A 56,998-nucleotide genomic window follows, 5' to 3' on the forward strand; every position below is an offset into this window, starting at 1 on the left:
ATCGTGTTTTTACACAGCCTCTGTGTGGCGCCCTTTTTCATGTGATTACAGTTTGGCGTTCTGTAGCGCTGCAATTCGGTCCTCCAGCGGCGGGTGGGTCATGAACATTGCTGCCAGACCTTCGCGGGCGCCCCGGTTGATACCGAATGCCTGCAGGGTGTCCGGCATCTGATCCGGAACCTCGCTTTCCTTTTTCAGGTGCGACAGGGCGCTGATCATGGCGCCTCGCCCTGCCAGTTGGGCACCGGCAATGTCGGCACGGTATTCCCGGCGACGGGAGAACCAGAATACGATGGTGCTGGCCAGGATGCCGAGCACGATTTCTGCCACGATGCTCACGACAAAAAAGCCGATACCATGGCCGTTCTCATTCTTGAAGATGACCCGGTCCACGAACGAGCCGATCACCCGCGATGCGAAGATAACAAAGGTGTTTACCACGCCCTGGATCAGCGTCAGAGTCACCATGTCGCCATTGGCCACATGGCCAATCTCATGGCCCAGTACGGCCCGGATCTGGTCCTTGTCGAAGCGGCTTAACAGCCCCTCGCTGACCGCCACCAGAGAGTCGTTTTTATTCCATCCGGTGGCAAAGGCATTGGATTGCTGAGCAGGGAAGATCGCCACTTCGGGCATGCCGATGCCGGCTTTCTTTGCCAGCTCCGCGACGGTTTCAACCAGCCAGCGCTCCGCCGGCGTGCGAGGCGAGTCGATCACCCGGGCTTTGGTGCTCCACTTCGCCATGGGCTTGGAGAGAAACAGCGAGATAAACGCACCAGCGAAGCCGAACACCGCCGCAAACGCCAGTAGCGAGCCGTAGTCGATGCCTTGTTGTGCCAGATAACTATCGACCCCCAGCAGTCGCAGGGTAAAACTGGCAACCAGAATAACGGCCAGGTTGGTGGCCAGAAACAACAGAATACGCATGGTTTTTTCCTGTATCAGCTTACCGGGAAACGTATTGCCTTTCTGACCGATATATGTGGATCCGGTTCAGCGGTTCAAGAACCTTAACGCCATTTAATGAACGGGTTGCAGGCCTGAATCGTTGAAGAAGGTTGATTGCACCGCCAGACTGATGCGGCTGGAGCTGCCGCTTTTCAGGGCGGAGCGCAGCAGATGAATATAGGTGGACAAGTCTTTCTGAACAGAAGGCGGCAATTCGGGCTCGTTTGAAACCGCCGACAGTTCCCTCAGAAGCGCCTGCGGGGCCGGGGCGCTGAGCCGAACAAATGCCTCCCGGGTCAGCACCGCCTGATCCAGAGCTTCCTGGCGAATGGTATCCACGTAACGGAGCAGGCCTTCTTCGGACAGCCAGAGCAGGGCACCGAAACAGGCCATATGGCGTTTGCTGTGCAGGCCGAATTCGTCGGGCTCGTCTGGCCCGGCGATATCCTCCACGAACAGGTTTACCCGCCGGGGAAACGACATGTAGAGCTGAACCAGAGCAATTGCAACGTCCTTGTAGAATTCCTCGACATGAATGTCTGCCATACTGACTCCGGTTTACTGGCGATAGTGTTCAAGGAAATTGCCCAGACGGCCCATGGCATCCGACAGCGTGTCCGCTCTGGGCAGGAAAACAACCCGGAGATGCTGCTTGTCATCAATGTTGAAGGCCGAGCCCTGAACCAGAAGAATTTTCTCCTGAAGCAGCAGATCCAGAACCAGCTTCTCGTCATTCACCACCGGGAAGTGCTTGGGGTCCAGCCTTGGGAACAGGTACAGCGCCCCTTTGGGCTTGACGCAGCTCACCCCGGGAATGTCGTTCAGCATGCGCCAGGCGGTCTCGCGCTGCTCGTACAGACGCCCGCCCGGTGCCACCAGATCGTTGATGGACTGATAGCCGCCCAGAGAGGTCTGGATTGCCAGTTGGGCCGGTACGTTGGCGCAAAGGCGCATGTTCGACAGCATGTCGATGCCTTCGATCAGATCCCGGGCCTTGTGTTTGGCTCCGCTGATGATCATCCAACCAGAACGGTAACCGGCCGCCCGGTAGTTCTTGGACAGACCGTTGTAGGTGAAAAACAGCACATCGTCCGCCATCGAGGCAATGGATGTGTGCTGGGTACCATCGTAGAGAATCTTGTCGTAGATCTCGTCCGACAGGATGATCAGATTGTGTTCCCGGGCCAGTTCCAGAACCTGCTGTAGCAGTTCCTCTGAATACACGGCACCGGTCGGGTTATTCGGGTTGATCAGCACAATAGCCCGGGTCCGACGGGTAATCTTTTTGCGAATATCGTCAATGTCCGGGAACCAGTCCTGTTGTTCGTCGCAGCGGTAATGCACCGGCTTGCCGCTGGACAGCGTGACGGCGGCGGTCCAGAGCGGGTAGTCGGGGGCCGGAATGAGTACTTCGTCGCCGGTGTTCAGCAATGCCTGCATGGACATCACAATCAGCTCGCTGACGCCATTGCCCAGGTAGATGTCATCAATATCGACTTTGGCGATGCCCCGCTGCTGGCAATAGTGCATCACGGCCTTTCGGGCCGAAAACAGGCCTTTGGATTCCACGTAGCCCTGGGCCTGGTGCATGTTGTAGATGACGTCTTGCTGGATTTCTTCCGGCACGTCGAGCTCGAAGGCTGCCGGATTGCCGATATTCAGCTTCAGAACGCGGTGCCCTTCTTCCTCGAGCCTGCGGGCCTCACGCAGAACCACGCCACGAATTTCATAACAGACATTGTCGAGCTTGGCGGATTTGAAAAAGTTCTGCATGGGAGCCTGGGTCCTTCGCTAAGGTTCTGAACGAAAGCCTTATTCTAGCGGAGGGACGCCTCGGGGTAACAGGGGCAATTGTGTGGAATTGTGGCCAAATCAGGATAGTTTACGGACCGTCTTTGAAGTGATGTGTCATCAGGCTGACCCGAACTGACAATTTGCGGTGTTGTTGTGGGAAATTATATTGTGCACAATGTAAATCAGTCGTTCATACAAATCGGCCGAAGCCGGCCAATACAGGAGAGATATTTCATGGCGAGCGAAACCATTTACAGCTTCAGTGCCAAAGATATCAAAGGGCATGAAGTTTCCATGGACGATTATCGGGGCAAGGTTCTGCTTATCGTAAATACGGCCTCAAAATGTGGTTTTACGCCCCAATTTGAGGGGCTGCAGTCGCTCCATGACGAATTGGGGGAGCGTGGGTTTGAGGTGCTGGGTTTCCCATGTAACCAGTTCATGAATCAGGATCCTGGTAACGACGATGCCATCAGCCAGTTCTGTTCCCTGAACTACGGTGTCAGTTTCCCCATGTTCGCCAAGATTGAGGTGAACGGTGACGGCACGCATCCGCTGTTTCGGTTCCTGAAACGTGAGGCCAAAGGCCTGATGGGTTCTGAGAAAGTGAAGTGGAATTTCACCAAGTTTCTGGTCAACCGGGAAGGTCAGGTTGTGCGGCGCTATGCGCCAACGGCGAAGCCGGCCGACATCCGCGCCGATATCGAGAAATTGCTCTGACCATGACAGATAACGATCAGATACTGGCGCTTGATAACCAGATCTGTTTTGCACTGTATGCAGCGAACCGGGCGGTGACTGCCAGGTACCGGCCGTTACTGGAGGAGCTGGGGCTGACCTATCCCCAGTACCTGGTCATGCTGGTGATGTGGGAAGCGGACCGTGAGGGAATCAAGCCGCGGGTCAGCGACCTGGGGGCCAGATTAAGACTGGACTCGGGCACTTTGACGCCGCTGCTTAAACGCCTGGAGCAGCGGGATCTGTTGCAACGGGCTCGGCTCGCCGAGGATGAACGGGTGGTTGGGCTGAGGCTAACCAATGCCGGACGGGCGCTGCGGGCCAAGGCAGCGAACGTGCCCGGCCGCCTTATGTGTGGTCTGGATATTGAACCGGAGCGATTGCTGTCACTGCGACAGGAACTCAGGAGTCTGTTGGAGGTTCTGGAGACAGCGGAGCCCAGCGAGCGATAACCGCCCTGAGTTCGTCACGATTGTAGGGCTTGGTGATGTAGTCATTCATGCCCGATGCCAGGCAATCTTCCCGATCGCCCTGCATCACATTGGCGGTTACCGCAATGACGGGTAGCGTCTGCCATTGGGGGTTCTGGCGGATAGCACGGGTTGCTTCGTAACCGTCCATAACCGGCATCTGGCAGTCCATCAGTACCAGGTCGTAAGTTTTGTTTTGGAGTGCCTCAAGGGCTCTGCGCCCGTTCTCCGCGTGATCTACCCGGTGCCCCAGTTTCTTCAACAGGCTGCTGGCCACCAACTGGTTGACCTGATTGTCTTCCACCAACAGAATGTTTAGAGCCGGTATCGGTTGCTGGCCTGTGCCAAGGGATCGATCCGGGCGTGTTGATTGCCCACCCGAACCCAGTCCGCCGGCTGCGCAGAGGCATCGGAACAGGTCGTCCCTTCGCAGCGGCAGTGCCACGACGCAGTGTCTGGGGTGATTGCTGGTTGCGGTTCCGGACTGATCGGCCAGAATCACCCCTTCTCCTCGCCAGTCATTGGCAAAGGCAAGGCTTTCCCGGGGCGAATTTGCGGCATCAATCAGCAGGATTCCCTCCGGATGCCGACTGGCACTTCGCACCGGTATGTTCCAGGAACGTAACTGGGACTCAATGGCCAGTCTGTGAGGGTTGCTCTGGGGCAGGGCCATGGCAATACCAATATCGCTCAGGCGTCGTAGCACGCCTTCTGCGATCTCCGGTTCATCGCCCTGGTGTACCGGAAGCGGCAGGGTCACGGTAAAGTGGGTTCCGGTGCCTTCCTTGGAATCCACCAGAATCTGGCCATGCATTCGCTCCACCAGTTGTCTGCAGAGTGTCAGCCCAAGCCCGGTTCCGCCGTAGAGGCGGGTGGTGTCAGTATCGGCCTGGGAAAACGGTGAGAATATCCGGTGCAGGCCTTCTCTCGACATACCGATCCCGGTGTCGATGACTTCCAGTCGCAAGCTGCCCCCGGACCAGCTGGTGCGAATCTTTACGGTTCCTGCATCGGTGAATTTGATGGCATTGCTGAGCAGATTGTTCAGAATCTGACGGGTACGGGTGGGGTCCCCCAGAAAATGCTCTGGCAAATCCGGCGCGGTCTCGTTAACCAGGTTAATGCCTTTGCGCCGGGCTTGTTGAGCGTGCAGGGTTGCGCATTCTTCAATCAGTTTTCTCATGCTGAAAGGAATGCTTTCCAGGGAGAGTTTGCCAGCCTCTACCTTGGAGATGTCGAGAATGTCGTTGAGCAGGCCGAGTAAGCTCTCACCGGCATTCAGAGCGATTTCCAGGCGATTGCGTTGACCTGCGTCTTTCTCGCTTTCCAGTGCCAGACCCAACATGCCCAGAACACCGTTGAGTGGTGTGCGGATTTCGTGGCTCATGCTTGCCAGAAAGTTGGCCCGGGCGCGAGCTCTGCGAACAGCGTCTTCCTTGGCGCGGACCAGCGCCCGGTTACCGCGCAGCAAAGCTTCATTTTTTTCCGAAATCTCCCGGGTGCGGTCCTCCACTTCCCGTTCCAGCTGGCTGGAATAGTTTTTCATGGCGCTTTCGGCGGATCGCAGCTTGGCTACGCTCACTTCCATGTTTTCCAGGTGCTGGTTGATGATGCCCACCATGGTGCCGATTTCATCACCTTTGTGGTTTTCCGGAATCGGAAGCCGGACTTTCTCCGGAGAACTTGCCCGCACCTGACTGAGGGCGTTGATGACGTTCATCATGGGCCGGGTCAACACAAAATAGAAAATGGCGAGCAGTACACCGGAGAGCGCAAGGCTTTTCAGCAGCCCGATAATCAGGGTATTGGTCGCCCGGGTGAGAAACTGTATGCCGTAATGATAGGTGTCGATGGTTACAACAAGCTGGCCCAGAGGCAGATCCGCCAATTGCGGCACCTGCAGTTCCTCATTGAACACGCGGCTGGCGCCAAACAGCAGATCGCTGATCCAGCGATAGCGGGAAACCGGGCTGCTCTGGCTGGCCGCAGCCATGGTCTGGCCATCGCTGTCAATAATTCGGGCGTCTATGGTGGCAGGGTGTTGCAAGAGGCCGTCGAGCAGCTCCTCCGCGAGCCGGACATCAATGTTGTAGGCAATCTGGGATGCCGGGCTCTGGCTGATTTCAATCAGGGCGCGAACTTCGCGATCCATCGATTCCCGGGCGGTGAAGTAGTCCAGGGTAATCTGGATCAGGTTCAGTACCAGGCCCAGCACCATGGCGACCAGGACCGTGTCCCGGGTGAGGCGATAGGAGAGCCGTTGCCTGATTCTGTTAAACACGATGTTGCGTCATCCTTGAGATATGGGCGTTTACGAAGCGGCGTTCAGTCGTCGTAATCCGCTTTTTTCTTCCAGGTGCCGTCGTCCTGCAGAAAGTTGTCCCATTCCTTGTCCAGCTTGGAATGGCTTTCCTCATTCATCTTGCCCTCTGTGCTCATTTCCTCAAGTTCCTTGATGCGGGTACGGAAACTCTTCACCGCTTTCATGGCCAGAGGGTTGTCCCGGGATTTGCCCATCTCAGTACTGGCAAGGTGATAAGCGTGAATGGCCTTGCGGATCTGGTTCTGGCGAATGAAATCCCGGGCCTGGAAAACGTGCAGGTCGGCGTGGGTTTTATGCACCAGAAACAGAACATACTTCAGATTCTTCTTGGCGGTGGCAGAGTCTATCCGGCCGGCTTTATGCATAGCCTCAATCAGCTTGAACAAGGCCTGGAGCAGTTCTTTGATGTAGGTGGACTTTTCCGGAGAGTCGACTTTTACGGGTGGGCGCTGGTCGTTCTTTTCCAGAATCTGCTTTTTGGTTTGCGCAATGTTCTCCAGCCACTGTTTTACCGGCTGATCACTCTTCAGCGCGGTCAGTTCCTGGCAGGCGTCTTCCATGCGCTTGAGCAGCAGCAGTTTAAGGTCTGGCGTGAGGTATTGGCCGGGAATATCGGTAAGCAGGCGGTAGGCCTTGTTGTAGGCATCTTCCTGAGCCGTCATTTTGCGAACGCGTTCGATCCTCGCTTTTTCCCGCATCTGGCTGAAAACGATAATAACCAGGGAAACGGTGACGATCGCGGCGAGCAGCAGCACAATGGTAGTGGTATCCATGGTGTGGGGTTAGGCTCCGGATTGAATGAACGTCTGGCCCGAGGGCTTGTTTTATTGGTTTTGATATTATTCGGTAACGCCCTGAAAGCCTAGCAGAAATATGCTATCCCGTCCTTTTCAGGTTGTAATCAGGGCAGTAGGCTCATTTATTACGTGAATTTTCAGATTCCTGTATATTGCGGAAATGAATAATACACTCTGCTGCTGACGGTGAGGTCTGGCTGCCTATGGACATTTCCCGTGTTGATCTGAACCTGCTTGTGTACCTGGATGTGCTGTTGCGGGAGCGCAATGTAACCAAGGCGGCTAATCACCTTGGCATCACTCAGCCGGCCATGAGTAACGGTTTGCGGAGGCTGCGGGATCTGTTTGGCGATCCCCTGCTGGTGCGAACCAGTGAAGGCATGACGGCCACCGAGCGGGCCAGGGAATTGCAGCCACTGGTTCGCGGGATTCTATCGGATATCGAGCAGGCGGTGCAGGAAAAAACGCCATTTGCGGCCGGTGAGAGCCAGCGGGTGTTCCGGATCATGGCCAGTGATTACGCGGAATCCTGCCTGATGCCACGGGTGTTGCGCCGTATCCGACAGGAAGCACCGCATGTCACGCTGGATGTTCTGACGCCCAGTGATGTCAGTTTTCTGGATGTGGAGCAGGGTCGCCTGGACATGGCGATTAACCGTTTCGACAAGATTCCCCAGTCATTTCATCAGAAAACCCTCTGGACGGAATACTTTGCGTGCTTGATGAACGCCCGGAACCCGATCCTGAAAGAGCCGTTTACACTGGATACCTATCTGGACGCCAGTCATATCTGGGTCAGCAAGACCGGTTTTGGTGTCGGGGTGGGGGTGAATCCGAAGGATGTTCAACGCCTGGGCTGGGTGGACGAGGCGTTGGGCCGAATGGGGCGCAAGCGCCAGATTTCCGTGTTTACGCGCCATTATCAGGTGGCGATGCTGCTGGCGGAACAACACGATCTGATTGCCACGCTGCCATCGAGAGCAGCCTGGCTGCAAAAAGATAATCCAAATCTGGTGGTTAAGGTGCCGCCTTTTGAGATTCCGCCCTTTGAACTCAAGATGGCCTGGAGCCCGCTGCTGCAGCACAACTCGGACCATCAGTGGCTGCGCAAACTGATTGTGGAAGTGGCGGAAGAAGTGGATGAGGAATTTGCGCCATTCGGGGCCAGTTTCGAGTCACCTCAGGCGGTTCAGGTGTCCCACTCAGAGCGGTAGTTCGCGTAACTCCAGAGAGGGGCGCGCGGCGTCCCACATTTTCTGGAACGCCTCTTCCATCAGCCGGACCCGCCGGCCGGCGGAAAAATCGGCAAAGCCCTCGGGCTTGTCAAAGCTGTGTCGGTACAACACGCCCTGGCGGTCGACCAGCAGGAAGGGCTGATCCTCCATGGGGTAGTCCTCGTTCACCAGCCGGAGCTCAATGCGGCTGGTGAGCCGGCGCATCAGTTCTACCAGTTGGTGTCGTCGTTGCACTAATGGCTTGTCGTCGTGAATCAATAAACGGACCTCGCTCAGTCGATGGCGACGGGCGAGGGCAGAGACCAATTCCCGCAGGCGATGCCTGTCGTAGAATTCATGGTCCAGAATCCGGTCGTAAAGCCATAGGCGCTGGCCAGCCTGGCCAACCAGGGAATCCATCAGGTTCATGAAGGATGAGGGCTGGTCAAACAGCCAGGATTCCTCATCGGCTCCCAGGATTAACGGGTTGCTGCGTCCTGCACCGGCCCGATGGGCGAGATCCGGTGCCAGACAGCGCATGTCGAGGTGCGGAATGCCGGCATCCTCATAGGGGGTAAGCGAACAGATGTGGAAGCCGCATCGTTGGTAAAAACCAGTGGCATGTTCCTGGGCTGAGAGCCGGAGTTCCTGGTAACGGCCGGCAGACTCGGCGATCAGGTGCCTGAGCAGGGCTTCTCCAACACCTTTGCCCCGGGCTTCCGGTAACACGGCCATGCGGCCGATGTAGCCGGTTTCTTCCAGGGCGGAAAACAGGCGGGCGGTGGCCACGGGTTGGTTGGACGCATCGACGGCAAGATAATGATCAGCAATCTCGTCGGTGTCATCCCACTCAAGCTCTGGCGGCACCTTCTGCTCATCGATAAACACCCGCTGGCGAATCTCGCGAACCGACCCGGGTGCCAGTTGCCAGCTGTATTTTCGAAATCTCAGATCCATGGCTTACTCGAAATAGATCGAGCCCTGGTTGTAGAGGTTAGTTAACAGCCCCAGCAAGGCTTCGTCGCCGGCAAATTCCGCCAGTGTCGCCATATCAATGCGGGAGCGGGCACAGAGCAGGGGGGCCAGCGGACGGGCATCGCCCTTGAGCAGAAACTGTTCGCCATCAACAAACAGGGCGGTCTCATCATTCAGCTCATGGTAAGCGAAGCGGGAGCCTTCGTTCCAGCGCAGCTGTTCGCCGGCCCGGATGGCTTCGGCCAGATCATCAGGCTCAGCTGGCTCGTCGGCTGGAACGACGATGTCCATGCTTTTGGGGGCGGTGGCGAACTGCCCGAACCAAAGCGCCAGATTGCGGCGATCACCGAGTTGCTCCCGAATCACGGCGTCGAGACGGTCGACGACATCGGCGCCGATGGTTCCGGGGTTATCCTGAACCTGAAGATCCGGGTCATCCAGATGTTCAGCCGCTTTTTCCTTCTGGCTCAGGTAGTCGGTAAAGCTGGTCAGTACGTCGTCGACGGTAGGTGCCCGAAAACCCACAGACAGGGTAATGCAGTCGTCTTCCGCCACCCCATGATGGCCAACGCCCGGTGGCAGGTACAGCATGTCACCCGGCGCCAGGGTCACGGTTTCTTCACCGTCCCAACTGCTCAGAATCCGTAAGGGTGTACCTTCTACCCGGGGCGATCTGTGGTCACAGTGTCCGCCGAAGGTCCAGCGTCGGTGGCCCTGGGCCTGCAGCAGAAACACGTCATACATATCGTAGTGGGGCCCAACGCTACCGCCTGTCGGTGCGTAGCTGGCCATGATGTCGTCCAGCCGCCAGTTGGGGATGAACCGGAAGTTGTCGAGCAGATCAGAGATTTCCGGTACCCAGTGGTCCAGGCCCTGAACCAGCAGGGTCCAGTCCTGCTCCGGCAGCTCGCTGAAACGATCGGGAGTGAACGGGCCATTGTGAAGTTGCCAGGGTTTTCCGGCATCGTTCTCGATGACGATGCGGGATTCAACGGCTTCCTCGCAGGCCAGTCCGGCCAGCTCATCCTGGCTGACCGGGCACTGAAAACCGGGAAACGCCTGGCGGATAACCAGTGGCTTTTTCTGCCAGTAGTCGCGCAGAAATTCATTGGCTGTCAGCCCGCCAAGCATATCCATGGTGTTGCTCCTGCCTAGATGTCTTTGGCCTGGTCGATCGCGTTACCGATGTAGTTGTCCGGGGTCAGGGCGCGCAGCTCGGCCTTCGCCTGTTCCGGGATCTCCAGGGTTTCCACGAAATTCTTGATGACTTCGGGCGTCATGGCCTTGCCGCGGGTCAAGTCCTTGAGCTTTTCGTAGGGTTTCTCGATGTTGTAACGGCGCATCACGGTCTGGATCGGCTCCGCCAGCACTTCCCAGGCGTTGTTCAGGTCTTCGTTCAGACGGGCAGGGTTGATTTCCAGCTTGCCCAGACCTTTGAGGGTGGCTTCGTAGGCAATCAGGCTGTGAGCAAAGCCAACGCCCAGGTTGCGTAGTACGGTAGAGTCGGTCAGGTCACGCTGCCAGCGCGAAATCGGCAGCTTGGCGGACAAATGGCTGAATAGGGCGTTGGCGATGCCCAGATTGCCTTCGGAGTTCTCGAAGTCGATCGGGTTCACCTTGTGCGGCATGGTAGAAGATCCGATTTCACCGGCCACCGTTTTCTGTTTGAAATAGCCCAGGGAGATGTAGCCCCAGATGTCCCGGTCCAGGTCGATCAGGATGGTATTGAAGCGAGCAATGGCATCATAGAGTTCGGCGATGTAGTCGTGGGGTTCGATCTGGGTCGTGTACGGGTTCCAGTCGAGGCCCAGGCTCTCAATGAATTCTTCGGCGTTGGCAGCCCAGTCCACGTCCGGGTAGGCAGACAGGTGGGCGTTGTAGTTACCCACTGCACCGTTGATCTTGCCCATGATTTCCACTTCGCGGATCTGCATCAGCTGGCGGCGCAGGCGATAGACCACGTTGGCCAGTTCCTTGCCGACCGTGGTCGGGGAGGCGGTCTGACCGTGGGTGCGGGACAGCATGGGCTGTTCAGCGTGCTGCCGGGCCAGCTCGGCCAGCTTTTCGACAAGGTTGTCCATGGCCGGCAGCAGGCCGTGATCCAGGCCTTCGCGCAGCATCAGACCATGGGACAGGTTGTTGATGTCCTCGGAGGTGCAGGCAAAGTGAACAAATTCGGTCACCGCGTGCAGCTCAGGCACGTCGGCAATTTTTTCTTTGATTAGGTACTCAACCGCTTTGACGTCGTGGTTGGTGGTGCGTTCGATTTCCTTGATTCGCTCAGCATCGGCCAGACTGAACTCGTTGACCATCTTGTCCAGAAACGCATTGGCTTCGGCGGAAAACGCGGGCACTTCGGTAATCGCCGGATGGGCAGCCAGTTTCTGCAACCAGCGGATTTCGACGGTTACCCGGTTACGGATCAGGCCGTATTCACTGAAAATACTGCGAAATACACTGACTTTGCTGCCGTAGCGGCCATCGACCGGAGAAATAGCGGTCAGGGCGGTGAGTTCCATCGAAAACCTCTCAGTTCATCAAAGAAAAAGCGGGACAGGAAAATGAAGCTGCTAATGATACACCAGCCGGCTCGCTGAATCAGCGCAGCAACTCCCGGGCATGGCTGATGACCTTCTTGCGGGTGAAAATGAGTTGCCAGCGATGGCCGCCACTTTGCCTCCACAGCACGGCAGATCGGATGCCGGCCAGCAACAGGGCCCGTACCTTGTCTGCATTTTCATTACGCTGGAGTATCTGCGGGTTGCCGGTTACCTGAATGCGCAAACGGAAGGTGCTGATGGTATCGGCATAGATCGAGGCGACATTGCCCAGAAGGTTGCTGTGACTGTAACCGAAATGGCTGGCGGTATGCCGGGCCTGCTCGATCCTGTTCCCGATAACGTCCAGCATGTCCGGGGAGCGTTTGAGTTTGGCTTCAAGCTGGATCAGGTTGAACACGTACCGCAGGATTTCTACGTCCTGGGGTTGGCCGTGCTGGGCCAGTACCGTTGAAAGTACCGTCAATCCTTCCCGTATGTCAGACAATTCGCCGCCGTAGACATCCAGCGTTGAGGCCGGGTTGGTGGCAAACAATGAGCGAATACAGGTTTCCAGGCTGTCTTCATTGCAGTTGCCGTTATGGGCAATCTGCTGCACCAGGGTCGCAGCCTGACACAGGCCGGCCAGCGCCAGGGTCTGGTCATGCAGGGAGCGGCTCATGTGTCAGATCCTTCACTTGCCAGGCGCTCAAGTCTTGCCGGTAAGGCTTCGTTATCGCGCCAGGTTTGCTCAATAACACCGCCGCCCAGGCACACCTCACCTTGATAGAAAACCACGGATTGACCGGGAGTTACGGCACGCTGGGCGTCGTCGAAGACGACCTTCACGCCACCGTCTATGACGGTAACCTCGCAATCCTGATCCGGTTGGCGATATCGGGTTTTCGCCTTGCAGCGGAACTTCTGTGCCGGAGGTTCGCCGGCAACCCAGTCAACAGGGCCCGAGACCAGTCCCCGCGAAAACAACAGTGGGTGATGCTTGCCCTGGACGGCAATCAATACGTTCCGCTTGAGATCCTTTTCTGCCACATACCAGGGGTCGTCGCCAAACTCCGCAAGACCGCCAATGCCAAGGCCCTGACGTTGCCCTATGGTGTGATACATCAGGCCTTGATGTTTGCCAATCACCGTGCCGTCGGGCGTTTCAATGTTGCCGGGCTGAGCGGGCAGGTACTGTTTCAGAAAATCGGTAAACTTCCGTTCCCCGATAAAACAGATTCCTGTCGAATCTTTTTTATCGTGAGTAACGAACCCTTGCTCTTCAGCAATCCGGCGAACCTCCGGCTTTTCCAGTTCGCCCACCGGAAACAGGGTGCGGGCGATGCGCTGGCCGGAGACGGCATGGAGGAAGTAACTCTGGTCTTTGTTGGGGTCCAGCCCCTTGAGCAACTGGGCCTTGCCGCTACCATCGTTGAGCGGGCGCTGGCGTGTGTAATGGCCAGTCGCGATATAGTCGGCGCCCAGAGTAACGGCGTAATCCAGGAATGCCCGGAATTTTACTTCCTTGTTGCAGAGGATGTCCGGATTGGGGGTTCGGCCGGCACTGTATTCCGACAGGAAATGCTCGAATACCCGGTCCCAGTACTCCGCGGCGAAGCTGGCGGTGTGCAGTTTGATGCCGATGGCATCGGCAACAGCCTGGGCATCTGCCAGATCAGTCATTGCAGTACAGTATTCGGTCCCGTCGTCCTCGTCCCAGTTTTTCATAAACAGGCCTTCCACCTGGTACCCCTGATCTTTCAGGAGCCAGGCCGCAACGGAGGAATCCACGCCGCCGGACATGCCGACGATCACGCGGGTGTGCGCGGGGGATTGGGGCTCAGTATTCTGGGTCATTTCGTCTGGGAACCGGTCAAAAGCGCGAATTTTAACATCATCCGGTGATTACGTCTGTCCATCCACAACCACATCAAGGGGGAATTTGCGTCCGTTTCGGTAATCCTCGATGCACTGGAGCACCAGCGGGCTTCGAAGCCGGTCACCGAGTTCCCGGATCTCCTCCGGTGTCAGCCAGTGAGGGCCGATGATGCCGGTATCCAGCTCGTCGGTGGCATGCCGGATGGCTTTGGCGGCATAACAGAAGCGGTAATAGGTGACACCATTGGCTGGAGCCTTGTAGGTGTAGACGCCCAGGAAATAAACCGGCTCTATCTCCCACCCGGTCTCTTCGAGGGTTTCCCGGCGTACGGCATCCAGAATGGCCTCGTTCTCCTCGATATGGCCTGCGGGTTGATTGAAAACCACCTTCCCGCCACTGACTTCCTCAACCAGAAGAAACCGGCCCTGATCGTCTTCAACAACCACCGCCACGGTGGCATGGGGTTTCCAGGTCATGATCGGTGACGCCTCCTTTTGGGCCTGGTTGATAGTTTCGGGGGAGTGTCGGGCAGATTGACCGTAACACTTCGGTATTCGCCGGGCTTCAGGTTATCCAGGGTCCAGTCCCCGATGCGGACCCGGATCAGTCTCAGAGTAGGGTAGCCTACCGCCGCCGTCATTCGGCGAACCTGCCGGTTTTTGCCTTCGGTAATCGTCAGCGCCAGCCAAGTGGTAGGCACATTCTGTCGAAATCTCACCGGCGGGTTGCGGGGCCACAGGTCGGGTGTTTCAAGTCGATCCGCTCTGGCCGGCCGCGTGATCCCGTCTTTCAACACTACGCCTTTGCGAAGCTTTTGCAGGGCCTCGTCTGTGAGCTCACCTTCGACCTGAACCCAGTAAGTCTTGGGCATTTTGTTGGTGGGCGATGCGATACGATGCTGTAATGCGCCCTCGTCGGTGAGCAGTAAAAGCCCTTCGGAATCGTAATCGAGTCGACCGGCAGGATAAACGCCGGGTTGATCAATCCAGTCGGCTAGGGTGGCTCTGGGATGGCTGGCGCGCTCGTCGGTAAACTGACTCAATACGTGAAACGGTTTGTTGAAGAGAATCAGCTTCGCCATGGGTGAAGTCCTGTGCCGGAAATGCGCGAAAGCGCCAAGACTACTGCAATCACCGTTGATTAAAAAGCACGAAGCCAGCCCACCGGCAGAACTGGTGGGAAAAGGAAAGAAATGGCAGGCTGCCGGCGTTGGCTGAGGGCTTCAGGCAACGCCTGGCATCAGCCGTTTACAGCACGGGGCGTGTAGCTCTCGTTGCTGTTGCTGGATTGAGCCGCCTGATCCGACGAATCCGATGCCGTTTTCGCCCCGGACTCTCTGGCCGGAACCTCGTCCGGAACAATGTTAATGGCGTGGACGCCCTTGTCACTGGGCTTCTTGTCGAACGTTACCGTCTGACCGGCCTTGAGGGTTTTGTAGCCATCCATCTGGACTGAGGAGAAATGGGCAAACAGGTCATCGCTGCAGCCATCTTCAATGATGAAGCCGTATCCCTTGGCATTATTGAACCATTTGACTTTGCCTCTTGGCATGATGAACTCCCCTGTTCCTTTGCTGTCACTTTGGGAGGCGCTGACTGTTCCTCTGTACTTGGTGCCCGTGTATGGCGGGCAAGTTCCAGAGGCTCGGCAGGTGCTCCCTTATTATTGGTCTTGTGTGTTGAATTCACAGCGCCCTGGTGGCGCCTGAACTGTTGCCAACAACGTGAAACCGGTATTGGCTGTGGTTTCCGGTTACACGATGAAGCATGAGTTTACATTCTTTAACAATGCACATTAACTGTCGGCCAAACCGGCGCCTGAGTCAAGTGCCGGATACTGCGGAACAGGTGGTTCTGGCAGGTCTGGAAGCGGTATCATGTTCGTATTGATAAACAACGCACGCTTGTGGGCAGTGTTGGCTTGAAAACACGCTGCCACGCATCCACATTTAAGTCAGGAACCGAATAACCGGTATATGGAACCATGCGGACAATTGAGAATTCTCTACTAGTATTCAATCAGGGGGAGGATGAACAACCCGGTCGCCATGAGGGGGTCAGTGTTGCGCCGGAGAAGCCTGCCCTGAAGCGCCCGGCGCGTTACCGGGTTGTGCTCCTGAATGATGATTACACACCCATGGATTTTGTGGTGGACGTACTGATGAAGTTCTTCGCCATGAACGAAGAAAAGGCGACGCAGGTGATGCTGCTCGTCCATACGCAGGGAAAAGCCGTATGTGGGGTATATACCCGAGACATCGCGGAAACAAAGGCAGCACAGGTGAACCAGTATTCCTCGGAATGCGAACATCCGCTCCTTTGCGAGATTGAACGTGCGGACTGACAGACGTTGGGGTGGCCCATGCTGAGTAAAGATCTGGAAATTACGCTGAATACGGCCTTCAAAAATGCGAGGGACAAGCGTCATGAATTCATGACCGTCGAGCATTTGTTGCTGGCCCTTCTCGACAATGAATCGGCAGTGGGTGTCCTGAAAGCCTGTGGTGCAGACCTGAAGCGCCTTGAGGAAGAGTTGGTAGAGTTTGTGGACTCCACCACCCCCCTGATCCCTAGCTCCGACAGTGAGCGCGAAACCCAACCCACATTGGGGTTCCAGCGGGTACTGCAGAGAGCGGTATTCCATGTGCAGTCGTCTGGCAAGAAGGAGGTAACCGGAGCAAACGTACTGGTAGCCATCTTCAGTGAGCAGGAAAGTCAGGCGGTTTATGTGCTGAAAAAGCAGAATATCGCCCGGATTGACGTGGTTAATTTCGTCTCCCATGGTATCTCCCGGGTTCAGGGAGCAGAGGACCAGGAAGGCGCGGATCACGCTGCCCAGGACGAAGCAGCGGAAGAGGGCGGTCATTCCCGTCCGCTGGAGAGCTACGCCACTAACCTCAACGAACAGGCACGGCAGGGTCGTATTGATCCGCTGATTGGCCGTGAGCATGAGGTTGAGCGGGTGGTACAGATTCTGGTTCGCCGCCGCAAGAACAACCCCTTGCTGGTGGGCGAGGCCGGCGTTGGCAAGACAGCCATTGCCGAGGGTCTGGCCAAGAGGATTGTGGACGGGCAGGTGCCGGAGATTATCTCGGATGCCGTCGTCTACTCACTGGATATGGGCGCGTTACTGGCCGGTACCAAGTATCGTGGCGATTTTGAAAAACGCCTCAAGGGCCTTTTGAGTGACCTGAAGAAGCAGAATCATGCCATTCTGTTCATCGATGAGATCCACACCATCATCGGTGCCGGATCTGCGTCGGGCGGCGTGATGGATGCCTCCAACCTGCTTAAGCCTATGCTCAGTTCAGGCGAACTCCGTTGCATTGGTTCGACCACGTTTCAGGAGTTCCGTGGTATTTTCGAGAAAGACAGCGCCCTGGCGCGTCGCTTCCAGAAAATTGATGTCAACGAGCCGAGCGTTGAGGACACCTACCAGATCCTCAAGGGTCTCAAGCCAAACTTCGAGAAACATCACGATCTCAAGTACACCGACAAGGCGTTGCGGGTAGCCGCAGAGCTGGCAGACCGGTACATCACCGACCGGCACCTGCCGGACAAGGCCATCGACGTGATCGACGAAGCCGGTGCACGGCAGCGGCTGCAGCCGGAAGACAAGCGCAAGAAGACCATTGACGTGACCGACATCGAAGACGTGGTCGCCAATATTGCGCGAATTCCGCCGAAGAATGTTTCCACCAGCGACAAGGATCTGCTGCGCAATCTTGAACGCGATCTGAAAATGGTGGTGTTCGGTCAAGATCCGGCGATCGAATCCCTGTCAACCGCCATCAAGCTGGCGCGGGCAGGCCTGAAAGCGCCTGAGAAGCCGGAAGGTGCCTTCCTGTTTGCCGGGCCGACCGGTGTCGGTAAAACGGAAGTCACCAAGCAACTGGCGAAGGTGCTGGGCATCGAGCTTGTTCGCTTCGATATGTCAGAGTACATGGAGCGTCATACTGTCTCACGCCTGATTGGTGCACCTCCGGGCTATGTCGGCTATGACCAGGGCGGCCTGCTGACCGAAGCGGTCAACAAGCATCCGCACTGCGTGTTGCTGCTGGATGAGATCGAGAAGGCGCATCCTGAAGTCTTCAACCTGCTGCTGCAGGTGATGGACCACGGTACCCTGACGGATAACAATGGCCGTAAGGCGGATTTCCGCCACGTGATTCTGGTGATGACCACCAACGCGGGCGCTGAAAGCATGGCCCGCCGCTCGATCGGCTTCAATGAGCAGGATCACAGCACCGACGGCATGGAGGTGATCAGCAAAACCTTCACGCCGGAGTTCCGCAATCGACTGGATGGCATTATCCAGTTCGCCGATCTGCAGAAGGACACCATCACTCACGTGGTGGACAAGTTCCTCACCGAGCTTCAGGCTCAGCTGGACGAGAAGCACGTTGTGCTTCACGTTGATGATGCGGCCAAGCTCTGGCTGGCGGAGAAAGGTTACGACGTAACCATGGGTGCCCGACCGATGGCGCGGCTGATCCAGGACAAGATCAAGCGCCCGCTGGCGGAGCAGATCCTGTTCGGTCGGTTATCGGAGCACGGCGGTGATGTATTCATTCAGCTCAAGGACGACGAGCTGACCTTTGATTATGAGGACGAGCCGGCCGAGGCGGTCTGACCTCACCGAACCTCATGGAACCGCTGGCCGGGCCACCCGTCCAGCGGTTTTTTCGTGTCCGATCGTTCCTGGCCCTGAATACCCGTTGGCCATATTCTGCATAAAACATTGGCGGAACCGTCAATTCATTGGTCGTGAACATCTGTCATTTTTGTAGGTGTCCGCGGCCCGACTCGCGGTATGCAAACAACAATAAGGATGCAGCCGTTGATGACTAAGAATATCCCTTCAATTTTTGCGTTATTGGCATTTGTTTCTATTGCTGTGGCAAGTCCTGCAAAAGCCTCAACTGACCCCAAAGCGTTCTGCGTGTTTGATGTTGCCGGGGCCAGCGGATTTGTTTACCAGTTGCTTCGGGAGTATCAGCGAAGTGCACTTCAGAACAGAGTGCTTCTGAACATGCAGCCCTATACCGATGAAGATGCGGCGGTCAGGGATTTTCGGGAAGGCCGCTGTGATCTCGTTGCCGTAACCGATATGGGAGCCCGGAACTTTAACGATTTTACCGGCTCGATCAGCGCAATCGGTGCCATACCATACTACGAAGATCTTCGGGTTCTGTTGTACGGCCTGTCGCGACCAAGGCTCGAACCTTATTTAACGCAGAATGGCTATCAAATGCTTGGAGTGGCGCCAATGGGCGCTGCTTATCTATTCGTGAAAGACAGGGCGATTGATCATGTAGATGCACTCAAGGGCAAGCGCTTCAGTGTTTTCCAGGGACATCACGATGCCCGCCATATGGTGAGTTTCGTTGGTGCTGAGCCGGTTGAGGCCAAAATTTCCAATTTTGCCAATCTGTTCAATTCCGGCGCGGTGGACATCAGTTATGCACCCGCGGCGGCGTGGGAGGTGTTGGAGATGTTTCGCGGCGCAGGTGAAAACGGGGGAATAGTTCGTTATCCGGTTGGTCAGGTGACAGTTCAGCTCTTTGCCAGGGAAGGAACCTTTACCGACGGCTTTGTTCGTGATTCCCGAAAGACGATGGCCCGTTTGTATCCCGAAGCCATCCGGATCATCCGCCAGTTCGAAGAGCGTGTCCCCGAGGACAGGTGGATCGATATAGCTGCCAAAGATAAGCGGGATTATCAGGAAATGCTCAGGCAGGTCCGGCTGGATCTGTTGTCTTCATCGGACCCGGAATCCCGGTTAGCGGCCGCGGTGTATCACGAGGACATGATGACCATCCTGAGAAAAATCCGCTGCTACACGAACCCCGGGGGTCGTGAGTGCTCGGATCAGAACCGGGAATAACGGATGGTATTAATCAAAAAAGCCCCGCATTTGCGGGGCTTTTCAGATGTCAGCCTGGCCGATTAACGGGCGCGGTAAACGATGCGGCCCTTGCTGAGGTCGTAGGGAGTCAGCTCAACCTTGACCTTGTCACCAGTCAGAATGCGGATGTAGTTCTTGCGCATTTTTCCGGAGATGTGTGCAGTCACAACGTGGCCGTTGGACAGCTCAACGCGGAACATGGTGTTGGGAAGGGTGTCGATAATAACGCCTTCCATTTCAATGACATCTGATTTCGCCATTCAGTAGAAACCTCGTTCGGAATACTTTTCGGTGATTTTAAATTGCGCAATTCTGCCTGAATTCTCCACGTTTGGCAAAACTCAGTCGGTCGACATCTCGCGCCAGTGGCCATCCCGCAAGGCCTCAATGGGTTTAAATCGGGTTTTATAGTTCATTTTCCGACATTCTTTTATCCAGTACCCCAGATACAGATGCGGCAATTCCCGCCGTTTGGCTTCCTCAATCTGCCAGAGCACTGCGAAAGTGCCCAGGCTCCGGTGCTCCAGTTCCGGCGCGAAGACGGTGTAGATGGCCGAGAGGCCATCATCCAGCAGGTCGACGGCTGCCAGTCCCACCAGGTCACCATCAAGAGACATTTCGAGGAACCAGGAGTCGGTAGCCCCCTCCACGAGGAACGAGGTAAATTGTTCTCTTGAAGGTGGATACATGTCACCGTCGCGATGACGCTCCTCTATATAGTGGGCATACAGCCGGTAATAGCGTTCACTGAATGCTGCTGGCACCAGCTTGCAGTCGAGGTCGGCATTTTTGCGAAGCACCCGGCGTTGATTCCGGTCTGGCTCGAATTGGCCTACCTGCAGGCGTACCGGAACACACGCGTTACAGCTTTCGCAGTGCGGACGGTAGTAATGTGAGCCGCTGCGGCGGAAACCCAGTGCGGTTAACTGGCTGTAGAGCTTTCTGTCGATGTGGGCGCGTGGGTCCACAAACATGGTGGTCGCTTCACGGTCTGGCAGGTAACTGCAATCGTGAGGAGGAGTGGCAAAGAAAACGAGCGTTCTGAGATTACTCATTTCACCTCCGGGCAGGGCCATTGCCAGCTGAAGTTCCAGTCTGGCTGGTCCGGTTTCCGATCGACACATGCCCTGAGTATAGATAAAAACTCCGCCCTCGGAATACTGCGCGCGCCCATTGTCAGCAAGTGGTCGCTCTCTACCTGGCAATCCATGAGCTGATAACCCCATTCGCCGAGCTGGTGGGCCAGATGCACCATCAGTACTTTGGAGGCGTTGGTTTCCAGTGAAAACATGGATTCGCCGAAGAAACAGCGGCCGATAGCCAGACCGTACATGCCGCCTGCGAGCTCATTGTTGCGATTCCAGACTTCAATGGAGTGGGCGATACCTCGTTTATGCAGCTCGGTATACGCTGCCATCATGTCGTCAGTAATCCAGGTGCCCTCAGCGCGGGTGTTTGCGCAGAGCCGAATGATGCGGCCAAAGCATTGATCGGTGGTGATATGGAATCGACGCTGGTTCAGCGTCCGGCGCAAGCTCCGGGAGATGTGGATGTCAGAGGGAAACAGCACGCAACGAGGGTTCGGTGACCACCAGAGAATGGGCTGGTCGTCACTGAACCAGGGGAAAATGCCATTCCGATAGGCCAGAATCAGGCGTTCCGGAGACAGGTCGCCACCCAGGGCAAGCAGGCCATCGGGATCCTCCAGCGCTTCTTCTGCGGGAGGAAACCAGAATTGATCAGGATCCAGCCAGGGTAGCGACGTCATTCTGCTCCTGAGCAGTTAGCCTTGTTGATCAAGAAACTTTTCGGCGTCGAGCGCAGCCATGCAACCAAACCCGGCGGACGTCACAGCCTGCCGATAGACGTGATCGGCTACGTCGCCAGCCGCGAACACGCCTGGAATGCTGGTCTGGGTGGCCATGCCGTCGAGGCCGGAGCGAATCCGGATGTAGCCGTTAGCCATATCCAGTTGCCCTTCAAACAGGCTGGTATTCGGCTTGTGGCCGATCGCGATAAATACGCCGGCCAGCTCCAGATCCTGGGTGCTGCCATCTTTGGTGTTCCTGATGCGCATGCCGGTAACACCGGTGCCATCGCCGAGCACTTCGTCCAGGGTGTGGTCCCAGATGATGTTGACGTTGCCGTTTTCTGCTTTCTCGAAGAGTTTGTCCTGAAGGATCTTCTCGGCCCGAAGCTTGTCACGGCGATGAACCAGGGTCACTTCATCAGCGATGTTCGAGAGATACAGCGCCTCTTCCACAGCAGTATTGCCGCCGCCGATAACCGCGACTTTCTGCTTGCGGTAGAAGAAGCCGTCACAGGTGGCGCAGGCCGACACGCCCTGACCCTTGAACTTCTCTTCGGATTCAAGCCCCAGATACATGGCAGAGGCGCCAGTGGCAATGATCAGAGCGTCACAGGTGTATTCGCCGTTGTCGCCTTTGAGCCGGAACGGGCGGTTGTTCAGATCAGCTTCGTTGATGGTGTCGTACACGATGCTGGTTTCAAAACGCTCGGCGTGCTTCTGCATGCGCTGCATGAGCTCGGGGCCCTGAACGCCGTCATTGTCGCCCGGCCAGTTGTCTACGTCAGTGGTGGTGGTCAGCTGGCCGCCCACTTCGATACCGGTGATCAGGGTCGGGTTCAGGTTGGCGCGCGCGGCATAGACTGCAGCGGTGTAGCCGGCCGGGCCGGAGCCAAGAATGATCAGTCGGGAATGTCGGGTTTCGCTCATCTGTGTCTCACTGAAATGAAGTATGCGTATTCGACGGCTCTCCTCTGTCCCTTCGGAGGGCAGAACGGGAGCCGCTCATCTGAAATCTGGCAAAAGGCTAACATGAAATGACCGGGCTGCCATTCGTTTACGCCAATGTGGCTTATAAAACGTTGCTATGTGGTCAGACCCGGATTATTCAAGCACCGATACGGTCGTTAACAGCTGGCGCACCCGCTCCCGGGCTTTACCGGATTCTCCCTGTTCCAGGCGATGTTCGGCTACGGCGGGGAAGACGGCCTGCACGTCGTCGGGCAGTACGTGATTACGACCTTCCATCAGTGCCCATGCTTTGGCGGCTCTCAGCAGGCCGAGGCCCGCCCTCGGGGACAAGCCGTAAAGCAATCCGGGCATGCGCCGGCTCTGCTCAAGAAGGCGTTGCAGGTAATCCAGCAAAGCCGGGCTGGCGGATACCTTTTCCACGGCCTGCTGCAAGGCCACCAGCTCATCGTGCGGGAGTATGGCCTGCAAACGATCGGTAAGGTGTTTGCGGTCTTCGCCCTCCAGCAGCTCCCGTTCCGCTTTCGGGTCGGGGTAGCCCAGCCGAAGTCGCATCAGAAACCGGTCAAGCTGGGATTCAGGCAGGGGAAAGGTGCCGCCTTGCTCTATGGGGTTCTGGGTTGCGATCACAAAGAACGGGGTAGGTAGTGGTCGGGTTTCCCCCTCAATGGATACCTGCCTTTCTTCCATGGCTTCCAGCAGGGCGCTTTGGGTGCGCGGTGACGCGCGGTTGATTTCGTCTGCCAGAACCACCTGGGCGAAGATGGGGCCGGGGTGAAACACGAGCCCGCCGGCCTGCTTGTCATACATGGAGTAGCCGAGGACGTCTGCAGGCAGCAGGTCATTGGTGAACTGGATTCGCTGATAGCTTAACCCCATGATTTTTGCCAGCGCATGGGAGAGGGTGGTCTTGCCCATGCCCGGAATATCTTCAATCAACAGGTGGCCGCGGGCAAGCAGGCCGCAGAGCGCCAGACGAACCTGATTCTCCTTGCCCAGCAGTACCTTGTTAAGGGCGCTGACGACCGTGTCCATTTTCTGTTTCATGCCGGTTTCAGTCCCTCACCCGTTTCAGAATGTCGCCGTAGGCATCGATGCGCCTGTCCCTGAGGTACGGCCAGATTCTCCGGATGGATTCGGTGCGCTGGCGGTTCAGGGTTACCGACAGGATACACTCGTCAGTCTCGTTGCCGCGGGCCAGAAACTCGCCCTGAGGGCCACAGATGAAACTGTTCCCCCAGAACCGGATGCCATCGCTTTGGCCGGAAGGATCTGGCTCGGTCCCAACGCGATTCGGGGCGATAACCGGAAGGTTGTTGGCTACCGCATGGCCACGCTGAACGGTCACCCAGGCGTCCAGTTGCCGGGCCTGTTCGTCTGGATCGTCGGTCACGTCCCAGCCAATGGCGGTCGGGTAGATCAGTATTTCCGCGCCGGCCAGTGCCATCAGTCGGGCCGCTTCCGGGTACCACTGGTCCCAGCACACAAGGACCCCCAGCTTACCAACGGAAGTCTGGATGGGGGTAAACCCGCTGCTGCCGTCATTGAAGGTGGCATCACCGGGAGTAAAGTAGAATTTCTCATAAAAGCCCGGGTCGTCCGGGATGTGCATTTTCCGGTACAGCCCGGCCAGGCTGCCATCGGTGTCGAACACCACAGATGTGTTGTGGTAAACGCCATTCATGCGCCTTTCAAAAATAGAACCCACAAGCACAACGCCTAATTCTTTTGCGAGACCAGACAGATAGTTGCTGGTGGGCCCGGGAATGGGCTCTGCAAGCTCAAAAATGGCGGTGTCTTCGGTCTGGCAGAAATACTGGGTGGCGTGCAGCTCCTGCAGGACAATCAACTGCGCGCCATCCACCGCAGCCTGCCGTATCAGGCGTTCGGATGTCGCGAGACTCTGGTTCTTGTCGGGACTGCAGGTTTGCTGAATGGCGGCGACCTTCAGGTTGGAGCTGGTGTTCGTGCTGGTCATACCGTTACCACCCCCGCAGGAATTTGCATGGTTACGCAGTGCAGACTGCCGTGCTGGTAAATGAGCGGGCGGCAGTCAATTGGAATAATCTCCCGGTCTGGGAAGATGCCCGCCATGATGCGAACTGCTTCTTCGTCCTGCGGCACATCGTAGACTGGCAGCAGAACTGCGCCGTTGATGATCAGGAAGTTGGCGTAGGTCGCTGGCAACCGTTCGCCGTCCTCATCGTAAATCGGGTCGGGCCAGGGCAGGGGCGTCAGGCGATAGGGGGTGCCGTCGGCCTGACGGAATTCCTGCAATTCTTCTTCCATCGCCGCCAGGGCGCTGTAGTGCTCGTCCGCAACATCCGGGCAGGTCACATAGCAGATATGATCAGGCGCGCAGAACCGTGCCAGGGTATCGATGTGGCTGTCGGTATCGTCGCCCGCCAGATATCCGTGGTTGAGCCAGAGAATACGATCGACCCCGAGGACTTCCTCCAGCAATTGCTCGATAGCCGTCCGATCCATGGATGGGTTTCTGGACGGAGTCAGCAGGCACTCGCTGGTAGTGAGCAAGGTGCCGGCGCCATCGGATTCTATAGAGCCGCCTTCCAGGACAAAATCCACTGGCTGCAGTGGGTGTTTGCCGAAAACGCCCGCGTTCGCCAGGTGCCGGTTGAGGGCATCGTCTTTTTCCCAGGGAAATTTGTCTCCCCAGGCATTGAACCGGAAGTCCAGCAGAGCGGGGCCGTCAGCGGTATCCACGGTGATGGGGCCGTGGTCCCTGGCCCAAGTGTCGTTGGCCGGGGCTGGCACAGTGATTACGCGACCTGGTAACCCGTTGCCTTCGGCATAAGCGTTCAGCTGCTGGCCAAGTTGCTGGAGACGTGCCACGAACTCGCAGCTGATCACCAGGTGTTCAAAACGGAGGACCGCTTTGGCAATGGCCTCGAACACGGGCTCCACGTCGGCCATGCGCTTTGCCCAGTCGGTTCCGGGATGAGGCCAGGTCAACATGACTGCGCTTTGGGAAGCCCACTCCGCAGGCAACGTACGTCTGGAAGTCACTGTATAAGTCACCTTGGTTTGCAAAAGCCGCCATTCTATCTGAGCAATGCAGCCCGTGCATTGTCATTCCTTGGCCGGTGTTTGATGAAGCGGGTGTTTATCAGTCTTTGTGTTGCTTTGCCACTGCATGTATTACGCGGTTACCTTCGAAATAGACGACAAAATCCTGATAATGCCACTGACTGATGGGGGGTTCTCCGACCGGGCCTTTGATGTTCTGGGGGGCGCCCCAGCGATTCCGGACGGAGTCGTCACTCATGCCGTTCGCGGGCAGGCTGATCTGGCTTCTGTCGGCCTGGCTGCCGACCGGTACCCTCAGTTCCTCAGCAAGGGCCAGTGGCGCTGAGCCGGCGAATACAGCCGTAGCCAAAACGGCGGCAGCCATCACATTGCGGTAGTTTGTCATAGAGGAGTCTCCAATAATGCATGATTACTGCGCACTGTCTGCGGCAGATGAATAAAACGTAATATCCCGAAAAGCTTAGCAAAAGTCAGCACTTTTTCAGTATCTTACTCTTTTTGGCGTTGCCGAATCTGCCAACGCATCACATGCCGGGCAATTTGCTGACGGTCGCTGTCATCCAGTTCAACAAACAGCGTGTGAACCCGTGTGCCGCCTTGGTTGTCGTGCTCGGTATCCAGTACTTCAGCAATGGCTCTTGGCTGGTATAGCTCTGGTGGTAGAGTCATCCGAATGGCCAGTCGGTCACCCGCGCCAAAGGTTGCTGTCGGCCAGCGGAATGAGAGCCCGCCCTCACTCAGGGTTACATCCTGCCAGTCCTCCGGTTGCAACGGATTTTGCTCAAAGGCGATAATGCGCGCCAGCGTATCGACCTTGCTGTTCAGGGATTTGACCAGCCCGGCCAGCAGGCGGTCGCGCTCAGCCAGGCTTGCCAGGTATGCACGTACGTCCTGGTCCAGCCTCCGGAACTCGGCTTTCAGGGCTTCCAGTGGAGAGTTATTGAACGGATCGTCGCCGGGATGGGCGTCGTCCAGGCGGCGTACCTCAAGCCCGATACGGTCGTCTATCCGGAAGAACTCCCGGCGCTCCCGCTGGCTGTCTCCGCTCGGTGGCGTTTTATTCTGGCTTGGCATCCTGTCTCCGGACGGGTTTTTATTGATTATAGAACAGTTTAGCAGTTTCCCGACGGCTGGTAAGAGGCCTGGCAAATCTCCGGGCCAGGTAATGATCGAAGCCAGCGGGGATTCAATAATCGACGGACCGCAAGGTAGCGACAGGCACCCCTACATGTTCAGACCCTTATCGTTTTATATTGGCCTGCGATATACCGCCGCCAAACGACGTAATCACTTCATCTCCTTTATCTCCCTGACCTCAATGATTGGCCTGATGCTGGGCGTTGCGGTATTGATCATCGTGCTCTCGGTCATGAACGGGTTCGATCGCGAACTCAAGCAGCGCATTCTTGGGATGGTGCCTCATGCCACGATTCAGGGGGCTTCCGGTCCCCTGGAGAACTGGCAGGAGATTGACCAGAAGGTTGAAGCCTACCCGCGAGTGCTGGCGGCGGCTCCCTTTATCCAGGGGCAGGGCATGGTAACCGGTGGTGGTAACGTCCGGGGCGTGATGCTCAACGGTGTCCTGCCGGAGCAGGAGGCCAGCGTTTCGATTATCGAGAACCATTTCATCGAAGGCAGCCTTGAGGAGCTTCGGTCCGGGGAATTCGGAATCATCATTGGCCGGTTGATGGCAAACAGCCTTCGACTGGGGGTAGGCGATAAACTCACGGTGGTATTGCCCGAAGCTTCGGTAACGCCGGCCGGCGTGTTGCCCAGACTCAAGCGCTTTACCGTCAAGGGCATTTTCAGCGTTGGTGCCGAGCTTGATGGGAACTACGCGCTGATTCATATGGATGATGCGGCGCGTTTGATGCGTACCGGTGGCCGCGCGGAGGGTATCCGGCTTTTAATGGATGACCTGTTTGCGGCGCCCAAAGTTGTCAATGATGTTGCCCGGACCCTGGGAGGCCGCTATTACGTATCGGACTGGACCCGCACCCACGGCAACCTGTTTCAGGCAATTCGCATGGAAAAAACCATGATCGGGTTGCTGCTGATGTTCATTGTCGCAGTGGCGGCCTTCAATATTGTGTCAACGCTGGTCATGGTGGTGACCGACAAGACCGCTGATATCGCCATCCTGCGAACCATGGGCGCCACGCCCGGGCGCATTATGAGGATCTTTATTATCCAGGGTGCCGTGATTGGCGTGTTTGGCACGCTCATAGGTACTGCATTGGGGATCTTCGGTGCCCTGAACATCAGTGGCTTTATTTCGTGGCTTGAATCGGCACTGGGGCATCAGTTTCTCAGCGCTGATGTCTATTTTATCAGCTACCTGCCGTCGCAGCTCCAGTTGCAGGATGTACTGATTATCAGCGGTGCGGGCCTTGCCATGAGCCTGCTGGCAACTATTTATCCGGCCTGGCGTGCGTCGCGGGTCGAACCGGCGGAGGCATTGCGTTATGAGTGACGGGCAGACGACATCTCTGGTGATTGATTGTCAGAAGGTTACCCGCACCTACAGTGAAGGGCCGGAAACACTGACGATTTTCTCGGACATCTCACTTCAGGTTAAGGCCGGCGAGACGGTTGCCATTGTGGGCAGTAGCGGGGCAGGGAAAACCACCTTGCTGAACCTGCTGGGCGGTTTGGATCGCCCTTCGTCAGGGCATATCCGGATCTGTGGCAAGGATATTCATCAGCTATCGGAAGCAGGCCGGGCGCGGTTCCGGAATCAGCATCTGGGGTTTGTGTATCAGTTCCATCATCTGCTGCCGGAATTTACCGCACTTGAGAACGTCATGTTGCCCTGCGCGCTTGGTGGCATGCCACCCAGGCAGGCCCGCCCGAAGGCGGAGCAACTGCTGCAACGGGTGGGTCTGGGTGAGCGGCTCAGGCACAAACCCGGCGAGTTGTCCGGTGGTGAGCGTCAGCGGGTAGCGATAGCCAGAGCACTGGTTAACAGCCCGGAGTGTGTGTTGATGGATGAGCCTACCGGCAATCTGGATGAACACACAGGGGAGGGTATCCGTGCCCTGATCGGCGACCTGCGTGATAATTCCGGGACGTCATTCATCATGGTTACCCACGACATGACCATGGCCCGGAGCCTGGGAAGGGTGCTGCGACTGGAGCAGGGGCGATTGGTTCAGGAGGCCTGATTGCTCGCGGGCGTTCGCTTGTTGCGCTGGCGACGCCGTAATTGCCATTCAGTGCGGATCTTGCGGCGCCATAGATACTGGATGATCAGGTAAGCGACGCAGGCGGTCACCGTGGCCAGAACCAGAGAACCCAGGTACAACGGCACGCCGATATCGATCAACCTGTGGCTGATCCAGTCCCAGGAAAGCTCGAATTCGAACGCCAGAACGGGCCGATTGAGTATCCAGGCCCCCACCTTGTAATTGAAGTAGAACATCGGGGGCATGGTCAGCGGATTGCTGATCCAGACCAGAACCACGGATAAAGGCAGGTTGGCGTTAAACCAGATGGCGCAGAATGCGGCTGCCAGCATCTGGAAAGGCATCGGAATAAAACAGAACCAGACGCCCACCAGGAAGGCCCTGGCAACACAGTGCCGGTTGATGTGCCACAGGTTGGGTTCATGGAGGATATCGCCCAGAAAACGCAGCGATTGCATCGACTGCACCTTTTCAGGGGTGGGCAAATACCGTTTCATGAACTTCTTCGGCATAGGAAGTTCGGCCTGTTTCCTGGCTTTGAGTAATCACTGGAGCCCAGAGGCTGCCAGCGCTATCGAAAATTGGAGGACAAGGATTGTCCGAAAACCCAGTTTCCAACCGGGTCAGCAGGCTCGGTGTTGGACTCGCCAGCATTCTCGCCTTCTCTTGCGGCGTTATCTTACTGTATCGGCTCGCAACCTTGCCACCATATCCATGGCTGTTTGTGCTGGTTGGGTTAATGTTGCTGGCTATGTTCTGTCGATACCAGCGCATACAGAGGCTCGGGCCCGTGGTGGTTGCTGCGACGCTGGGGTTGGTCTGGGCCGGCTGGAATGCCGATATGAGACTGGCCGAGCGCCTGCCTTCGGAGTGGGAAACCAAGCGCATTGTAGTATCCGGCTATCTCTGTGATTTGCCGACGCCGGGAAGCTTTGACAGTCTGAGATTCGGATTCTGTGTCCTGCACTGGCAGGCACCTGGCGTGTCGGTAGATAACAACTTGCCCCGCGTCCTGCGACTATCCTGGTACGGCAGGGAGGGGCGCAGGCTACCCGACCATCGCCTGACACTGGAGGTCACTCTCAAGCGTCCTCACGGCAACCTGAATCCAGATGGGTTTCGCTACGAAGACTGGTTGTTCCGTCACGGCTATCGGGCGACCGGTTCCGTTAAACAGGTCTCTGCGGCACCGGAGCTGTCATGCGCACTGCAATGTCAGTACCACGCCTGGCACTGGCGAGCATCAAAGAAGTTGCAGCGTTGGTTTGGTGAAGCGGAATACTACCCCCTGATTGCGTCTCTGCTAATGGGTAACCGGGGTTCTCTGGAAGATCATCACTGGCAGGTACTCAAGTCGACCGGCACCATTCATCTGGTGGCTATTTCTGGTTTGCATCTGGGTCTGGTGGCGGTCGGCGTTGGTCTGTTGGCGCGCTGGGGCTTGCTGTTGCTGCCGGTTGGTGGTCTGAGTGAGCAGGGCCGGCGTTCTCTGGTTTTTCTGGTGGTTGTGCTCAGCTGCCTTGCCTATTCGCTATTGGCCGGTTTTACCGTACCAACCCGGCGGGCCCTGGTGATGGTGGTTGCCGGCGGCTGGTATCTGCTCAAGGCAAGACAACAGAGCGGCTGGCGGCCCTTTGTGCTGGCTCTGGCAGTGGTGCTTCTGATGGATCCGTTTGCGCCTCTGGACCAGGGTTTCTGGTTGTCTTTTGGCGCTGTCGGGGTGCTGCTGGCGGTATTTTCAGGGCGTCTGGGTTCGTCGGGTTGGTTATCGGCTTTGTTGATAGCCCAGTTGGCGGTCTTTGTCGGGTTGTGGCCAATGTTGATGCTGGTGCATCAGGGCCAACCTCTTGCAGGCTTCGCGGCCAATCTATTGGCGGTGCCCTGGGTGTCGTTTGCCGTCATGCCGGTACTGTTCCTGGGGTCCATCATCGCTCTTCTTTCCGGGGGGTGGCTCCTGCCCTGGGTATCGGCCGGGTTTGACCTTGTCCTGGGGGCGCTATGGTGGTGGCTGGAGCTGGTGGCCCGGTTCCCGGCAGGGCAGATGCAGCCTCTGCCACTGCCATTGGCAGCAGGTTTGGCGTTGCTGGCGCTTTGGGGGATTCGCTGGAGGGACTGGCGATGGCGGGCATTGCTGGGCGTTACCTTCCTGTTGCTCAGTGTTCCCTGGTCAGGTGCAGGAATAGGCAATTCCGTCACACAGGCACCTGAAGTCCGGGTGTTGGATGTGGGGCAGGGGCTGTCAGTTGTGGTTCGCGCCGGTGGCCGGGTGATGGTGTATGACACCGGGCCGGAAGTTGCGGGCGTCTACTCCGCCGCCGATTCGGTGCTGGTGCCGAATCTCCGGGCAATGGGCGTCGAGGTTATTGATCTGCTGGTCTTGAGCCATGCTGATAATGACCACGCCGGCGGTCTTGAGACGTTGTCTGGGCACTTCGCGATCAAAAGGGTGATTTCCGGAGAGCCTGCTCTTATTGCCGGGCGCGTGCCGGCGACGGTGGAAGGTTGTCGCCCGGGGAATATCCGGTGGCCGGGTCTGGTGATGTCGCTGTGGCAAAATCCGTTGCCTGCGGACGGGAATGACGCTTCGTGCGTGATACGCGTGTACCACCCGTCCAGCAACAGCGATTTCGTATTGACCGGGGACATCAGCCGGAAGGTTGAGCAACTGATGCTCGGTGGCGGCGGCCCAGAGTGGCTTGAGAACCGCGTTGCGCAGCGGGTGGTGCTGGCGCCACACCATGGCAGCAAAACTTCATCTTCAACACGCTGGGTACAGGCGGTGGCGCCGGATCAGGTGATCTATACGGCGGGCTACCGGCACCATTTCGGGCATCCGCATGCGGAAGTAACCGATCGGTACCGCGCCAGTGGTGCCGTGCCATTGAACACGGCCTGCTCCGGCCAGATCACGCTCAGGTTCGCAGATTCAGGCCTGCTTATAAGTGAGCTCTGGCAGACACAGCCTTTCTGGATAGCGTCTCCGGGGCTTGCCAGGAGTGAATGTAAAATACCGTGACAATCCGGGTGTGGCCTGCACCGACAGCTATGCTAAAGTAGCGCGGCTTGTAACTAATCAGGGAGATCAAGCGTGTTCGAGCTGTTGAAAGCCGGTGGCATCCTGATGGTGCCCATTGTTGCCTGTTCCATCCTGGCACTTGCCATCATTCTGGAACGAATCTGGACCTTGCGGGCCTCTCGGGTCGCGCCCCCGCAGTCTATTAACGAACTCTGGCGCTGGATCAAGAAAAAAGAGCTTAACGGTCGCAAGCTGAAAGCCTTGCAGGCATCTTCGCCACTTGGCCGGATTCTCGCCGGCGGCCTGATCAACGCCAAACATGGTCGCGAGATCATGAAAGAAAGCATCGAACACGAGGCCAGCCAGGTTATCCACGAGCTGGAGCGTTTTCTGAATCCCCTGGGCACTATCGCCACAATCACGCCACTGTTGGGCCTTTTGGGTACCGTTATCGGCATGATCAAAGTGTTTGCCGAAATCCAGTTGGCCGGCGTCGGCAATGCCGGCAACCTGGCCGGAGGCATTTCCGAGGCATTGATCACCACTGCGGCTGGCCTGAGTGTCGCCATTCCTGCTCTGATCTGTCACCGCTATTTCATCCGTCGCGTAGACGAATTGGTGGTCAACATGGAGCAGGAAGCCATCAAACTGGTGGAAGTGGTCCACGGAGACCGCGAAATCGACGTTGAAGGAGCCTGAACGCCGTGAAGTTCAAGCGCCAACGAAGCCAGGAAGTCGGGGTAGATCTGACGCCACTGATTGATGTGGTGTTCCTGCTGCTGATTTTCTTCATGGTGTCGACCACATTTACCCGGGAGAGTCATCTGCAGGTGGAGCTTCCGGAAGCCAGTGCAGAGCCGGCAGCTCCGTCTGAGGTCCGGCAGATTGATGTGGTGATCAATGCCGAGGGCCAGTACTTTCTGAACGACCGACCACTGGTTAACAATCGCCGGGAAACCCTCGAGCGTGGCGTCAGTGAGCTGGCCGAAGGCGACAACAGCCTGCCGTTCATCATCACTGCAGACGCCCAAACCCCCCATGAATTTGTGGTGCGGGCCATGGATGTTGCCGGTCGCCTGGGGTTTGCCAAGCTGAGCATAACCACAGAGCGGGAGGCTGAAAGCCAGTGATGCAGACAAGGCCGGAGCCGCTCAAGACGCCACCTGCCGGTAGCTGGACCACCTACAAACGCCTGCTCAAGTACGTCAAGCCCTTCTGGTTTGCGTTCTCCCTCGCCGTGTTCGGAAACATCATTTACGCCGCTGCATCCACCGGGATGGCCGCGGCGATGGAATATGTGATCACGGCGATCGAGAATCCGTCCGACCAGAACCGGATGTTGCTGACCGGGCTGATCGTGGGTGTATTTGCCTTCAGAGGCGTTGGTACGTTTTTCAGCCAGTATTTTATCAGCTACGTTGGGCGTAACGTGATCAACGCCTTACGCAACGATGTGTTTGATCGACTGATGTCTTTACCGTCCCGGTACTACGATGAAAACGCATCCGGGCGTCTGGTCTCAAAGCTCACCTTTAACGTCGAGCAGGTCGCGGATGCTGCGACCAATGCGGTGACTATCACCCTTCGCGAAGGGCTGACCATAGTGGGTCTGCTCGGCTTCATGCTGTACACCAACTGGAAGTTGACCCTGATTTTTCTTACGGCCGGTCCGGTCATTGGTCTGGTCGTGAACTATGCCAGCAAACGGTTTCGTCGAATCAGTAAGCGTATTCAGGGTTCCATGGGCGATATCACCCATGTGGCCTCCGAGTCGATCACCGGATACCGGGTGGTGCGCACCTTCGGAGGCGAAGATTATGAACGGGAGCGGTTTCGTGAGGTCAGTGCCCGTAACCTGAAACAGAGCCTGAAAATGGCTTCTACTCAGGCGATCAGTGTCCCGGTCATTCAGGTGCTGGTGGCTTTTGCTATCGCCGCGCTGGTGTGGACCATGCTTGCGCCGGAGATTCGGGGTGAGATGTCGACTGGTCAGCTGATTGCGTTCATCACCGCGGCGACGACGATGGCCAAGCCCATTCGCCAGGTCACTTCAGTGCACGCCAAGATTCAGAAGGGTGTGGCGGCTGCATTTGATGTGTTCGAGACCATGGATGAAAAGCCGGAAGAGGACCCAGGCTCCTACAACCCGCAGCGGGTCAAAGGCGACATCACATTTGACCAGGTGTCTTTCCGATACCGGGATCAGCTCGACAATGTGCTTGAAGGGATAACCATCGATATTCCAGCCGGCCAGAGCGTTGCACTGGTGGGCCGGTCAGGCAGTGGTAAGTCGACCATGGTTAGCCTGTTACCCCGTTTCTACGAGTACACCGGGGGAGCTATCCGCATTGATGACCATGAACTGAAGGAGTTTTCGCTTCAGTCCCTGCGTGCCCAGATTGCTCTGGTGAACCAGAACGTGGTGCTGTTCAACGATACCATCGCCGCCAACATTGCCTACGGTTCCCTGCGCGACTGCAGCCGGGAAGAAATTATGGAAGCGGCTGAAAAGGCCCACGCGCTCGAGTTTATCAACCGTATGCCGGAAGGGCTCGACACCATGATTGGCGACAATGGTGTGATGCTTTCCGGTGGCCAGCGCCAGCGTCTTGCGATTGCGCGGGCCATCCTCAAGGACGCCCCAATTCTCATTCTGGATGAGGCGACATCGGCGCTGGATACGGAATCCGAACGCCATATTCAGGAAGCGCTGGAAACGGTTATGCAGGGCCGTACCACTCTGGTGATCGCACACAGGCTATCCACCATTGAGAAGGCCGACCGGATTCTGGTCATGGACAATGGCCGCATTGTTGAATCCGGAAGTCATGGTGAGCTGTTGGCTGCGGGTGGCGCATATGCCCAGCTGCATCAGATTCAGTTCAGCGAGCACGCATGAGCACCAGCCTGGTTGACCGGCTTTGGTACGGGCAGGGCAGGCCTCTTGCACTGCTCACACCAGTGGCCTGGCTATATCGGGCGGTGTCTGAGTCCAGGCGCCGAAAGGCCTGGCATGCGCGAAACGAATTGCTGCCGGCCCCGGTTGTGGTGGTGGGCAATATCACCGCTGGCGGCACCGGCAAGTCACCTCTTACTGCCAGCCTGGTTCAGTGCATGAACCAACATGGCTGGAAACCGGTGATTCTCAGCCGTGGCTACGGTGGTAAAAGCTCTCAGTACCCCTTATTGGTCGCTGACGGGACTCCGGCGGGTATCTGTGGTGATGAACCCCTGATGCTGGCGCGGGCCACCGGATGCCCGGTGGTGGTTGACCCGGATCGCTGTCGTGGGGCTCGCTGGGCGCTGGAGAATGGCCTGGGCGATGTGTTGATCTGTGACGATGGCCTGCAGCACTACCGTTTGCCCAGAGATATCGAACTGGCAGTATTTGATGCTCGGCGCGGCACTGGAAATGGTGCGATCATTCCGGTCGGTCCGCTGCGTGAGCCGGTTGAGCGGTTGAACGGTGTCGACTTTGTCGTTCTTAACGGAGCGGAGTTTCCGGAGACTGGCGAGGCCATCGAGAGCTTTGCCGGCGTTGATCATCCGGAAATTCATGCCATGGAGCTGGTGCCCTCGGCTCTGGTGAATCTGAATTCTGGTGAGACCCTGTCGCCGAAGCAGCTTGAAGGTAAACCGGTACGGGCGGTGGCGGGTATCGGTAATCCCGGTCGATTTTTCGAAACCCTCCGGACACTTGGCGCTCACGTCAATGAAGTTCCCTTTCCCGACCATCATCATTTTCGCCCCGAAGACCTGGCATCCGGTGCTCTCGAATGGTTGGTAATGACGGCCAAAGATGCGGTGAAGTGCCAAGGCTTTGCCCCGGATAACGCCTGGGTCTTGACGGTTCAGGCCCGGTTGTCGGAACCTTTTGAACAGCATTTTCTGGAACGGCTCAGAGCCTGCTCTGGCCAGTTGCAACCTGATATCAGCGAGGAAACGAACCATGGATAAGAAATTGCTGGCCATGTTGGCCTGCCCGGTGTGTAAGGGCGAGCTCAAGCTCAACGATGCCCGCACCGAGTTGATTTGCTACCAGGATGCCATGGCGTTCCCCATTCGTGAGGGGATTCCGGTTATGCTGGCGGTTGAAGCCCGCACCCTCAGCACAGACGAGCGCCTCGACAAACACTGAGTCACCCGCAGGACGCAACCATGTCATTTACCGTTGTCATTCCCGCCCGATACGCTTCCAGCCGTTTGCCCGGCAAACCTCTGGCCATGATTGCCGGCAAGCCGATGATCCAGCATGTCTGCGAGCGGGCGAATGAGAGCCGCGCCAGCCGCGTGGTGGTCGCGACCGACGATGCCCGTATCGAGGAGGCGTGTCTTGGTTTTGGTGCCGAAGTCATCATGACCTCGCCCCATCATGCCAGTGGCACAGACCGCCTTGAGGAAGTGGCAAGGAAGCTGCAGCTGGATCCGGATCATCGCGTGGTCAACGTTCAGGGGGACGAGCCTCTGATACCGCCTGAATTGATTAATCAGGTTGCCGATAACCTTGAACAGTACCAGGAGGCCGCCATCGCAACACTGTGCGAGCGGATTCACGATGCCCGCCAGGTGTTCAACCCCAATGTCGTAAAAGTGGTGTTCGATGCCCGGGGCATGGCTCATTATTTCAGTCGGGCTCCGATTCCCTGGGCCAGGGACTTCTGGCCCGCGGGGGCGGCCACCCAGGATGTGGACCTTCCGGATGGCATAGGCTATTTCAGGCACATTGGCATTTATGGTTATCGTGCCAGTGTGCTCAGTGAGTTTGTTACCTGGCTGCCGGCCCCCACCGAACGGGTGGAATCCCTGGAACAGTTGCGAGCACTCTATAATGGCGCTCTTATTCATGTGGATGTGGCGGACCGGCCTCCTGCTCCGGGGGTAGATACCGAAGAGGATCTGGCCCGTCTGCGGGCGCTGATGGAAAAAGGGGGTGCCCGTGGCTGATCGTGTAAGCGTGCTGTTTGTCTGCCTGGGCAATATCTGTCGTTCTCCCAGTGCTGAGGGCGTTTTTCGCCACCTCGCCCGGGAACAGGGCCTGTTCGGCAGACTGCATATTGACTCCTGCGGCACCGGCAACTGGCATATCGGTAAATCTCCGGACGAGCGGGCAACTGCCGCCGCGGCGCGCCGTGGTATCGACATCAGCGACCTTCGTGCCCGCCAGTTCCGTGCAGAAGATCTGGATCAATTTGACTATGTGCTGGTGATGGATCGGTCTAATCTCGCGGATGTTCGAGAGGTCTGGCACCAGAATGGGGGCACGGAGCCGCGCTTGTTTCTGGATTACGGTGACTCCCGGTTGGCCGAGGTGCCCGATCCTTACTACGGCGGAGAGGATGGATTTGAGCACGTGCTTGATCTGATTCATGACGCCAGTTCCGGCCTCCTGGACGAAATCCGGAGGCGGCTGGCTTGAGTCAGGATCTGCAGATTCAGGAGTGGGCCAGCCTTCAGGGATTGAATACCCTGGCTGTGCCGGTAACGGCCCGATACCTGGTGGAAGTCGAAAATCCGGATCAGCTCAAACAGGCGCTTTCCTGGGCCTGTAACCACGAACAGTCCATTCTGGTACTGGGCGGTGGCAGTAATCTGGTGTTTGCCGGCGATTATCCCGGCCTGGTCATCCGGATGGCACTGCGTGGCCGAAGCTGGGAGCAGGTAGACGATCACGGCGCGGTACTGGTGTTGAAAGCCGGTGAGAACTGGCACGAGGCTGTGCTTTACGCCGCTCGTTCCGGTTATCGCGGGATCGAGAACCTGGCGTTGATCCCGGGCACCGCCGGTGCCGCCCCGGTACAGAACATCGGGGCTTATGGCACCGAATTGGGTGACTGTCTTGACAGTGTCACGGTACTGAACCGCCAGACTCTGAAGGTTGAAACCCTGCCTGCAAGCGCCTGCGAATTCGGTTATCGCGACAGCCTGTTCAAGCACCGGCCGGGCCTCTACATCATCCTTGAAATCCGGCTCCGGTTGTCCCGTAATGCGCCTTTGAAGATTGGTTATCGGGATCTTCAGGATTACTTTGGCGACGTTAACGAGGCTGAGTTAACACCCCTGGCGGTGGCCGAGGGCGTGATGGCTGTCCGTCATCGCAAACTGCCGGACCCTGCGGTATTGCCGAATGTAGGCAGTTTCTTCAAAAACCCGGTTATAGGATTGGCTCAGTTTCGGGAGCTTCAGGCCCGGTTTCCGGATGTTGTGTCCTATCCCGCGGATAGTCAGGTCAAACTGGCGGCTGCATGGCTTATTGACCAGGCGGGATGGAAGGGGTTTCGTAACAGCCGGGTCGGGGTTCACAACCGCCAGGCGCTGGTGCTGATCAATCATTCCGGTGGAACTGGCCAGGATGTGCTGTCCCTGGCTGATGACGTGCGCCAGTCTGTGCTTGAGAAATTCGGCGTTGAGCTGGAGATGGAGCCGGGGATTGTGGGCAACGCCTGATCTGCGGAGACGTCGTTAACACACCGGAAGGCTGGGGGCAGCCTTCCGGTGTGTATGGTTCAGGGTTACAAGCCGCCTTTGGGCGATGCCTTCACCAGGAACGACAGAGCCTCATCCACAGGAATGTCCTGTTTTTCCTCGTCCCGCCGACCCTTGTATTCCAGGGTTCCGGCGCTCAGGCCGCGTTCTGAGACCACGAAGCGGTGGGGGATGCCAATCAGCTCCATATCTGCGAATTTCACACCCGGGCGTTCGTTGCGGTCATCCAGCAGAACATCGTAGCCAGCTAGGCGAAGCTGTTCGTAAAGCTTGTCGCCAGCCTCGGCCACCACCGGAGATTTGTGACCATTCAGGGTAACAATGGCCACCTCGAACGGTGCGATGGCATCCGGCCAGATGATGCCCTTCTCGTCGTGGTTCTGCTCGATGGATGCCGCGACGATGCGGGAAACGCCAATACCATAACAGCCCATTTCCATAATCGAAGTCTTGCCGTGTTCATCCAGAACCGAGGCGTTCATGGCCTTGCTGTACTTATTGCCCAGCTTGAAAATGTGGCCAACTTCAATGCCGCGACGGATCTCCAGTGTGCCGTTCCCATCCGGGCTGGCATCGCCCTCGACCACATTGCGAAGATCTTCCACACGGCTGATTTCGGCATCACGTTCCCAGTTTACGCCAGTCAGGTGATAATCATCCTTGTTGGCGCCGCAGACAAAATCTGCCAGGTGTGCTGCGCTGCGATCCACGATAACCGGCACCGCCAGCTTGACCGGGCCGATGGAGCCTGGCTTGCAGCCGATTGCTTTTTCGATTTCCTCGTCGGTTGCCATGGTCAGCGGCTCGGCAATGCCGGGGAGGTTCTCAGCCTTGATCTCATTCAGGGTGTGATCGCCGCGCAGAATCAGGGCCACCAGGCCGGATTCACCATTCTCATCCGCCTCTGCCTTTACCAGCAGTGTTTTCACACTGCGCTCAGCCGGCAGGCCCAGGAACTGGGAAACTGCGTCGATGGTGCGTTGACCCGGTGTGTGAACCTCTTTCAGTTCCTCGCCGGGGGCAGGGCGCTCGCCGGCAGGTGCTACCGCTTCGGCTTTTTCGATGTTGGCGGCGTAGTCACCGCTGGTGCTGAATACGATGGCATCTTCGCCAGAGGAGGCTAGCACGTGGAATTCATGGGAGGAGCTGCCACCAATGGAACCGGAGTCCGCCTGTACCGGACGGTAGTCGAGCCCCAGTCGGTCGAAAATGTTGCAGTAGGTCTGGTGCATCACCTTATAGGTTTCATCCAGGGATTCCGCGTTCAGATGGAATGAGTAAGCATCCTTCATGATGAACTCGCGGGCGCGCATCACGCCAAACCGCGGGCGGCGCTCATCGCGGAACTTGGTCTGGATCTGGTAGAAGTTGGCCGGCAGCTCTTTGTAGCTTTTCAGTTCGTTCCGGATCAGATCGGTGATAACTTCTTCATGAGTGGGGCCAAAGCAGAAATCGCGGCCATGGCGGTCGTTCAGGCGCAGCAGTTCTCCACCGTACTGTTCCCAGCGGCCGGATTCCTGCCACAGCTCGGCGGGTTGTACCGCCGGCATGAGAACTTCCTGGGCGCCGCTCTTGTCCATTTCTTCACGGACGATTCGCTCCACCTTACGCAGGGTGCGCAACCCTAACGGCAACCAGGTGTAAAGGCCGGCGGCCAGTTTACGGATCATGCCCGCCCGCAGCATCAGCTGATGGCTGATAATCTCGGCGTCGGAAGGGGTCTCTTTCTGGGTAGCTATCAGGTAACGGCTCGCTCGCATCGTGTCTTCCGCTGTCATCAGAAAAGTGGGAGTCAGACTAATTGGCAAGGCGGGATGCCCGCCACAGCCTTTCATTGTCGTAGAGTGGGCGTTATTGTACGGAGCCTGCATCACAAGGTACAGATAATGACTGACGAATCCATCGATGTGTCACCCCGCCGGCGCCCGGTTCAGGCCCGCAGCCGGGAACGGGTGAACACCATACTGCAGCATGCTGCCGGGATCTTTCACGAGCAGGGCGTCGACAGCACCAGTATGTCGGCCATCGCCCGGCAGTCCGGCATGTCTCTGGCATCGCTTTACCGCTATTTCCCGAATAAAGCGGCGATTGTCAACGCTATTGCGGAGCGACATGTTGAGAAGATGGAGCAGGCGCTGAGGGCCAAGCTCCCGCAGCTGAGCCTGAGCGACGCGGTGGATGTCCTGATTGATCTGTTTTACGACTTCTACCGCACCGAGCCCGCCTATTCCGCGATCTGGAGCGGCGTGGAAGCCATGCCGGAACTGAGGCAGCTGGATCTTCGAGAACTCTACAGCAACGCCCGGGACCTGGATGCCCGTCTGCAGGAGGAGTATCCCGATTTGCCGGCAGATCGTCGCTGGACAGCCAGTTTGCTGTTACCCCGTTCTGCCGGCACGATTCTTCGGCTGGCGGCCACCCTGCCGGATGAGCAGGGCGTATTGTTGGTTCAGGAAATGAAAACCATGGCCCGCGCCTATCTGGACCACCTGGTGGCTCAGGACAAATAGCCCAGCGGCAGTGCGGTGCTGTCGATGACGCGCCGGAGAACAAAGCTGGAGTGAACACCGCTAACACCGGGAATACGAGTTATCCTGTTCAACAGGAAGTGGTGGTAGTGGTCCATATCCGGCACGACCACTTTGAGCATGTAGTCCGCACTCTGACCAGTGATCAGATAACACTCCTGAACCTCCGGATATTCCCCCACCTGTTCTTCAAACGCGGCAAAGCGCTCTGGTGTATGCCGGTCCATACCAATGAGAATAATGGCGGTCAGCGACAGCCCCAGTTTTTTGTGATCCAGAATGGTGACCGTCCGCACGATAATGCCCGCCTCCTCGAGGGCGCGAACTCGCCGAAGGCAGGGGGAAGGGGATAGGCCGACCTTCTCGGCCAGTTGCTGATTGGTCAGTGAGCCGTCTTTTTGCAATTGTTCGAGGATTTTTCGGTCGAGCTTGTCAATTTTGACAAGCGTTTTCTCGGTATCGGGCATTTTCTGTCTCTTATTAAAGATTTTATGAAATTATATGGCATTATCTGGTTGTGCGGCCAGAAAATGGCAACCAAATAGCTCGCTCCAGCCTTTACACTGTGTGTGTTCCAATCACTGTTTGATATCGGAAGGAATTTTCATCATGGCTTTTGACCATCGCAAATACGTTGCTTTCCAGCCGGTCGCCAAGAAAGATCGTCGCTGGCCCGATCAGGTTATCCAGAAAGCCCCGGCCTGGTGCGCTGTAGATCTTCGGGACGGCAACCAGGCCCTGGTCAAACCCATGTCTGTTGCCCAGAAGCAGCGCTTATTCGATTTGCTGGTCAAGCTGGGTTTCAAAGAGATCGAAATCGGTTTCCCGGCAGCCAGCCAGCCGGACTTTGATTTCTGTCGCAAGCTGATCGAAGAAAACCGGATTCCGGATGATGTAAAGATCCAGGTGCTGACCCAGGCTCGCCCTGAATTGATCGAGCGGACTTACCAGGCCCTTGAGGGTGCCAAACGGGCGATTGTTCACGTTTACAATTCCACCTCAACCGTGCAGCGTGAGCAGGTGTTCGGGCTGGACCGGGACGGTATCCGCGATATCGCGGTCCACGGCGCCACCATCGTGCGGGATATCGCCGCCCGCTATCCGGACACGGAGTGGACCTTCCAGTATTCGCCGGAGAGTTTTACCGGTACGGAGCTGGACTTTGCGGCCAGTGTGATTGATGCCGTCAACGATGTCTGGCGCCCGGACCAGGGGCAACCGGTTATCATTAACCTGCCGGCGACTGTTGAAATGGCAACGCCCAATGTCTTCGCAGATCAGGTGGAGTGGATCTGTGACAACATTCGCTATCGGGAGCACATCAGCATCAGCCTGCATACCCACAATGACCGGGGCTGCGCGGTGGCCGCTGCCGAACTCGGCGTGATGGCCGGGGCAGATCGGGTGGAAGGCACCCTGATGGGCAACGGCGAGCGCACCGGTAACATGGACCTGGTCACCATGGCTATGAACCTGTATTCCCAGGGGATTGACCCTACCCTGGATCTGTCCGGCATGGCCGAAATCACCGAAGTGGTGGAGGCGTGCACCGAAATTTCCACTCATCCGCGTCATCCCTATGCCGGTGAGCTGGTCTTTACCGCTTTCTCCGGCAGCCATCAGGACGCCATTCGCAAGTGTCTCTCCCGTCGGAAAGAGGGCGATGCCTGGAACGTGGCTTACCTGCCCATCGATCCGTTCGATGTCGGTCGCCGATACGAGGAAGTGGTTCGTATCAACAGTCAGTCCGGCAAAGGCGGCGTCGCTTACGTACTCGAGCGCGACTACGACATTACCTTGCCGCGGTGGCTGCAGATCGAGTTCAGCAAGGTGGTTCAGCGCGAGGCTGAAACCAATGGGGGCGAGATCGACTCACACACCATTCACCGTTTGTTTGAAGAGCGATATCTGAAGGTGCACAGCGATTGGGCTCTTCGCTCCTATGACCTGCATCGGGATGACAATGGGGTGCGGGCCGAGGTGGTTGTTGGGGGTGATGCCGCGCCGGTTACCCTTGAAGGTCGTGGGTTGGGAGCCGTTGAGGCCGTTTCCGATGCACTGTCCCGGCAGTTTGGGGTCTCGGTGGCGGTTGAAGCCTATGATGAGTTTGCGCTGGGCGAGGGTACCAATGCCAATGCTCTGGCATGCATACGGCTCACAGCCAATGGCAAGCACTGCAGTGCGGCAGCCCTGGCAGAGGATACCACCTCGGCAACGTTGCAAGCTCTGTTCTCGGCTGTAGCCCAGGTGCTCGATGATAGTCGGTCCGAGTCTGTTTCTGCAGAAGCAGCCGAGACTGCCTGAACGGATAATCCCTTAAACAAACAGAAAGGCCGGTAATCCCAGGATTACCGGCCTTTCTTGTTTCTGCCCGTGAGGGGCATCAGGACGTTAACATAACGGCTTAGAGCGGCGTTACGTTTTCGGCCTGCGGGCCTTTCGGGCCCTGGGTTACGGTGAACTGTACCTGCTGACCTTCGGCCAGAGTACGGAAACCGTTTGCGTTGATTGCACTGTAGTGAACGAAAACGTCACTGCCGCCTTCCTGGGCGATGAAGCCAAAGCCCTTGGATTCGTTGAACCACTTTACGTGGCCGGTTTTGGTATCGGACATCGATCTTTCCTGTCTTACTGATAATTTTCCCTCACGGGACCTTCTTTCGAGCTGGGACATCCGGAGCGCACTGAGGAAGGGGCAACGAAAAGCCAAGGGCAGGACGTTGTAACGCATTCGCCAAATAACGCTGCAGAAGTACACAGCAATTTTCAGTATAGACCGACTTTGAAAGGCGTCAATTGTTTTTTTTATGATCAGCAAGTGTTTTTTAATTGATAAAAAACAATAAGTTGTAATCAAAGTGAAACCCGGGGCTGCTCTCGACCAAGAGCGCCCCGGGTGTTCTGTGGCTCAGCGGATGGAGGTTTGATCAGCGACCGAATTTCTCGCTGATTTCTTCCAGAATGGCCGGGTCGTCGATGGTGCTGGGTACCGTGTACTCCTCGCCATCGGCAATCTGGCGAATAATACGTCGCAGGATCTTGCCGGAGCGGGTTTTGGGTAAACGGTCAACAACGATAGCCCGGCGGAAACAGGCAATAGCCCCGATCTTCTCGCGAACCATCTCTACCAGCTCCTCCTCCAGTTCATCCTGGTCAATGGTGGCGCCATCTTTGATCAGCACCAGGCCAACCGGAATCTGACCCTTCATATCGTCATGAGCGCCCACTACGCAGCATTCCGCGATCGCCGGGTGGGATGCAACGACTTCTTCCATCTCGCCGGTAGAGAGCCGGTGCCCGGCGACGTTAATTACATCATCCGTCCGCCCCATGATGAAGACATAGCCGTCATCATCGATAAAACCACCGTCGCCGGAGCTGTAGAAGCCAGGGATTGGCTTGAGGTAGCTGTTCTGGAAGCGCTGGTCGTCGCCCCATACGGTCATCAGGCAGCCCGGCGGTAATGGCAGTTTGACTGCAACCTGGCCCTGTTCGCCCGCGGGTACCTGGCTGCCTTCCATGTCCACTACCTGAACGTTGAAGCCGGGTGAGGGCACGGTTGCAGAGCCGGGTTTCGTAGTCATCATTTCAATGCCGACCGGGTTGCAGCATATGGCCCAGCCCGTTTCGGTCTGCCACCAGTGATCGAGGATGGGCAGCCCGGTATGCTCCTTCAGCCATTCATAGGTGGGTGGATCCAGGCGCTCGCCGGCCAGGAAAATCCGTTTGAGGGAGGAAACATCGTAGCGGCTCAACTGATCTGCTTCCGGGTCTTCCTTGCGCACTGCACGGAATGCGGTGGGCGCGGTAAACAGCATATTGACCTTGTGGTCCTGAACCACGCGCCAGAATGCGCCGGCATCCGGGGTTTTTACCGGTTTGCCCTCGTAAAAAATGGTGGTGCAGCCGGTAAAGAGCGGTGCATAAACAATGTAACTATGGCCTACCACCCAGCCAACATCTGAGGCCGCCCAGTAAACGTCTCCGGGTTTGGCGTCGTAGACCAGCTTCATGCTGTAAGTGAGGGCAACGGCGTGGCCCCCGTTGTCACGGACGACGCCTTTGGGTTTCCCGGTGGTACCGGAGGTGTAGAGAATATAAAGTGGGTCGTTGGCTTTGACGGGTACCGGTTCGGCCGGGGTGGCGTTGGCCACGATCTCGTTCCAGTCAAAGTCTCGGCCTTCCTGCATGGTTGCCTTGACCTGTGGCCGCTGGAATACCACGCACGCGTCCGGTTTGTGGCTGGATTGCTCTATGGCCTTGTCTACCAGCGGTTTGTATTCGATCACCTTGGTAACTTCGATGCCGCAGGAGGCGGTAATCAGTGCCTTGGGTTTGGCATCTTCAATGCGAACGGCCAGTTCGTGTGCTGCAAAACCGCCGAAGACCACCGAATGGACTGCGCCTAGCCTGGCGCAGGCCAGCATGGCGATGGCTGCCTGAGGAATCATCGGCATATAGATGATTACGCGGTCACCTTTTTCTACTCCGCGGGCACGCAGGGCGCCGGCGAACAGGGCAACTTCATCACGCAGTTCGTTGTAGGTGAATGACTGTTTGGTGTTGGTGACCGGGGAGTCATAAATCAGGGCTTTCTGGTCGCCGCGGCCGGCACGGATATTGGCATCCAGGGCTACGTCGCTGGTGTTCAGCTCACCGTCTGGAAACCACTCGCCATGGCCGTTATCGAGGGCGCGCCAGATCGTATTCGGGGCTTTGATCCAGTCGATGTGCTGCGCCTGCTCACGCCAGAAATCATCCCGCTGGTCAATGGACCGGCGAAATTCGGAGTTGTAGCTCATTGTGCTCCACCTCGGTTGTCCGTGTTGTTGTTTTATCGTTGTTATCGACAACTTTAGGAGCTTTGAAATCCGGGGCTAGTAGACCATAGGCGTAGTTGCCAGGCTCTGCGGCTCTATTCGCTCGAAGAATTGATCTCTGTCACCCGGGCGGACACCGAGCCATGACCAAGTCTTGCGGTAATCTGACTGCCAGTTTCCAGATCACCAGCCTTGCGAACGATCCGGTCATTGTCGTCTTTGACGATGGCGTAGCCTCTTCCAAGGGTGACCAGGGGGCTGACAACATGAAGGGTTTGTGCAATGTGCTGTAATCGCTCGTCTTTTTGGCGCAGCTGGTGACGGGTCGCGAGTGTCAGGCGTTCCTCGAGACGTTGGGTCTGTTCTCTTACCGTTTTTAGGGTTCGGCGTGGGGATTGTGCGCTCATCCTTTGAAGCAGGTAATCGGTTTTCTGCTTCTGCTGGTCCAGTCTGTCACGGATCGCCTTGTTCAGCCGCAGCTCAAGCTCATCCATGCGTTGCGCCTTTTCCAGCAGTTCCCGTCTCGGATCCCGAAGCCGGGCAGACAGGTGCCCCAACTGGTTATCCAGCCTTTGCAATAAGCGGCGTGCAGACTGGCCAAGACGCCCCTGCTGCTCGGTCAGTCGACGGAGCCAGTCCTGCTGGTCGGGCGAGATCTTCTCAGCGGCGGCCGACGGCGTGGGGGCTCTCAAGTCCGCGACAAAATCAGCAATGGTGACGTCGACCTCATGGCCAACGGCGCTGACGGTCGGGATGGGGCAGGCGGCAATGGCCCGCGCGACGGCTTCTTCGTTGAAGCACCACAAGTCTTCCAGGGAGCCGCCGCCCCGGCCGATGATCAGGACATCGGCCAGACCATGCTGCTGCGCCCGGTCAATGGCCTGGACAATATCTGCGGTGGCCGGCTGGCCCTGGACGGCGGTGGGATAGAGCGTGACCGGAATAGCCGGGCAGCGCCGCTTGAGTACCGTCAGAATATCGTGGATGGCGGCGCCAGTTGGCGAGGTAACCACACCAATATGTCTGGGCGTGGCGGGAATCGGTTTCTTTCGGGCCGGGTCAAACAGGCCTTCGCCCTGGAGTCTTGCTTTGAGGGCCTCGAAAGCCTGCTGCAGGGCGCCCAGCCCGGCGGGCTCGAGGTGTTCCACGATGATCTGGAAATCCCCGCGGTTCTCGTACAGGGTCACCTTGCCGCGAATCCGGATCTGGTCACCTTCCCGGGGCAGGGTGCGGATGCGCTGGTTGGCGCCACGGAACATGGCGCAGCGGATCTGGCATTTCTGATCCTTGAGTGAGAAATACCAGTGCCCTGACGAGGGTCTGGAAAAGCCCGAGAGTTCTCCCTCCACCCAGACCTGCATAAAGCTTGATTCCAGCAGGTGGCGCGCCTGGTGGTTGAGCTCACTGACTGTGAGTGCTCGTGGGCGGGTGTCCGGATAAGGGGTGCTCACAGGGCGGGCTCCAGGATTATTCATAAGCAATAGCCGAAAGAGATGGCCAAAAATAACGGAAATTCAAAAAGATGCAACCAAATGGCAAAAACCGCGCGGTTTACTGTCCTTACGCACCACTTTATAATAGATCGATTAAGGATTTTGCTTTGTCGCACCGCCGCGGGTGCGGCACGGAAATTCCCAACTTAGCATGTTCAAAAGGCGGATCCCAATGCTGCGTATTGCCGAAGAAGCCCTCACGTTTGACGACGTTCTGCTCGTGCCCGGATATTCTGAAGTTCTCCCTCACCAGGTCGACCTGAAAACCCAGCTGACCAAGGGTATTACCCTGAATATTCCGCTGGTCTCGGCGGCCATGGATACGGTAACCGAGGCGGAGCTGGCCATCGCCATGGCCCAGGAAGGCGGTATCGGTATCATGCACAAGAACATGACGGTGGAGCAGCAGGCGGCTGCTGTCCGCAAGGTCAAGAAGTTCGAAAGTGGTGTGGTCAAGGATCCGATCACCGTATCTCCGGGTACCACCGTGCGTGAGCTGGTCGATATCACCATGGCCAACAATATCTCCGGCCTCCCGGTTGTCGATGGCAATGACCTTGTCGGTATCGTGACTGGCCGTGATATCCGTTTTGAAAGCCGCATGGATACCCCCGTCCGGGATATCATGACGCCCAAGGACAAGCTTGTTACCGTCAAGGAAGGCGCCGATCTGGAAGAAGTAAAAGAGCTTCTGCATCGTCACCGCATTGAAAAAGTTCTGGTGGTAAACGATGAGTTCCAGCTTCGTGGCCTGATCACGGTAAAAGACATTCAGAAAGCCAAGGACTATCCGCTGGCGTGCAAGGACGAGCAGGGGCGCCTGCGAGTTGGCGCGGCGGTCAGCACCGGTGGTGACACCGAAGCTCGCGTAGCCGCACTGGCAGAAGCCGGGGTGGATGTGATCGTGGTGGATACCGCCCATGGCCATTCCAGGGGCGTGATCGATCGGGTTCGCTGGGTGAAACAAAACTACCCGGATGTTCAGGTCATTGGCGGCAATATCGCCACCAGTGATGCTGCCATCGCCCTGGCCGAAGCTGGCGCAGACGCCGTGAAGGTAGGTATTGGCCCCGGTTCCATTTGTACCACCCGGATCGTCGCCGGCATTGGTGTGCCCCAGATTTCTGCGGTTTCCAATGTCGCCGCTGCCCTGAAGGACCGCGGTGTGCCACTGATTGCAGACGGCGGTATCCGCTTCTCCGGAGACATCGCCAAGGCCATTGCTGCTGGCGCTCACTGCGTCATGATCGGCAGCCTGCTGGCAGGCACCGATGAGGCTCCGGGTGAAGTCGAACTGTTCCAGGGTCGCAGCTACAAAGCGTATCGCGGCATGGGCTCTATCGGCGCCATGGGGCAGGGTTCCAGCGACCGTTATTTCCAGGATGCCAGCAAAGGCATCGAGAAACTGGTGCCGGAGGGCATTGAGGGCCGCGTGGCCTGTAAAGGCCCGATGCGTAATATCGTGCATCAACTGGTTGGCGGTATCCGGGCCTCCATGGGCTACACCGGTAGCGCCACCATGGACGAAATGCGTACCAAGCCCGAGTTTGTTCGCATTACCAATGCCGGTATGCGTGAGAGTCACGTCCACGATGTGACCATCACCAAAGAAGCGCCCAACTACCGAATCGGTTAATCTTTGCCTGATCAGACGCGGCCCGGTTTCCGGGCCGCGTTGTTTCTTTACAGCCCGAGGACTCCATGGCCCAGAACATTCACGACCACCGTATCCTGATTCTCGATTTCGGTTCCCAGTACACCCAGTTGATCGCTCGTCGCGTTCGTGAAATCGGGGTTTACTGCGAGATCAAGGCATTCGATATCACCGATGACGAACTTAACGAGTTCAATCCCAAGGGTATTATTCTGGCGGGCGGCCCGGAATCGGTCACCCAGCTCGGTGGCCCGCGTGCCCCGGAAGGTCTGTTCGATCGTGGTATTCCGGTGCTGGGTATCTGCTACGGCATGCAGACCATGGCAGAGCAGCTTGGCGGTCGGGTTGCCAGTTCCGAGAAGCGGGAGTTCGGTTATGCCCAGGTGAAGGTTCGTGCCAAGGGCCCGCTGCTGGCAGACATTACCGACCACCTGACGCCGGCTGGTGATTCCCTGCTGGACGTCTGGATGAGCCACGGCGACAAAGTGGTCGCCATGCCGGAAGGCTTCGAGCTGTTGGCCTCCACTGAGAGCGCGCCGATTGCTGCCATGCAGGACCTGAGCCGCAACCTGTACGGCGTTCAGTTCCACCCGGAAGTGACTCACACCCTGCAGGGCAAGCGCATCCTCGAGCACTTTGTCCTGACCATCTCCGGCTGTGAGGCTCTGTGGACCCCGGCCAAGATCGTCGACGATGCCGTTCGGCAGATTCGCGAGCAGGTGGGTTCCGACAAGGTGCTGTTGGGCCTGTCCGGTGGTGTGGATTCTTCGGTTACGGCGGCGTTGTTGCATAAAGCCATCGGTGACCAGCTTACCTGCGTGTTCGTGGACAACGGCCTGCTGCGCCTGCACGAAGGCGATCAGGTGATGGACATGTTTGCCAGTAACATGGGCGTTAAGGTTATCCGTGTAGACGCTGAAGACTTGTTCCTGTCCAAGCTCAAGGGCGTGAACGATCCGGAGCAGAAGCGCAAGATCATCGGTAATACCTTCATTGACGTGTTCGACGACGAAGCGGCCAATATCAAAGACGTGAACTGGCTTGCCCAGGGCACCATCTATCCGGACGTGATTGAATCCGCTGCGTCCAAAACCGGTAAAGCCCATGTCATCAAGTCCCACCATAATGTGGGTGGCTTGCCGGAAACCATGAAGATGAAACTGGTAGAGCCGCTGCGCGAGCTGTTCAAGGACGAAGTCCGCAAGATCGGCCTCGAGCTTGGCCTGCCGTACGACATGGTCTACCGCCACCCGTTCCCGGGGCCGGGGCTGGGGGTTCGTATCCTCGGCGAGGTCAAGAAAGAGTATGCGGACATTCTGCGTCGTGCCGACGCGATCTTCCTGGAAGAACTGCATCGTGCTGACCTGTACCACAAGACCAGCCAGGCCTTTGCCGTGTTCCTGCCGGTGAAATCCGTGGGTGTAGTGGGTGATGCCCGCCGCTACGAATACGTGATCGCGATCCGTGCCGTGGAAACCGTGGACTTTATGACCGCACGCTGGGCGCGGCTCCCGTACGAACTGCTGGAAACCGTATCCAACCGGATTATCAACGAGATTTCCGGTGTATCACGGGTGACCTACGATATTTCGTCCAAGCCGCCCGCAACCATTGAATGGGAATGAGTCGGGCAGGCTAGAGCCGGAAGGCGGCAAGCAGGGATGCTTGCCGCCTTTTTTCGTTTTCAGGTCGTCATTCGGCGGTCAGCAACATCTTGACTGCTTTCTCCTTCGCCGCCTGGCTGAAGATGTCGTAGGCTTTTTCGATATCGTTGAGCTTGAGGCGGTGTGTGACCAGGTCCTCCGGCTTCACATCGCCACTCTCGACGACCTTCATCAGCACCGGAATGGTGTTGGTGCTCACCAAGCCGGTGCGTACCGTGATGTTTTTGATCCACAGGTCCTGCAGCCGGAATTCCACGCTTTTGCCGTGTACGCCGATGTTCGCGATGTTGCCGCCAGCGCGAATGATGCTCTGGCAGATATCGAAGGTCTCAGGTATGCCGACCGCCTCCATGGCAACGTCTACACCCTCACCGTTGGTCAGTTCTTTGATGGTTTCGATGGGGTCTCGGGCGATGGTGTCTGTGGCCCCCAGCATCCTGGCCATTGCCAGGCGGTTCTCGTCCGGATCAATCATGATGATACGCGCCGGTGAGTAGAAGCGGGAGGTCATTACGGCGGCCAGTCCGATGGGGCCGGCGCCGATGATGGCGACTGTGTCCCCCAGTTTGACTTCGCCGGCGAGAGCGCCAATCTCGTGTCCTGTGGGCAGGATGTCGCTGAGCATCACCGCGGCAGCTGGGTCCATTCCTGAAGGCAGGTGGTACAGGCTGTTGTCGGCATGGGGGATGCGTACATACTCGGCCTGGGTGCCATCGATCAAATGCCCCAGAATCCAGCCGCCGTCCCGGCAGTGGGCATAGATGCCGCGCTTACAGTAGTCGCAACGCCCGCAGGAGGTGACGCAGGAAATCAACACTTTGTCGCCAACCTTGATGTTACTTACTCCGTCACCCACTTCTTCGACCACTCCCACGCCTTCGTGGCCGAGAGTGCGACCTTTCGTGACCGCTGGCACATCGCCTTTCAGGATGTGCAGGTCGGTGCCGCAAATGGTGGTATGGGTGATGCGCACCACGGCATCTGTGGGTTTCTCGATTGCAGGCTGTGGCTTGTCTTCCCAGCTACGCTTTCCTGGTCCGTGAAATACCAATGCTTTCATAATGTTCTCTCCTTGAAGGATCTGCGGCTGCAGATGCGATTCAGGTCCTTGTAAGTCTTGCACGGACTGCACTGATTGAAACATGACGTATGTCAGTATAGGCCCCGAAAGGTAAAACGGTATGACAGTTGTCTGAGTAAAAAATCTTCTTTCAGTGCGGGTGCGCCCGGGGCCGTCGCTTGGTTAAGACGGCGAATAATGGTATTTTCGTGGCGCTTTCGGGGTTGGCCACTATCGTAGTTGTATAGGGCGCTATCAGTAGAGCCGCATTTATGTCGGATTCACCAAAGAATGATCAATACTGGATGGCCCGTGCACTGATGCTGGCGGAGCGGGCGGCCTCGATAGGCGAAGTGCCCGTTGGCGCGATTGTTGTCCGTGATGGTAAGGAGCTGGGCGTGGGTTACAATGCGCCCATTACCGGTTGTGATCCCACAGCCCACGCGGAGATTCGGGCTTTGCGGGATGCCTCCGCCAGGGTGGGGAACTACCGGCTGACCGGGGCAACTTTATACGTCACCCTTGAGCCTTGCACCATGTGTGTGGGCGCCATTGTGCACAGCCGAATCAGCCGCCTTGTTTATGGTGCCCGCGAGCCCAAAGCGGGTGCGGTAGAATCTGCCCGGCGTACGCTGGACGAGGCCCACCTTAACTGGCAAGTAGAAGCGGAAGGCAGTGTCCTGGAAGGCGAGTGCGGCCAGGTTATCAGTGATTTTTTCAGCCGGCGGCGGGCAGAGATTCGGCGGCGGCGTAAACAGAATTCAGGGAAGGAGTAACTCTGCGTGAAAGTACTTGTTACCGGCGGTGCCGGATATATCGGCAGTCACGTTGTGCGTCAGCTGGCGGCGGCAGGTCATGACATTGTCGTTTTTGATAACCTGTCTACCGGTTATCGCTGGGCCGTGACCGCCGGCGAGTTGGTGGTGGGCGACCTTGCCGATGAGCAAGCCCTCAGTGCGGTTTTTTCGCAGCATAAGTTCGAGGCGGTACTGCACTTTGCCGCCAATATCGTGGTACCGGAATCCGTTTCCAACCCCCTCAAGTACTACAGCAACAACACCCGGAACACCCTGAATCTTCTCAAGATGGTTGAGCGCTATCAGGTTCCCTACATGGTGTTTTCCTCCACGGCAGCGGTTTACGGTATGCCCGAACAAACCGTACTGACGGAAGACCTTCCGCTGGCGCCCATCAACCCCTACGGTGCCTCGAAAATGATGAGCGAGCGCATGATGATGGACCTCGCCGCTGCCAGCAGTCTGAATTACGTGATTCTGCGCTATTTCAATGTGGCCGGCGCCAACCCGGACGGCTTGTTGGGGCAGGCAACGCCGGAGGCAACGCACCTGATCAAGGTAGCCTGCGAGTGCGTGACCGGGCAGAGAGATGGTATGAGCGTGTTTGGCACCGACTACGAGACCCGTGACGGCACCTGTGTCCGCGACTACATCCATGTGGAAGATCTGGCCAAGGCCCATGTTATGGCGCTGGATTATATGGCCAAAGGCGGTGAGTCTCAGGTGCTTAATTGTGGTTATGGCCGTGGCTTCACTGTGCGTGAAGTGATTGATGTGGTGAAAACCGAGTCCGGTGTTGACTTCCCGGTACAGGAAACCGGACGCCGAGCCGGCGACCCGGCTGCGCTGATGGCCGATAACACTCGGATCAAGAGTGTCCTGGGCTGGCAGCCGGATTTTGATGATCTGAATACCATTGTGCGGACCGCGCTGGCCTGGGAAAAGATCTGGCAGCAAAAGAAAGCAGGCCACTGACAGTTTTCATTCTAAATTTTCAGGAAGAGTTGCATGAAGATTACGATTTTCGGAACCGGTTATGTCGGCCTTGTGACCGGCGCCTGTCTGGCGGATGTCGGGCACCACGTGCTGTGCATGGATGTGGACCAGGGCAAGATCGAAAAACTGAAGAACGGCCAGATTCCTATTTACGAGCCAGGCCTGGACAACATCGTCAAGCACACCGTTGAGGCAGGTCGCCTGGCATTTACCACGGACACCGAGGAAGCGGTCAAGCACGGTACCCTTCAGTTTATCGCCGTTGGCACGCCACCGGATGAGGATGGTTCTGCGGACCTTCAGTATGTTCTGGCAGTGGCGAAATCCATTGGGCAGCACATGGAGGATTACAAGGTGGTGGTGGACAAGTCCACCGTACCGGTCGGGACTGGCGACAAAGTAAAGGCGGCGGTTCGTGCCCAGCTGGACAAGCGGGGGTTGGAACTGGATTTTGATGTGGTGTCCAATCCGGAATTCCTGAAAGAAGGTGCTGCCATCAACGATTTCATGAAGCCGGACAGGATTGTGGTCGGCACCGAGAGCGAAAAGGCGGCGGATTTGTTGCGGGAAGTGTACTACCCGTTCAACCGCAACCACGATCGCATGATCTTCATGGACATCCGTTCTGCTGAGCTGACCAAGTACGCGGCCAATGCCATGCTGGCCACCAAGATCAGCTTCATGAACGAAGTGGCAAACCTGGCCGAGCGGCTGGGCGCGGATATTGAAGAAGTGCGCCGGGGTATCGGTTCTGATCCGCGTATCGGTTACCACTTTATCTACCCGGGTTGCGGTTACGGCGGTTCCTGCTTCCCGAAAGATGTGCAGGCCCTGGCCCGCACCGCCCGCGACTGCGACTACGAGTCCAAGCTGCTGAACGCGGTGGAAGCAGTGAACTATGCCCAGAAGCATGTGCTGTTCGACAAGGTCTCGCACTACTTTCAGGGTGATCTGAAGGGCAAGACCGTGGCGCTCTGGGGTCTGGCGTTCAAGCCCAACACAGATGACATGCGCGAAGCATCTTCCCGCACCCTGATGGAAGATCTCTGGAAAGCCGGTGCGAAGGTGCAGGCTTTCGATCCGGAAGCCATGGAGGAAACCCAGCGCATCTACGGGGATCACGAGGGACTGACTTTGTGCGGTACCAAGGAACAGGCGTTGAAGGGTGCTGACGTATTGGTGATCTGCACCGAGTGGAAAGAGTTCCGCTCACCGGACTTTGATGTGATTGCCTCAACCCTGAGTGAGCCGGTGGTGTTTGATGGTCGCAACCTGTACGAGCCGGAAATGCTGGATCGTCATGGCCTGATCTACTACGCCATTGGCCGCGGCCGTAACCAGTTCCATTCAGCGGTCTGACGGCCTGGGAGGGGTGTTGATGTTCCAGCTTCACGAGCGTTTGGCGGCAGATACCCACAAGCTGGGGGAAAGCCGTCTGTGTGATGTCTTGCTGATGAACGACAACACCTGGCCCTGGGTTATCCTGGTACCCCGCGTATCAGGCATTCGGGAAATCTATGAGTTGCCGAACGAGCAGCAGCAACGTCTGCTGTTCGAGTCCTCTGCATTTAGTGAGGGGATGATGGAACTGTTCGGTGGCGACAAAATGAATGTGGCAGCGCTGGGCAATATGGTGCCCCAGTTGCACTTGCATCATATTGTCCGCTATCAGGGCGACCCGGCCTGGCCGGGTCCGGTGTGGGGCAAGCAGCCTCCTGTACCTTACACAGAAGAGCAGCTAGCCAGTGTGAAAGCAAAGCTGCAGCCGCTACTTGAGCAACTTGCCTAAGATTTAGTAGCTCAATCCAGACCCTGCTGCCACTGGGCCAGGGTCTGGGAACCCACCAGAATCATTCTCAGCTCGGTTTTCAATTTCTGCTTGAGTTCCTCTCGCTCTTTCGGGGTTGCATCCAGCGCCTCGGCGCCTTGATTGAAGACCAGTGTGACCATGGCTTCGGCGACAATCCTGGCTTCCGCCAGGGGTTTGTTCTGTTCGTCGGCAAACCGGCCAAGATCGTCGGCCAGCTCCGTTACGAAATGGTCGATTTCTGCTTTCACCGCCGTCCGGAAAGGCTTGGATACGCCGGTGCGCTCCCTCAGCATCAGGCGGAACAGGTTGGCGTTGTTCCCCAGGTACTCCATGAAGGTGTCCACCGAAGTGGAAATCGCACTGCCGTCCCGGGCAATACGTTTACGGGCCTGGCGCATCAGCTGCCGCAGGGCCACGCCGCCTTCGTCCACCAGGGCCAGGCCAAGCTCGTCCAGCTCGGCGAAGTGCCGATAAAAGGATGTGGGGGCAATGCCGGCCTCCCGGGCGACTTCCCGCAAACTCAGGCTGCCAAAGCCCCGGTCTGCGCTCAGTTGGGCGAGGGCAGCGTCCATCAGTGCTCGACGGGTTTTCAGTTTCTGTTCCGCTCGGGTGGCCAACGTCTTACTCCATGGTCCGGTCAAACCATGCATTCTAGCCCCCGGTTTTTTGATAGTCATCCCGCTGCCGGATATCCGGTGTCAATTCTGTTTCCGGACGCCTGATTTTCAAAGCCATTGTGTTTATAATGGGCGGCTTTTCGGCTATAGCCGCCCAAATTCTTTGATTCAACGCGAACACATTCAGAACGAACGGGAACCGATATGCGCAGCCATTATTGCGGTGGGATTAACGAATCTCACATCGATCAGGAAGTCACACTCTGCGGATGGGTACACCGCCGCCGTGACCACGGTGGGGTCATCTTTCTGGATCTGCGAGATCGGGATGGCATGTCTCAGGTTGTGGTCGATCCGGACACCCCTGAAAGTTTTGCTCTGGCGGAGAAAGTCCGCAGCGAATTTGTTATCAAGGTGACCGGCCGCGTTCGTCGTCGCCCCGCGGGTACCGAGAACAACAACATGCCCACTGGCCAGGTCGAGCTGTTGGGCAAAGAGCTGGTCATTCTGAACGCAGCCGCCACCCCGCCGTTCCCGCTGGATGAGCACGTCGACGTGGGCGAGGATGTTCGCCTGCGCTACCGGTTCGTAGATCTGCGTCGCCCGGAGATGATCAACCGTCTGCGGTTCCGTTCCCGTGTGACCAGTTACATCCGGAACTTCCTGGACAGCCGCGGATTCATGGATGTGGAAACCCCGATCCTGACCCGTGCCACCCCGGAAGGTGCCCGTGACTACCTGGTACCGAGCCGTACCCACGAAGGTTCCTTCTTCGCTCTGCCACAGTCGCCGCAGCTGTTCAAACAGTTGCTGATGGTGTCTGGTGTAGATCGCTACTACCAGATTGCCAAGTGTTTCCGCGATGAAGATCTGCGTGCCGATCGTCAGCCCGAGTTTACCCAGGTGGACATCGAGGCTTCTTTCATCGATGAAGAAACCCTGATGGGCCTGAACGAGGAAATGATTCGTTCCCTGTTCAAGGATGTGCTGGATGTTGAGCTGCCGGAGTTTCCGCGCATGCCGTATTCTGAAGCCATGCAGCGTTACGGCAGCGACAAGCCGGACTTGCGTATCCCTCTGGAACTTCAGGATGTGGGTGATCTGGTGGAAAGCGTGGACTTCAAGGTGTTCGCAGGTCCCGCCAAAGATCCGAAGGGCCGTGTCGCCGCCCTGCGCGTGCCCAAGGGCGCTGAGCTTACCCGTAAACAGATTGATGATTACACCAAATTTGTTGGTATCTACGGTGCCAAAGGTCTGGCCTACATCAAGGTGAACGAACTGGCCAAGGGTGCCGAAGGCCTGCAGTCGCCAATCGTGAAGTTCCTGGGTGACGATGTTGCCCTGGCCATTATGGAGCGCGTAGGGGCGGAAGACGGCGATATCGTCTTCTTCGGCGCCGATAAGGCCACGGTGGTGAACGAAGCCCTCGGTGCGCTGCGCATCAAGGTGGGTCACGACCTGAACATGCT

At 57.3% G+C, this 56,998-nt stretch carries 56 protein-coding genes (1 of these 56 cut by a window edge); 26 read left to right on the top strand and 30 right to left on the bottom strand.

Translation table 11 applies throughout. The features are described 5' to 3' along the window. Positions 1-45: 45 nt before the first annotated feature. The 3 genes from htpX to Q669_RS02075 all read right to left on the bottom strand — a co-directional run bounded on the left by htpX (position 46) and on the right by Q669_RS02075 (position 2,721). Complete coding sequence (gene htpX / locus Q669_RS02065; protein WP_011785254.1) at positions 46-927, bottom strand: protease HtpX; 882 nt, start codon at positions 925-927, stop codon at positions 46-48. Positions 928-1,020: 93 nt separating this feature from the next. Then, positions 1,021-1,494 carry a hypothetical protein gene (locus tag Q669_RS02070; RefSeq protein ID WP_011785253.1) on the bottom strand — a complete coding sequence of 158 codons (474 nt, stop codon included), beginning with the start codon at positions 1,492-1,494 and terminating at the stop codon, positions 1,021-1,023. Positions 1,495-1,506: 12 nt separating this feature from the next. Then, entirely contained in the window at positions 1,507-2,721 is a 1,215-nt protein-coding gene (locus Q669_RS02075) for a pyridoxal phosphate-dependent aminotransferase (RefSeq protein WP_011785252.1), read from the bottom strand. Between the two features lie 255 nt (positions 2,722-2,976). On the opposite strand from Q669_RS02075, the gene Q669_RS02080 reads away from it, so the two are divergent. Both Q669_RS02080 and Q669_RS02085 read left to right on the top strand, forming a co-directional pair. Then, positions 2,977-3,462 (top strand): glutathione peroxidase, encoded by a 486-nt coding sequence (locus Q669_RS02080; protein WP_011785251.1) that lies wholly within the window; start codon positions 2,977-2,979, stop codon positions 3,460-3,462. A gap of 2 nt (positions 3,463-3,464) precedes the next feature. Continuing rightward, a complete protein-coding gene (locus tag Q669_RS02085; RefSeq protein ID WP_011785250.1) occupies positions 3,465-3,932 on the top strand; it encodes a MarR family winged helix-turn-helix transcriptional regulator in 468 nt (155 codons plus the stop codon). On the opposite strand, the gene Q669_RS02090 is transcribed toward Q669_RS02085, so the two are convergent. Then, positions 3,883-6,231 carry an ATP-binding protein gene (locus Q669_RS02090; RefSeq protein WP_011785249.1) on the bottom strand — a complete coding sequence of 783 codons (2,349 nt, stop codon included), beginning with the start codon at positions 6,229-6,231 and terminating at the stop codon, positions 3,883-3,885. The genes Q669_RS02085 and Q669_RS02090 overlap by 50 nt on opposite strands. 44 nt (positions 6,232-6,275) lie before the next feature. After that, positions 6,276-7,046 (bottom strand): hypothetical protein, encoded by a 771-nt coding sequence (locus tag Q669_RS02095; protein WP_011785248.1) that lies wholly within the window; start codon positions 7,044-7,046, stop codon positions 6,276-6,278. Between the two features lie 227 nt (positions 7,047-7,273). Here Q669_RS02095 and Q669_RS02100 point away from each other — a divergent pair, with 227 nt between their 5' ends. After that, complete coding sequence (locus Q669_RS02100; RefSeq protein ID WP_011785247.1) at positions 7,274-8,284, top strand: LysR family transcriptional regulator; 1,011 nt, start codon at positions 7,274-7,276, stop codon at positions 8,282-8,284. Here the strand turns inward: Q669_RS02100 and Q669_RS19990 are convergent. From Q669_RS19990 to Q669_RS20045, 8 genes are all read right to left on the bottom strand, one after another. After that, a complete protein-coding gene (locus Q669_RS19990) occupies positions 8,273-9,241 on the bottom strand; it encodes a GNAT family N-acetyltransferase (RefSeq protein ID WP_022991051.1) in 969 nt (322 codons plus the stop codon). The genes Q669_RS02100 and Q669_RS19990 overlap by 12 nt on opposite strands. Positions 9,242-9,244: 3 nt before the next feature. After that, entirely contained in the window at positions 9,245-10,396 is a 1,152-nt protein-coding gene (locus Q669_RS02110; protein ID WP_022991052.1) for a cupin domain-containing protein, read from the bottom strand. Between the two features lie 14 nt (positions 10,397-10,410). After that, entirely contained in the window at positions 10,411-11,778 is a 1,368-nt protein-coding gene (gene purB / locus Q669_RS02115) for an adenylosuccinate lyase (protein ID WP_022991053.1), read from the bottom strand. Between the two features lie 79 nt (positions 11,779-11,857). Next, on the bottom strand, positions 11,858-12,478 hold the full coding sequence (gene hflD, locus Q669_RS02120) for a high frequency lysogenization protein HflD (protein ID WP_022991054.1): 621 nt from the start codon (positions 12,476-12,478) through the stop codon (positions 11,858-11,860). Continuing rightward, positions 12,475-13,653, bottom strand: coding sequence for a tRNA 2-thiouridine(34) synthase MnmA (mnmA, locus tag Q669_RS02125; protein WP_022991055.1), 1,179 nt, complete (start codon positions 13,651-13,653; stop codon positions 12,475-12,477). Before mnmA ends, hflD begins: the two co-directional genes overlap by 4 nt. A gap of 48 nt (positions 13,654-13,701) precedes the next feature. Next, positions 13,702-14,151 (bottom strand): NUDIX hydrolase, encoded by a 450-nt coding sequence (locus Q669_RS02130; protein ID WP_022991056.1) that lies wholly within the window; start codon positions 14,149-14,151, stop codon positions 13,702-13,704. After that, positions 14,148-14,756: a pseudouridine synthase gene (locus tag Q669_RS02135; protein ID WP_022991057.1), complete on the bottom strand. Its 609-nt coding sequence runs from the start codon at positions 14,754-14,756 to the stop codon at positions 14,148-14,150. Before Q669_RS02135 ends, Q669_RS02130 begins: the two co-directional genes overlap by 4 nt. 158 nt (positions 14,757-14,914) lie before the next feature. Further along, positions 14,915-15,226 carry a cold shock domain-containing protein gene (locus Q669_RS20045; protein WP_011785239.1) on the bottom strand — a complete coding sequence of 104 codons (312 nt, stop codon included), beginning with the start codon at positions 15,224-15,226 and terminating at the stop codon, positions 14,915-14,917. 432 nt (positions 15,227-15,658) lie between these two features. On the opposite strand from Q669_RS20045, the gene clpS reads away from it, so the two are divergent. The 3 genes from clpS to Q669_RS02155 all read left to right on the top strand — a co-directional run bounded on the left by clpS (position 15,659) and on the right by Q669_RS02155 (position 19,561). Continuing rightward, positions 15,659-16,018 carry an ATP-dependent Clp protease adapter ClpS gene (gene clpS, locus Q669_RS02145; RefSeq protein ID WP_011785238.1) on the top strand — a complete coding sequence of 120 codons (360 nt, stop codon included), beginning with the start codon at positions 15,659-15,661 and terminating at the stop codon, positions 16,016-16,018. An 18-nt stretch (positions 16,019-16,036) separates the two neighbouring features. Continuing rightward, on the top strand, positions 16,037-18,307 hold the full coding sequence (gene clpA, locus Q669_RS02150; protein ID WP_022991058.1) for an ATP-dependent Clp protease ATP-binding subunit ClpA: 2,271 nt from the start codon (positions 16,037-16,039) through the stop codon (positions 18,305-18,307). A 210-nt stretch (positions 18,308-18,517) separates the two neighbouring features. After that, entirely contained in the window at positions 18,518-19,561 is a 1,044-nt protein-coding gene (locus Q669_RS02155; protein ID WP_023009999.1) for a putative solute-binding protein, read from the top strand. 62 nt (positions 19,562-19,623) lie between these two features. Here Q669_RS02155 and infA read toward each other — a convergent pair whose 3' ends face one another. The 9 genes from infA to Q669_RS02200 form a co-directional block, all read right to left on the bottom strand. Next, positions 19,624-19,842 carry a translation initiation factor IF-1 gene (gene infA, locus Q669_RS02160; RefSeq protein ID WP_014421226.1) on the bottom strand — a complete coding sequence of 73 codons (219 nt, stop codon included), beginning with the start codon at positions 19,840-19,842 and terminating at the stop codon, positions 19,624-19,626. Between the two features lie 81 nt (positions 19,843-19,923). Continuing rightward, positions 19,924-20,637 carry an arginyltransferase gene (locus Q669_RS02165; RefSeq protein ID WP_014421227.1) on the bottom strand — a complete coding sequence of 238 codons (714 nt, stop codon included), beginning with the start codon at positions 20,635-20,637 and terminating at the stop codon, positions 19,924-19,926. Beyond that, positions 20,634-21,350, bottom strand: coding sequence for a leucyl/phenylalanyl-tRNA--protein transferase (gene aat / locus Q669_RS02170; protein ID WP_022991060.1), 717 nt, complete (start codon positions 21,348-21,350; stop codon positions 20,634-20,636). The genes Q669_RS02165 and aat overlap by 4 nt, the downstream gene beginning before the upstream one ends. 15 nt (positions 21,351-21,365) lie before the next feature. Beyond that, positions 21,366-22,319 (bottom strand): thioredoxin-disulfide reductase, encoded by a 954-nt coding sequence (trxB, locus tag Q669_RS02175; RefSeq protein WP_022991061.1) that lies wholly within the window; start codon positions 22,317-22,319, stop codon positions 21,366-21,368. 174 nt (positions 22,320-22,493) lie between these two features. Continuing rightward, entirely contained in the window at positions 22,494-23,405 is a 912-nt protein-coding gene (locus Q669_RS02180; RefSeq protein WP_022991062.1) for an AAA family ATPase, read from the bottom strand. 7 nt (positions 23,406-23,412) lie between these two features. Then, positions 23,413-24,336 carry a carbon-nitrogen hydrolase gene (locus tag Q669_RS02185; protein WP_022991063.1) on the bottom strand — a complete coding sequence of 308 codons (924 nt, stop codon included), beginning with the start codon at positions 24,334-24,336 and terminating at the stop codon, positions 23,413-23,415. After that, positions 24,333-25,385 (bottom strand): agmatine/peptidylarginine deiminase, encoded by a 1,053-nt coding sequence (locus Q669_RS02190; protein WP_081698959.1) that lies wholly within the window; start codon positions 25,383-25,385, stop codon positions 24,333-24,335. Before Q669_RS02190 ends, Q669_RS02185 begins: the two co-directional genes overlap by 4 nt. Before the next feature lie 100 nt (positions 25,386-25,485). Beyond that, positions 25,486-25,791, bottom strand: coding sequence for a hypothetical protein (locus Q669_RS02195; protein ID WP_022991065.1), 306 nt, complete (start codon positions 25,789-25,791; stop codon positions 25,486-25,488). Between the two features lie 104 nt (positions 25,792-25,895). Further along, complete coding sequence (locus Q669_RS02200) at positions 25,896-26,480, bottom strand: PilZ domain-containing protein (protein ID WP_022991066.1); 585 nt, start codon at positions 26,478-26,480, stop codon at positions 25,896-25,898. A gap of 154 nt (positions 26,481-26,634) precedes the next feature. Between Q669_RS02200 and Q669_RS02205 the strand changes: the two genes are divergently transcribed. Both Q669_RS02205 and Q669_RS02210 read left to right on the top strand, forming a co-directional pair. Beyond that, the gene (locus Q669_RS02205; RefSeq protein ID WP_022991067.1) at positions 26,635-27,879 is read left to right on the top strand and encodes a lipoprotein-releasing ABC transporter permease subunit; all 1,245 of its coding nucleotides are present in this window, start codon (positions 26,635-26,637) and stop codon (positions 27,877-27,879) included. Then, a complete protein-coding gene (locus Q669_RS02210) occupies positions 27,872-28,570 on the top strand; it encodes an ABC transporter ATP-binding protein (protein ID WP_022991068.1) in 699 nt (232 codons plus the stop codon). The genes Q669_RS02205 and Q669_RS02210 overlap by 8 nt, the downstream gene beginning before the upstream one ends. On the opposite strand, the gene Q669_RS02215 is transcribed toward Q669_RS02210, so the two are convergent. Further along, positions 28,558-29,103: a DUF2062 domain-containing protein gene (locus tag Q669_RS02215; RefSeq protein WP_022991069.1), complete on the bottom strand. Its 546-nt coding sequence runs from the start codon at positions 29,101-29,103 to the stop codon at positions 28,558-28,560. The genes Q669_RS02210 and Q669_RS02215 overlap by 13 nt on opposite strands. Before the next feature lie 83 nt (positions 29,104-29,186). Between Q669_RS02215 and Q669_RS02220 the strand changes: the two genes are divergently transcribed. The 9 genes from Q669_RS02220 (at position 29,187) to murB (ending at position 38,051) form a co-directional block, all read left to right on the top strand. Then, the gene (locus Q669_RS02220) at positions 29,187-31,607 is read left to right on the top strand and encodes a DNA internalization-related competence protein ComEC/Rec2 (protein ID WP_031210972.1); all 2,421 of its coding nucleotides are present in this window, start codon (positions 29,187-29,189) and stop codon (positions 31,605-31,607) included. Positions 31,608-31,679: 72 nt separating this feature from the next. Next, positions 31,680-32,306, top strand: coding sequence for a MotA/TolQ/ExbB proton channel family protein (locus tag Q669_RS02225; protein WP_014421239.1), 627 nt, complete (start codon positions 31,680-31,682; stop codon positions 32,304-32,306). A gap of 5 nt (positions 32,307-32,311) precedes the next feature. Further along, positions 32,312-32,737, top strand: coding sequence for an ExbD/TolR family protein (locus Q669_RS02230; protein ID WP_014421240.1), 426 nt, complete (start codon positions 32,312-32,314; stop codon positions 32,735-32,737). Then, positions 32,737-34,506, top strand: coding sequence for a lipid A export permease/ATP-binding protein MsbA (gene msbA, locus Q669_RS02235; RefSeq protein WP_022991071.1), 1,770 nt, complete (start codon positions 32,737-32,739; stop codon positions 34,504-34,506). Before Q669_RS02230 ends, msbA begins: the two co-directional genes overlap by 1 nt. Further along, positions 34,503-35,564 (top strand): tetraacyldisaccharide 4'-kinase, encoded by a 1,062-nt coding sequence (gene lpxK, locus Q669_RS02240; protein WP_022991072.1) that lies wholly within the window; start codon positions 34,503-34,505, stop codon positions 35,562-35,564. The genes msbA and lpxK overlap by 4 nt, the downstream gene beginning before the upstream one ends. Next, positions 35,557-35,745, top strand: coding sequence for a Trm112 family protein (locus tag Q669_RS02245; RefSeq protein ID WP_011785222.1), 189 nt, complete (start codon positions 35,557-35,559; stop codon positions 35,743-35,745). The genes lpxK and Q669_RS02245 overlap by 8 nt, the downstream gene beginning before the upstream one ends. 20 nt (positions 35,746-35,765) lie before the next feature. Further along, complete coding sequence (gene kdsB, locus Q669_RS02250) at positions 35,766-36,551, top strand: 3-deoxy-manno-octulosonate cytidylyltransferase (RefSeq protein ID WP_014421244.1); 786 nt, start codon at positions 35,766-35,768, stop codon at positions 36,549-36,551. After that, positions 36,544-37,023, top strand: a complete 480-nt coding sequence (locus Q669_RS02255) for a low molecular weight protein-tyrosine-phosphatase (protein ID WP_023010437.1) — start codon at positions 36,544-36,546, stop codon at positions 37,021-37,023. The genes kdsB and Q669_RS02255 overlap by 8 nt, the downstream gene beginning before the upstream one ends. After that, a complete protein-coding gene (murB, locus tag Q669_RS02260; RefSeq protein ID WP_014421246.1) occupies positions 37,020-38,051 on the top strand; it encodes a UDP-N-acetylmuramate dehydrogenase in 1,032 nt (343 codons plus the stop codon). Before Q669_RS02255 ends, murB begins: the two co-directional genes overlap by 4 nt. Before the next feature lie 65 nt (positions 38,052-38,116). Here murB and Q669_RS02265 read toward each other — a convergent pair whose 3' ends face one another. Then, positions 38,117-39,850: a proline--tRNA ligase gene (locus tag Q669_RS02265; RefSeq protein ID WP_022991074.1), complete on the bottom strand. Its 1,734-nt coding sequence runs from the start codon at positions 39,848-39,850 to the stop codon at positions 38,117-38,119. Positions 39,851-39,976: 126 nt separating this feature from the next. Between Q669_RS02265 and Q669_RS02270 the strand changes: the two genes are divergently transcribed. Continuing rightward, positions 39,977-40,600, top strand: coding sequence for a TetR/AcrR family transcriptional regulator (locus Q669_RS02270; protein WP_022991075.1), 624 nt, complete (start codon positions 39,977-39,979; stop codon positions 40,598-40,600). On the opposite strand, the gene Q669_RS02275 is transcribed toward Q669_RS02270, so the two are convergent. After that, complete coding sequence (locus Q669_RS02275; protein WP_011785216.1) at positions 40,588-41,085, bottom strand: Lrp/AsnC family transcriptional regulator; 498 nt, start codon at positions 41,083-41,085, stop codon at positions 40,588-40,590. The genes Q669_RS02270 and Q669_RS02275 overlap by 13 nt on opposite strands. Before the next feature lie 142 nt (positions 41,086-41,227). Here Q669_RS02275 and leuA point away from each other — a divergent pair, with 142 nt between their 5' ends. Further along, positions 41,228-42,922 (top strand): 2-isopropylmalate synthase, encoded by a 1,695-nt coding sequence (leuA, locus tag Q669_RS02280; RefSeq protein ID WP_011785215.1) that lies wholly within the window; start codon positions 41,228-41,230, stop codon positions 42,920-42,922. Between the two features lie 100 nt (positions 42,923-43,022). Here leuA and Q669_RS02285 read toward each other — a convergent pair whose 3' ends face one another. The 3 genes from Q669_RS02285 to xseA form a co-directional block, all read right to left on the bottom strand. Continuing rightward, positions 43,023-43,232 (bottom strand): cold-shock protein, encoded by a 210-nt coding sequence (locus tag Q669_RS02285; protein ID WP_011785214.1) that lies wholly within the window; start codon positions 43,230-43,232, stop codon positions 43,023-43,025. A gap of 313 nt (positions 43,233-43,545) precedes the next feature. Beyond that, complete coding sequence (locus Q669_RS02290; protein ID WP_264192109.1) at positions 43,546-45,471, bottom strand: propionyl-CoA synthetase; 1,926 nt, start codon at positions 45,469-45,471, stop codon at positions 43,546-43,548. A gap of 62 nt (positions 45,472-45,533) precedes the next feature. After that, positions 45,534-46,913 carry an exodeoxyribonuclease VII large subunit gene (xseA, locus tag Q669_RS02295; RefSeq protein ID WP_036148472.1) on the bottom strand — a complete coding sequence of 460 codons (1,380 nt, stop codon included), beginning with the start codon at positions 46,911-46,913 and terminating at the stop codon, positions 45,534-45,536. A 190-nt stretch (positions 46,914-47,103) separates the two neighbouring features. On the opposite strand from xseA, the gene guaB reads away from it, so the two are divergent. After that, positions 47,104-48,567 (top strand): IMP dehydrogenase, encoded by a 1,464-nt coding sequence (gene guaB / locus Q669_RS02300; RefSeq protein WP_022991076.1) that lies wholly within the window; start codon positions 47,104-47,106, stop codon positions 48,565-48,567. Positions 48,568-48,632: 65 nt separating this feature from the next. Further along, on the top strand, positions 48,633-50,210 hold the full coding sequence (gene guaA / locus Q669_RS02305) for a glutamine-hydrolyzing GMP synthase (RefSeq protein ID WP_011785210.1): 1,578 nt from the start codon (positions 48,633-48,635) through the stop codon (positions 50,208-50,210). Between the two features lie 67 nt (positions 50,211-50,277). On the opposite strand, the gene Q669_RS02310 is transcribed toward guaA, so the two are convergent. After that, positions 50,278-51,309 (bottom strand): zinc-dependent alcohol dehydrogenase family protein, encoded by a 1,032-nt coding sequence (locus Q669_RS02310; protein WP_011785196.1) that lies wholly within the window; start codon positions 51,307-51,309, stop codon positions 50,278-50,280. A gap of 272 nt (positions 51,310-51,581) precedes the next feature. Here Q669_RS02310 and tadA point away from each other — a divergent pair, with 272 nt between their 5' ends. From tadA to Q669_RS02330, 4 genes are read left to right on the top strand one after another with little or no spacing between them, the layout of a single operon-like run. Continuing rightward, positions 51,582-52,085: a tRNA adenosine(34) deaminase TadA gene (gene tadA, locus Q669_RS02315; RefSeq protein ID WP_011785195.1), complete on the top strand. Its 504-nt coding sequence runs from the start codon at positions 51,582-51,584 to the stop codon at positions 52,083-52,085. Between the two features lie 6 nt (positions 52,086-52,091). Continuing rightward, positions 52,092-53,081 carry a UDP-glucose 4-epimerase GalE gene (galE, locus tag Q669_RS02320; RefSeq protein ID WP_022991078.1) on the top strand — a complete coding sequence of 330 codons (990 nt, stop codon included), beginning with the start codon at positions 52,092-52,094 and terminating at the stop codon, positions 53,079-53,081. Between the two features lie 33 nt (positions 53,082-53,114). Next, on the top strand, positions 53,115-54,461 hold the full coding sequence (locus tag Q669_RS02325) for a UDP-glucose dehydrogenase family protein (RefSeq protein WP_022991079.1): 1,347 nt from the start codon (positions 53,115-53,117) through the stop codon (positions 54,459-54,461). 19 nt (positions 54,462-54,480) lie between these two features. Continuing rightward, entirely contained in the window at positions 54,481-54,891 is a 411-nt protein-coding gene (locus tag Q669_RS02330) for an HIT domain-containing protein (protein ID WP_036148569.1), read from the top strand. A gap of 11 nt (positions 54,892-54,902) precedes the next feature. On the opposite strand, the gene fabR is transcribed toward Q669_RS02330, so the two are convergent. After that, a complete protein-coding gene (fabR, locus tag Q669_RS02335; protein ID WP_014421258.1) occupies positions 54,903-55,529 on the bottom strand; it encodes an HTH-type transcriptional repressor FabR in 627 nt (208 codons plus the stop codon). 204 nt (positions 55,530-55,733) lie between these two features. On the opposite strand from fabR, the gene aspS reads away from it, so the two are divergent. Further along, positions 55,734-56,998, top strand: the 5' portion of a protein-coding gene (gene aspS / locus Q669_RS02340; protein ID WP_022991081.1) for an aspartate--tRNA ligase. Its footprint extends 535 nt past the window's final position; only the first 1,265 of its 1,800 coding nucleotides appear in the window; the start codon lies at positions 55,734-55,736; its stop codon lies off the right edge, out of view.

Source organism: Marinobacter sp. C1S70 (assembly GCF_000475355.1).
GTDB classification, from domain to species: domain Bacteria; phylum Pseudomonadota; class Gammaproteobacteria; order Pseudomonadales; family Oleiphilaceae; genus Marinobacter; species Marinobacter nauticus.

Bases quoted from the DNA above. Each gene is read 5' to 3' on its own strand.
- htpX (WP_011785254.1), bottom strand. From the start codon at position 927: ATGCGTATTCTGTTGTTTCTGGCCACCAACCTGGCCGTTATTCTGGTT.
- Q669_RS02070 (WP_011785253.1), bottom strand. From the start codon at position 1,494: ATGGCAGACATTCATGTCGAGGAATTCTACAAGGACGTTGCAATTGCT.
- Q669_RS02075 (WP_011785252.1), bottom strand. From the start codon at position 2,721: ATGCAGAACTTTTTCAAATCCGCCAAGCTCGACAATGTCTGTTATGAA.
- Q669_RS02080 (WP_011785251.1), top strand. From the start codon at position 2,977: ATGGCGAGCGAAACCATTTACAGCTTCAGTGCCAAAGATATCAAAGGG.
- Q669_RS02085 (WP_011785250.1), top strand. From the start codon at position 3,465: ATGACAGATAACGATCAGATACTGGCGCTTGATAACCAGATCTGTTTT.
- Q669_RS02095 (WP_011785248.1), bottom strand. From the start codon at position 7,046: ATGGATACCACTACCATTGTGCTGCTGCTCGCCGCGATCGTCACCGTT.
- Q669_RS02100 (WP_011785247.1), top strand. From the start codon at position 7,274: ATGGACATTTCCCGTGTTGATCTGAACCTGCTTGTGTACCTGGATGTG.
- Q669_RS19990 (WP_022991051.1), bottom strand. From the start codon at position 9,241: ATGGATCTGAGATTTCGAAAATACAGCTGGCAACTGGCACCCGGGTCG.
- Q669_RS02110 (WP_022991052.1), bottom strand. From the start codon at position 10,396: ATGGATATGCTTGGCGGGCTGACAGCCAATGAATTTCTGCGCGACTAC.
- purB (WP_022991053.1), bottom strand. From the start codon at position 11,778: ATGGAACTCACCGCCCTGACCGCTATTTCTCCGGTCGATGGCCGCTAC.
- hflD (WP_022991054.1), bottom strand. From the start codon at position 12,478: ATGAGCCGCTCCCTGCATGACCAGACCCTGGCGCTGGCCGGCCTGTGT.
- mnmA (WP_022991055.1), bottom strand. From the start codon at position 13,653: ATGACCCAGAATACTGAGCCCCAATCCCCCGCGCACACCCGCGTGATC.
- Q669_RS02130 (WP_022991056.1), bottom strand. From the start codon at position 14,151: ATGACCTGGAAACCCCATGCCACCGTGGCGGTGGTTGTTGAAGACGAT.
- Q669_RS02135 (WP_022991057.1), bottom strand. From the start codon at position 14,756: ATGGCGAAGCTGATTCTCTTCAACAAACCGTTTCACGTATTGAGTCAG.
- Q669_RS20045 (WP_011785239.1), bottom strand. From the start codon at position 15,226: ATGCCAAGAGGCAAAGTCAAATGGTTCAATAATGCCAAGGGATACGGC.
- clpS (WP_011785238.1), top strand. From the start codon at position 15,659: ATGCGGACAATTGAGAATTCTCTACTAGTATTCAATCAGGGGGAGGAT.
- clpA (WP_022991058.1), top strand. From the start codon at position 16,037: ATGCTGAGTAAAGATCTGGAAATTACGCTGAATACGGCCTTCAAAAAT.
- Q669_RS02155 (WP_023009999.1), top strand. From the start codon at position 18,518: ATGACTAAGAATATCCCTTCAATTTTTGCGTTATTGGCATTTGTTTCT.
- infA (WP_014421226.1), bottom strand. From the start codon at position 19,842: ATGGCGAAATCAGATGTCATTGAAATGGAAGGCGTTATTATCGACACC.
- Q669_RS02165 (WP_014421227.1), bottom strand. From the start codon at position 20,637: ATGAGTAATCTCAGAACGCTCGTTTTCTTTGCCACTCCTCCTCACGAT.
- aat (WP_022991060.1), bottom strand. From the start codon at position 21,350: ATGACGTCGCTACCCTGGCTGGATCCTGATCAATTCTGGTTTCCTCCC.
- trxB (WP_022991061.1), bottom strand. From the start codon at position 22,319: ATGAGCGAAACCCGACATTCCCGACTGATCATTCTTGGCTCCGGCCCG.
- Q669_RS02180 (WP_022991062.1), bottom strand. From the start codon at position 23,405: ATGAAACAGAAAATGGACACGGTCGTCAGCGCCCTTAACAAGGTACTG.
- Q669_RS02185 (WP_022991063.1), bottom strand. From the start codon at position 24,336: ATGACCAGCACGAACACCAGCTCCAACCTGAAGGTCGCCGCCATTCAG.
- Q669_RS02195 (WP_022991065.1), bottom strand. From the start codon at position 25,791: ATGACAAACTACCGCAATGTGATGGCTGCCGCCGTTTTGGCTACGGCT.
- Q669_RS02200 (WP_022991066.1), bottom strand. From the start codon at position 26,480: ATGCCAAGCCAGAATAAAACGCCACCGAGCGGAGACAGCCAGCGGGAG.
- Q669_RS02205 (WP_022991067.1), top strand. From the start codon at position 26,635: ATGTTCAGACCCTTATCGTTTTATATTGGCCTGCGATATACCGCCGCC.
- Q669_RS02210 (WP_022991068.1), top strand. From the start codon at position 27,872: ATGAGTGACGGGCAGACGACATCTCTGGTGATTGATTGTCAGAAGGTT.
- Q669_RS02215 (WP_022991069.1), bottom strand. From the start codon at position 29,103: ATGCCGAAGAAGTTCATGAAACGGTATTTGCCCACCCCTGAAAAGGTG.
- msbA (WP_022991071.1), top strand. From the start codon at position 32,737: ATGCAGACAAGGCCGGAGCCGCTCAAGACGCCACCTGCCGGTAGCTGG.
- lpxK (WP_022991072.1), top strand. From the start codon at position 34,503: ATGAGCACCAGCCTGGTTGACCGGCTTTGGTACGGGCAGGGCAGGCCT.
- Q669_RS02245 (WP_011785222.1), top strand. From the start codon at position 35,557: ATGGATAAGAAATTGCTGGCCATGTTGGCCTGCCCGGTGTGTAAGGGC.
- kdsB (WP_014421244.1), top strand. From the start codon at position 35,766: ATGTCATTTACCGTTGTCATTCCCGCCCGATACGCTTCCAGCCGTTTG.
- Q669_RS02265 (WP_022991074.1), bottom strand. From the start codon at position 39,850: ATGCGAGCGAGCCGTTACCTGATAGCTACCCAGAAAGAGACCCCTTCC.
- Q669_RS02270 (WP_022991075.1), top strand. From the start codon at position 39,977: ATGACTGACGAATCCATCGATGTGTCACCCCGCCGGCGCCCGGTTCAG.
- Q669_RS02275 (WP_011785216.1), bottom strand. From the start codon at position 41,085: ATGCCCGATACCGAGAAAACGCTTGTCAAAATTGACAAGCTCGACCGA.
- leuA (WP_011785215.1), top strand. From the start codon at position 41,228: ATGGCTTTTGACCATCGCAAATACGTTGCTTTCCAGCCGGTCGCCAAG.
- Q669_RS02285 (WP_011785214.1), bottom strand. From the start codon at position 43,232: ATGTCCGATACCAAAACCGGCCACGTAAAGTGGTTCAACGAATCCAAG.
- xseA (WP_036148472.1), bottom strand. From the start codon at position 46,913: ATGAATAATCCTGGAGCCCGCCCTGTGAGCACCCCTTATCCGGACACC.
- guaB (WP_022991076.1), top strand. From the start codon at position 47,104: ATGCTGCGTATTGCCGAAGAAGCCCTCACGTTTGACGACGTTCTGCTC.
- guaA (WP_011785210.1), top strand. From the start codon at position 48,633: ATGGCCCAGAACATTCACGACCACCGTATCCTGATTCTCGATTTCGGT.
- Q669_RS02310 (WP_011785196.1), bottom strand. From the start codon at position 51,309: ATGAAAGCATTGGTATTTCACGGACCAGGAAAGCGTAGCTGGGAAGAC.
- tadA (WP_011785195.1), top strand. From the start codon at position 51,582: ATGTCGGATTCACCAAAGAATGATCAATACTGGATGGCCCGTGCACTG.
- Q669_RS02325 (WP_022991079.1), top strand. From the start codon at position 53,115: ATGAAGATTACGATTTTCGGAACCGGTTATGTCGGCCTTGTGACCGGC.
- Q669_RS02330 (WP_036148569.1), top strand. From the start codon at position 54,481: ATGTTCCAGCTTCACGAGCGTTTGGCGGCAGATACCCACAAGCTGGGG.